The organism is Bradyrhizobium erythrophlei (assembly GCF_042430365.1).
Classification (GTDB): domain Bacteria; phylum Pseudomonadota; class Alphaproteobacteria; order Rhizobiales; family Xanthobacteraceae; genus Bradyrhizobium; species Bradyrhizobium erythrophlei.
Genome location: NZ_JBHMET010000254.1, coordinates 58,880 through 109,245, shown reverse-complemented (window position 1 = coordinate 109,245; position 50,366 = coordinate 58,880). Strand labels below are relative to the sequence as shown.

The 50,366-nt window shown below is 64.8% G+C and carries 46 protein-coding genes (1 of these 46 cut by a window edge); 29 read left to right on the top strand and 17 right to left on the bottom strand.

Going from position 1 to position 50,366, the window contains the following annotated elements:
* Window positions 1-153: 153 nt before the first annotated feature.
* Together ACFFWD_RS38450 and ACFFWD_RS38445 are read right to left on the bottom strand one after the other, a co-directional pair.
* The gene (locus ACFFWD_RS38450; protein ID WP_376974574.1) at window positions 154-858 is read right to left on the bottom strand and encodes an SIMPL domain-containing protein; all 705 of its coding nucleotides are present in this window, start codon (window positions 856-858) and stop codon (window positions 154-156) included.
* A gap of 5 nt (window positions 859-863) precedes the next feature.
* The gene (locus ACFFWD_RS38445; RefSeq protein ID WP_376974573.1) at window positions 864-1,577 is read right to left on the bottom strand and encodes a GyrI-like domain-containing protein; all 714 of its coding nucleotides are present in this window, start codon (window positions 1,575-1,577) and stop codon (window positions 864-866) included.
* A gap of 181 nt (window positions 1,578-1,758) precedes the next feature.
* Between ACFFWD_RS38445 and dapF the strand changes: the two genes are divergently transcribed.
* The gene (gene dapF / locus ACFFWD_RS38440) at window positions 1,759-2,631 is read left to right on the top strand and encodes a diaminopimelate epimerase (protein ID WP_376974572.1); all 873 of its coding nucleotides are present in this window, start codon (window positions 1,759-1,761) and stop codon (window positions 2,629-2,631) included.
* Between the two features lie 5 nt (window positions 2,632-2,636).
* Window positions 2,637-3,902 (top strand): tRNA (N(6)-L-threonylcarbamoyladenosine(37)-C(2))-methylthiotransferase MtaB, encoded by a 1,266-nt coding sequence (mtaB, locus tag ACFFWD_RS38435; RefSeq protein ID WP_376974571.1) that lies wholly within the window; start codon window positions 2,637-2,639, stop codon window positions 3,900-3,902.
* Window positions 3,903-4,127: 225 nt separating this feature from the next.
* Here the strand turns inward: mtaB and ACFFWD_RS38430 are convergent, their stop codons facing one another.
* Together ACFFWD_RS38430 and ACFFWD_RS38425 are read right to left on the bottom strand one after the other, a co-directional pair.
* Entirely contained in the window at window positions 4,128-5,261 is a 1,134-nt protein-coding gene (locus ACFFWD_RS38430; protein ID WP_376974570.1) for a DUF2336 domain-containing protein, read from the bottom strand.
* Window positions 5,262-5,388: 127 nt separating this feature from the next.
* Window positions 5,389-6,072 (bottom strand): RluA family pseudouridine synthase, encoded by a 684-nt coding sequence (locus ACFFWD_RS38425; protein ID WP_376974569.1) that lies wholly within the window; start codon window positions 6,070-6,072, stop codon window positions 5,389-5,391.
* 67 nt (window positions 6,073-6,139) lie between these two features.
* Here ACFFWD_RS38425 and ftsY point away from each other — a divergent pair, with 67 nt between their 5' ends.
* Both ftsY and ACFFWD_RS38415 read left to right on the top strand, forming a co-directional pair.
* A complete protein-coding gene (ftsY, locus tag ACFFWD_RS38420) occupies window positions 6,140-7,084 on the top strand; it encodes a signal recognition particle-docking protein FtsY (protein WP_376974568.1) in 945 nt (314 codons plus the stop codon).
* 159 nt (window positions 7,085-7,243) lie between these two features.
* Window positions 7,244-7,843: a septation protein A gene (locus ACFFWD_RS38415; RefSeq protein ID WP_376974567.1), complete on the top strand. Its 600-nt coding sequence runs from the start codon at window positions 7,244-7,246 to the stop codon at window positions 7,841-7,843.
* Window positions 7,844-7,895: 52 nt separating this feature from the next.
* Here ACFFWD_RS38415 and ACFFWD_RS38410 read toward each other — a convergent pair whose 3' ends face one another.
* From ACFFWD_RS38410 to ccmA, 6 genes are all read right to left on the bottom strand, one after another.
* Entirely contained in the window at window positions 7,896-8,273 is a 378-nt protein-coding gene (locus ACFFWD_RS38410; protein WP_376974566.1) for a ComEA family DNA-binding protein, read from the bottom strand.
* A 172-nt stretch (window positions 8,274-8,445) separates the two neighbouring features.
* Window positions 8,446-9,039, bottom strand: coding sequence for a DsbE family thiol:disulfide interchange protein (locus ACFFWD_RS38405; RefSeq protein ID WP_376974565.1), 594 nt, complete (start codon window positions 9,037-9,039; stop codon window positions 8,446-8,448).
* On the bottom strand, window positions 9,039-9,215 hold the full coding sequence (gene ccmD, locus ACFFWD_RS38400) for a heme exporter protein CcmD (protein WP_376974564.1): 177 nt from the start codon (window positions 9,213-9,215) through the stop codon (window positions 9,039-9,041). Before ccmD ends, ACFFWD_RS38405 begins: the two co-directional genes overlap by 1 nt.
* Before the next feature lie 3 nt (window positions 9,216-9,218).
* Window positions 9,219-10,010, bottom strand: a complete 792-nt coding sequence (locus tag ACFFWD_RS38395) for a heme ABC transporter permease (protein WP_376974563.1) — start codon at window positions 10,008-10,010, stop codon at window positions 9,219-9,221.
* A gap of 76 nt (window positions 10,011-10,086) precedes the next feature.
* Complete coding sequence (gene ccmB, locus ACFFWD_RS38390; RefSeq protein ID WP_376974562.1) at window positions 10,087-10,755, bottom strand: heme exporter protein CcmB; 669 nt, start codon at window positions 10,753-10,755, stop codon at window positions 10,087-10,089.
* A gap of 307 nt (window positions 10,756-11,062) precedes the next feature.
* A complete protein-coding gene (ccmA, locus tag ACFFWD_RS38385; RefSeq protein ID WP_376974561.1) occupies window positions 11,063-11,665 on the bottom strand; it encodes a heme ABC exporter ATP-binding protein CcmA in 603 nt (200 codons plus the stop codon).
* Window positions 11,666-11,900: 235 nt separating this feature from the next.
* On the opposite strand from ccmA, the gene acnA reads away from it, so the two are divergent.
* The 3 genes from acnA (at window position 11,901) to ACFFWD_RS38370 (ending at window position 16,448) form a co-directional block, all read left to right on the top strand.
* Window positions 11,901-14,621: an aconitate hydratase AcnA gene (gene acnA / locus ACFFWD_RS38380; protein WP_376974560.1), complete on the top strand. Its 2,721-nt coding sequence runs from the start codon at window positions 11,901-11,903 to the stop codon at window positions 14,619-14,621.
* A gap of 177 nt (window positions 14,622-14,798) precedes the next feature.
* Entirely contained in the window at window positions 14,799-15,560 is a 762-nt protein-coding gene (locus ACFFWD_RS38375) for a DUF1223 domain-containing protein (protein WP_376974559.1), read from the top strand.
* 516 nt (window positions 15,561-16,076) lie between these two features.
* Complete coding sequence (locus ACFFWD_RS38370; protein ID WP_376974558.1) at window positions 16,077-16,448, top strand: DUF2794 domain-containing protein; 372 nt, start codon at window positions 16,077-16,079, stop codon at window positions 16,446-16,448.
* Between the two features lie 114 nt (window positions 16,449-16,562).
* On the opposite strand, the gene ACFFWD_RS38365 is transcribed toward ACFFWD_RS38370, so the two are convergent.
* The 4 genes from ACFFWD_RS38365 to ACFFWD_RS38350 form a co-directional block, all read right to left on the bottom strand.
* On the bottom strand, window positions 16,563-17,096 hold the full coding sequence (locus ACFFWD_RS38365) for a GNAT family N-acetyltransferase (protein ID WP_376974557.1): 534 nt from the start codon (window positions 17,094-17,096) through the stop codon (window positions 16,563-16,565).
* An 83-nt stretch (window positions 17,097-17,179) separates the two neighbouring features.
* Window positions 17,180-17,971 (bottom strand): Bax inhibitor-1/YccA family protein, encoded by a 792-nt coding sequence (locus ACFFWD_RS38360; RefSeq protein ID WP_376974556.1) that lies wholly within the window; start codon window positions 17,969-17,971, stop codon window positions 17,180-17,182.
* Window positions 17,972-18,206: 235 nt separating this feature from the next.
* Complete coding sequence (locus ACFFWD_RS38355) at window positions 18,207-20,777, bottom strand: ABC transporter permease (protein ID WP_376974555.1); 2,571 nt, start codon at window positions 20,775-20,777, stop codon at window positions 18,207-18,209.
* Window positions 20,774-21,493: an ABC transporter ATP-binding protein gene (locus ACFFWD_RS38350; RefSeq protein ID WP_376974554.1), complete on the bottom strand. Its 720-nt coding sequence runs from the start codon at window positions 21,491-21,493 to the stop codon at window positions 20,774-20,776. Before ACFFWD_RS38350 ends, ACFFWD_RS38355 begins: the two co-directional genes overlap by 4 nt.
* 55 nt (window positions 21,494-21,548) lie before the next feature.
* On the opposite strand from ACFFWD_RS38350, the gene ACFFWD_RS38345 reads away from it, so the two are divergent.
* From ACFFWD_RS38345 to ACFFWD_RS38285, 13 genes are all read left to right on the top strand, one after another.
* The gene (locus ACFFWD_RS38345; RefSeq protein ID WP_376974577.1) at window positions 21,549-22,196 is read left to right on the top strand and encodes an arylesterase; all 648 of its coding nucleotides are present in this window, start codon (window positions 21,549-21,551) and stop codon (window positions 22,194-22,196) included.
* 167 nt (window positions 22,197-22,363) lie between these two features.
* A complete protein-coding gene (gene thpR, locus ACFFWD_RS38340; protein WP_376974553.1) occupies window positions 22,364-22,900 on the top strand; it encodes an RNA 2',3'-cyclic phosphodiesterase in 537 nt (178 codons plus the stop codon).
* Between the two features lie 133 nt (window positions 22,901-23,033).
* The gene (gene zapE, locus ACFFWD_RS38335; RefSeq protein ID WP_376974552.1) at window positions 23,034-24,221 is read left to right on the top strand and encodes a cell division protein ZapE; all 1,188 of its coding nucleotides are present in this window, start codon (window positions 23,034-23,036) and stop codon (window positions 24,219-24,221) included.
* A 185-nt stretch (window positions 24,222-24,406) separates the two neighbouring features.
* A complete protein-coding gene (gene mdh, locus ACFFWD_RS38330) occupies window positions 24,407-25,375 on the top strand; it encodes a malate dehydrogenase (RefSeq protein WP_376974551.1) in 969 nt (322 codons plus the stop codon).
* Between the two features lie 169 nt (window positions 25,376-25,544).
* Window positions 25,545-26,741 (top strand): ADP-forming succinate--CoA ligase subunit beta, encoded by a 1,197-nt coding sequence (gene sucC, locus ACFFWD_RS38325; protein WP_376974550.1) that lies wholly within the window; start codon window positions 25,545-25,547, stop codon window positions 26,739-26,741.
* Window positions 26,742-26,743: 2 nt separating this feature from the next.
* On the top strand, window positions 26,744-27,220 hold the full coding sequence (locus ACFFWD_RS38320) for a DUF1579 family protein (RefSeq protein ID WP_376974549.1): 477 nt from the start codon (window positions 26,744-26,746) through the stop codon (window positions 27,218-27,220).
* A 38-nt stretch (window positions 27,221-27,258) separates the two neighbouring features.
* Complete coding sequence (gene sucD / locus ACFFWD_RS38315; protein WP_376974548.1) at window positions 27,259-28,140, top strand: succinate--CoA ligase subunit alpha; 882 nt, start codon at window positions 27,259-27,261, stop codon at window positions 28,138-28,140.
* Window positions 28,141-28,284: 144 nt separating this feature from the next.
* Complete coding sequence (locus tag ACFFWD_RS38310; RefSeq protein ID WP_376974547.1) at window positions 28,285-29,145, top strand: outer membrane protein; 861 nt, start codon at window positions 28,285-28,287, stop codon at window positions 29,143-29,145.
* Between the two features lie 260 nt (window positions 29,146-29,405).
* Window positions 29,406-32,363, top strand: a complete 2,958-nt coding sequence (locus ACFFWD_RS38305; RefSeq protein WP_376974546.1) for a 2-oxoglutarate dehydrogenase E1 component — start codon at window positions 29,406-29,408, stop codon at window positions 32,361-32,363.
* Window positions 32,364-32,516: 153 nt separating this feature from the next.
* The gene (gene odhB, locus ACFFWD_RS38300) at window positions 32,517-33,761 is read left to right on the top strand and encodes a 2-oxoglutarate dehydrogenase complex dihydrolipoyllysine-residue succinyltransferase (protein ID WP_376974545.1); all 1,245 of its coding nucleotides are present in this window, start codon (window positions 32,517-32,519) and stop codon (window positions 33,759-33,761) included.
* A gap of 72 nt (window positions 33,762-33,833) precedes the next feature.
* On the top strand, window positions 33,834-34,583 hold the full coding sequence (locus ACFFWD_RS38295) for an SDR family oxidoreductase (RefSeq protein WP_376974544.1): 750 nt from the start codon (window positions 33,834-33,836) through the stop codon (window positions 34,581-34,583).
* A gap of 83 nt (window positions 34,584-34,666) precedes the next feature.
* A complete protein-coding gene (lpdA, locus tag ACFFWD_RS38290) occupies window positions 34,667-36,067 on the top strand; it encodes a dihydrolipoyl dehydrogenase (RefSeq protein ID WP_376974543.1) in 1,401 nt (466 codons plus the stop codon).
* A gap of 36 nt (window positions 36,068-36,103) precedes the next feature.
* Window positions 36,104-36,634: a hypothetical protein gene (locus tag ACFFWD_RS38285; protein ID WP_376974542.1), complete on the top strand. Its 531-nt coding sequence runs from the start codon at window positions 36,104-36,106 to the stop codon at window positions 36,632-36,634.
* 155 nt (window positions 36,635-36,789) lie between these two features.
* Here the strand turns inward: ACFFWD_RS38285 and ACFFWD_RS38280 are convergent, their stop codons facing one another.
* Both ACFFWD_RS38280 and ACFFWD_RS38275 read right to left on the bottom strand, forming a co-directional pair.
* Entirely contained in the window at window positions 36,790-37,380 is a 591-nt protein-coding gene (locus tag ACFFWD_RS38280) for a DUF4337 domain-containing protein (protein ID WP_376974541.1), read from the bottom strand.
* A 102-nt stretch (window positions 37,381-37,482) separates the two neighbouring features.
* Complete coding sequence (locus ACFFWD_RS38275; RefSeq protein WP_376974540.1) at window positions 37,483-38,469, bottom strand: tyrosine recombinase XerC; 987 nt, start codon at window positions 38,467-38,469, stop codon at window positions 37,483-37,485.
* A 213-nt stretch (window positions 38,470-38,682) separates the two neighbouring features.
* Here ACFFWD_RS38275 and ACFFWD_RS38270 point away from each other — a divergent pair, with 213 nt between their 5' ends.
* Entirely contained in the window at window positions 38,683-40,893 is a 2,211-nt protein-coding gene (locus ACFFWD_RS38270; protein ID WP_376974539.1) for a primosomal protein N', read from the top strand.
* Window positions 40,894-41,011: 118 nt separating this feature from the next.
* Here ACFFWD_RS38270 and ACFFWD_RS38265 read toward each other — a convergent pair whose 3' ends face one another.
* Window positions 41,012-41,500, bottom strand: coding sequence for a septal ring lytic transglycosylase RlpA family protein (locus tag ACFFWD_RS38265; protein ID WP_376974538.1), 489 nt, complete (start codon window positions 41,498-41,500; stop codon window positions 41,012-41,014).
* A gap of 631 nt (window positions 41,501-42,131) precedes the next feature.
* Here ACFFWD_RS38265 and ACFFWD_RS38260 point away from each other — a divergent pair.
* From ACFFWD_RS38260 to ACFFWD_RS38225, 8 genes are all read left to right on the top strand, one after another.
* Window positions 42,132-42,692 (top strand): F0F1 ATP synthase subunit delta, encoded by a 561-nt coding sequence (locus ACFFWD_RS38260; protein ID WP_376974537.1) that lies wholly within the window; start codon window positions 42,132-42,134, stop codon window positions 42,690-42,692.
* Window positions 42,692-44,221: a F0F1 ATP synthase subunit alpha gene (gene atpA / locus ACFFWD_RS38255; RefSeq protein WP_376974536.1), complete on the top strand. Its 1,530-nt coding sequence runs from the start codon at window positions 42,692-42,694 to the stop codon at window positions 44,219-44,221. Before ACFFWD_RS38260 ends, atpA begins: the two co-directional genes overlap by 1 nt.
* 108 nt (window positions 44,222-44,329) lie before the next feature.
* On the top strand, window positions 44,330-45,208 hold the full coding sequence (locus ACFFWD_RS38250; RefSeq protein WP_376974535.1) for a F0F1 ATP synthase subunit gamma: 879 nt from the start codon (window positions 44,330-44,332) through the stop codon (window positions 45,206-45,208).
* A gap of 16 nt (window positions 45,209-45,224) precedes the next feature.
* Entirely contained in the window at window positions 45,225-45,626 is a 402-nt protein-coding gene (locus ACFFWD_RS38245) for an organic hydroperoxide resistance protein (RefSeq protein ID WP_376974534.1), read from the top strand.
* Window positions 45,627-45,653: 27 nt separating this feature from the next.
* Window positions 45,654-47,096, top strand: coding sequence for a F0F1 ATP synthase subunit beta (gene atpD, locus ACFFWD_RS38240; RefSeq protein WP_376974533.1), 1,443 nt, complete (start codon window positions 45,654-45,656; stop codon window positions 47,094-47,096).
* A 115-nt stretch (window positions 47,097-47,211) separates the two neighbouring features.
* Window positions 47,212-47,619, top strand: a complete 408-nt coding sequence (locus ACFFWD_RS38235) for a F0F1 ATP synthase subunit epsilon (RefSeq protein WP_376974532.1) — start codon at window positions 47,212-47,214, stop codon at window positions 47,617-47,619.
* Window positions 47,620-47,822: 203 nt separating this feature from the next.
* The gene (locus ACFFWD_RS38230) at window positions 47,823-49,469 is read left to right on the top strand and encodes an adenylate/guanylate cyclase domain-containing protein (RefSeq protein ID WP_376974531.1); all 1,647 of its coding nucleotides are present in this window, start codon (window positions 47,823-47,825) and stop codon (window positions 49,467-49,469) included.
* Between the two features lie 27 nt (window positions 49,470-49,496).
* A protein-coding gene (locus ACFFWD_RS38225; protein ID WP_376974530.1) for a helix-turn-helix transcriptional regulator crosses the window boundary here: on the top strand, window positions 49,497-50,366 show its 5' portion. 87 nt of this gene lie beyond the right edge of the window; the window shows 870 of its 957 coding nt (coding positions 1-870); the start codon lies at window positions 49,497-49,499; its stop codon lies off the right edge, out of view.

Here is a 50,366-nt window from a genome sequence, read left to right as displayed (position 1 = left end):
TTTGCACAACCTCATTCTGGCACACTGATGCCGTAGGGGGCCGTCCACCCCATCAACCACAGGATTGCGTCGCTCGGATTGGCTGTGGCCACAGCTCTCAAGACAATTGACGACGGTGTTAATGGGTCCCGGCCTGCGCCGGGACGACAATGACTACTTCGCTCTGATCGCCCAGGACACGCTCACGCTCACCGCGAGCGTCTCTTCGCCCTGCGCTACCGGCGCGCCGGAGGCGGCCATCGGCGCGGCCACCTTGCCGCGATACATCGGCGTGGGGGCGCCGGTTTCCTCGGAGATGCTGATCGGTTCGCCGAGCGTCACGCCGGCGGCCTTCGCGTAGATCTCCGCCTTGCGGCGCGCGTCGGCGATCGCCTTGTCGCGGGCCTCGTCCAGCACCTTCGAAGCCTGCGACACCACGAAATTGATTCCGGTGATCTCGTTGGCGCCGGCGCCCACCAGCACGTCGATCACATTGGCGACCTTGGCGACATCGCGGACCTTGATGGTGACGCGGTTGCTGGCGCGGTAGCCGATGATGTTGGTCGGACCGTTGCGGTCGGGCGCATATTTCGGTTGCAGCGACAGCCGCGAGGTCTGGTAGTCCTTGTCGTCGATGCCGGCGCCCTTGAGCGCGGCCAGCACCTTGGCCATCGCTGCGTTGTTGGCGTCGGACGCTTCGCGTGCGGTCTTGGCGTCTGATGTGACGCCGCCGTCGACCTGCGCCTGGTCGGGCGCGACCGAAATGGTGGCATCACCGATGACGGAAATCGAAGGCGGGGGGACCAGCGGCATCTGCGCCAAAGCGGGCGTGGCAAGCAGCATCAGGCCGAGGGAGGCGACGGGGAGGGTAAATTTCATGGATCTCACTTCAGTGGGACGTAAACATTGATCACCAGCTTGTCTTCCGCGGTCTTCAGCGGATCGGTGATGTATTCCTCGATGAACGTGTCCTTGGCTTCCAGTTTCTTGTCGTCGAGGTGATTGGTGATCGCCTCATAGGTATTGTCCATGTTGTCGTAGGAACCACGATGGACGAACTTCAACGCCTTGCCGTCGGGCGAGGTTCCCATGCTCATGTTCTTGCCGAGGCTCTTCACCTCCTGGTCGACCGGAATTTCGGCGATGAAGGTGAAGCCGGTGTCATCGGTCGAGGTGTAGACGATCATCGGATTGCCTGACGTCTTGACGCCCTGCTTGTCGAGCTGCGCGGTGAGGGCCTTGAAGGCATCGATCACGGCATCGAAGGCCGCATCCCAATTGGCGTTGCCCTTCAGCGCCACGACCTTCTTCGGCTCCAGCGTGAACGGCTCGCCGAACGGATCGGCGGTCTGGACCGGTGCCGCGGGCGGCGGCGCCGGGGTCTGGGCAGCGGCCGGGCTATCGGCCGGCGACTTGGTCTCGGCGGGCGGCGGGACCGGCGTGGCCGAAGGCGCCGGGGTTGGGGTCGGCGACGGGCTTGCCGCCGGCGAGGGGGAGGCTGCCGGAGGCGACTGGGCGGGTGCCGGGTCGGCCAGCGCAATCGCGGCCAATGGGAGCAGCGCGACCAGGGCCGCGCGGAACGTGCTGATACGGTTCATTCGGTATTCTCCATCCCCATCCCTCGCGGCCGCTCGATCGGTCCCGGCGCACGCCCGCAAGGTGCGATATTCCTAACACGCAAGTTCCGCATTCGTCCCATGACAGATGCGTCATACCCGCCTGCAGGCTGGCCAATAGGGCATCACTCGCCATATAAGCGGGCAGAAATTGGGAAAATCCATGAGCACGCTCGCCAACCACGCCTTCGCCAAGATGAACGGCATCGGCAACGAGATCGTCGTCGTCGACCTGCGCGATTCCAAGGCGCAGGTTTCGGCGGAGGAGGCGCGTGCGGTGGCCTCGCCCGCCGGTGTGCCCTATGACCAGCTCATGGTGCTGCAGCCGCCGCGGCTGGAGGGCACCGAAGCGTTCATCAAGATCTACAACAATGACGGTTCCGAAGCCGGCGCCTGCGGCAACGGCATGCGCTGCGTGGTGCGCCGCGTGTTCGAGAAGACCGGCCAGACCGCGGCGACCTTCGAGACCCGCGCCGGCCTGCTCAATTGCTGGCAGGGCCCGGCGCCGGATCTCTACACCGTCGACATGGGCGCGCCGAAGTTCGGCTGGCAGGACATTCCGCTGGCGGAGGAATTCCGCGACACGCGCTACATCGAACTGCAGGTCGGACCGATCGACAACCCGGTGCTGCATTCGCCGTCGGTGGTCTCGATGGGCAATCCGCATGCGATCTTCTGGGTCGATGACGTCAACGCTTACGACCTCGAGCGCTTCGGGCCGCTCCTGGAAAATCATCCGATCTTCCCGGACCGCGCCAACATCACGCTCGCCCATATCGTCGACCGCGATCACATCACGATCCGCACCTGGGAGCGCGGCGTCGGGCTGACCAGGGCCTGCGGCTCGGCAACGTGTGCTACCGCGGTCGCTGCGGCGCGGTTGAAGCGCGCCAACCGTGTTGTGCAAATTGCGTCTCCCGGCGGCGAACTATCAATCGAATGGCGCGAGCGCGACGACCACGTATTGATGACGGGCACGGCGACATTCGAATATGAAGGCTGCTTCGATCCGGCGCTGTTCGCCAACATCGTCTGACGACGATGAGCGTCGACGTCGTCACCTTCGGCTGCCGCCTCAATGCATTCGAATCCGAGGTGATTCGTTGTGAGGCCGAGCAGGCCGGACTTGCCGACACCATCGTTATCAACAGTTGCGCCGTCACCAACGAGGCGGTGGCCCAGGCGCGGCAGTCGATCCGCCGGCTGAAGCGCGAGCGGCCCAAAGCGCGCATCGTCGTCACCGGCTGCGCGGCGCAGACGCAAGGCCGGATGTTCGCCGAGATGGCCGAGGTCGACCGCGTCGTCGGCAATGACGAGAAGATGCGCAGCGAGGCCTGGCGCGAGACCCGCGCGGTGTTCGACGCGGGCTTTGGCATCGAGAGCAGCGAGAAGATCGCGGTCGCCGACATCATGGCGGTGACGGAGATGGCGCCGCATCTGCTCGACGGCTTCGAGCGCGGCCTGCCGCGGGTGTTCGTGCAGGTGCAGAACGGCTGCGACCATCGCTGCACCTTCTGCATTATCCCCTATGGCCGCGGCAATTCACGCTCGGTGCCGATGGGCGCGGTGGTCGATCAGGTCCGCGCGCTGGTCGAGCGCGGCCACGCCGAGATCGTGCTGACCGGCGTCGACCTCACGAGCTACGGCGCCGACCTGCCGGGCGCGCCGAGGCTTGGCCAATTGACCAGGCAGATCCTGCGGCACGTGCCCGAATTGAAGCGGCTGCGCATCTCCTCGATCGATTCGATCGAGGCCGACCGCGACCTGCTCGACGTCGTCGCCAGCGATGCGCGGCTGATGCCGCATTTGCATTTGTCGCTGCAATCCGGCGACGACATGATCCTCAAGCGCATGAAGCGCCGCCATTCGCGCCAGGACGCGATCGATTTCTGCGCGCGGCTGCGCCGCTTGCGGCCGGATATTGCCTTCGGCGCCGACATCATCGCGGGCTTCCCGACCGAGACCGAGGAGATGTTCGCGCGCTCGCTTACCTTGGTCGAGGAGTGCGATCTCACCTTCCTGCACGTGTTTCCCTATTCCAGGCGTCCGGGGACGCCGGCTGCGCGGATGCCGCAGGTCGCAGGCGGCGTCATCAAGGAACGGGCGCGGCGTTTGCGTGCAGCCGGTGACGCAGCGCTACTGCGGCGGCTCGCGGCGGAGGTCGGCGCGACGCGCGAGGTGCTGATCGAGAGTGACCGGCAGGGCCGTACCGAGCACTTCCTCCCCGTTGCAATCGACGGTGATGTGCCGGGCGCGGTGCGGACGCTGACCATCAAGGGTCATGACGGCGCGCGGCTGACCGCGTGAGGGCAATGTCGGTCTAAAGCGCGATGGTTTTGGTTGAATCGACCTGTCCGCAGGCTCGCTTCACCTCTCCCGCTTGCGGGGGAGGTCGACGCGCGCAGCGCGGCGGGTGGGGGCTCTCTCCACAGTGCGACTCGTGGCGATACCCCCACCCCAGCCCTCCCCCGCAAGCGGGAGAGGGAGCGCAGAGTCTTCGCGGCGCCACTTCAACCTTAATCTTATTATGCTCTAATGGCTGCCGGGTTGCGGCGAGTGAGTGGAACGGACCTGCCAGAAGCGGAGCAGCCGATCGGCGTTGTCGCGCGTCATCTTGGTGAACTGGCCCTTCGCCTTGACGAGTTCGACCGGCCCCATGGTTCCCGTCGAATAACGACACTCCATCACGGCGGCGGTGGTCTCCCAGCTCAGCCCGGCGGCGCGGCAGGGCACGAGCAGGCCTTCGCCGCGAAGGCTTTGCATCAGCGGGCGGATCACCTCGACGCTCGAATGCGAGAGGTGCGCCAGCGCGACCATGGTCTCCTCGTATTTCCGTTGCCTGGCGAAGCCGAGCAGGACGGCCTCGTTCAGCTCGCCGCTCTCCTTGAGTTTTGCGACGTGCCGCTTGGCCGCCGTGAAGTCGCGAACCCGCGACATGTCGCGCTCGACACCGGCGGCAACCGCCGCGATCGCGTGACGGATCTCCTCGAACAGATGCGGCGGGGCGCGCTCCAAGAGCCGGCCGCGAACTGTGTCCGTGGCGTCGTGCAAGAGCTGCAGGCGGAGGTCGGAAGGCAGGTCAGCACGCACGCCGGTCTCGACCGCAAGGTCGGGGTCGTGCTCGGCCTGCGCGAGAATGATGGCAAAGCCGCCTGGCGAAACCCGCGCACCGGGATTACTGACGAGCCGGTGGCTGACGCTCGCAAAGCGCCGCGCCAGCAGCGCGTCGGTGACGGCTTCCTTGAGCCACCAGCGGCCGGCGACCGCGAGCAGGTGCTGTTCGCTCTTGGTCTGTGCGATCTCGACCAGATCGTCCGGGCTGAGGCGCGAGGATTCCTGCAGGATCGGCCGTGCGATCCTGATCTCGTCGTTCCGGGCAAGGCGGCGAACGATCGTGGGCGGCGCTTGCGCAACCGGCGCGAGCTGTTCGCTGATCTCGGTGAGCGCCATGCGGGCACTGATATCGGCGAGGGCGCGGAGCTCGATGGTCTTGACCAGCCGCTCCAGCACGTTGTCGAACAGCTCGATCTGTTCGCTGTTGAAGCCGCCGGCGGACGCCAGGAAGAGGTCGGTGACGCGCTTGGCCGTCGCAACGCATTTTTCGGCGGAGCCGGCGCGAATCGCTGCCTCGACCTCGTCGACAATGGATTGCCCGGCATTCAGCATTGCTCGTCCTGAGCCCGTCTCGCGTGTGCTTTTTCTAAGCCAGATTTCAGGTCTACCGGACGGTACTAAACGTTTCGTAAAGGATAATGGGCCAACTCGGACCGACCGTTGGATCCCACCGCGGCCGCTACTGACCGTTCCAGCCGCAGGCTCGCAGCCGCTCCTGCATGTGCTCCGGCGCCGGCGCGACCACGTGCACCGGCGCTTTGTTCTTCGAGATCGGGATGCCGATTTCGCGGGAGTGCAGGTGCAGGATCGGCTCGCCGAAGCGCGGGCCGTTGCCGTAGATGTTGTCGCCGACAATCGGCCAGCCCGCGGCGGCCGAATGCACCCGAAGCTGATGGGTACGGCCGGTGACCGGCTCCATCGCGAGCCAGGTGAGGCCGTTGCCGCGTCCCAGCACCTTCCAGTTGGTGACCGCCTTCTGTCCTTGCGGATCCGGCTTCTGCCACCAGCCGCGCTCGGCATTGAGGCGCCCGAGCGGAAGGTCGATGGTGCCTTCATCTTCGGCAGGGCCGCCCTCGACCACGGTCCAGTAGGTCTTCGAGATCTTGCCGTGCTTGAACAGGAGTCCGAGCGAGGCGGTCGCCTTGCGGTGGCGGCCGAGCACGAGACAGCCGGAGGTGTCCTTGTCCAGCCGATGCGCCAGCACCGGCGGCCGCGGCAGGCCGAAGCGCAGCGCGTCGAAGGATGCCTCCAGATTGGGCCCGCCCTTGGGGCCGCGATGGACCGGCAGCCCGGCCGGCTTGTCGATGACCAGCATCAGCCCGTCGCGGTGGAGCACCCGCGCCTGGATTTCTTCCGCGGTCATTTGGGGAACATCGATCAATTCGTCGAGACTTTCGTTTATGGGCCGAAACGGCTAACACACCCGCGCCATGAACGATACCACTGCGGGAACTCCCAAACAGAGCTGGTGGCAGCGGCTGAAAGGCGGCCTGAAGCGGACCTCCGGTGCGCTCGGGACGGCCGTCGCCGATCTCGTCACCAAGCGCAAGCTCGATCGCGCCATGCTCGATGACATCGAGGATGTGCTGCTGCGCGCCGACCTCGGCACCGAGGTCGCGGTGCGCATTGCCGAGGCCGTCGGCAAGGGCCGTTACGACAAGGCGATCTCCGCCGACGAGGTCAAGGAGGTGGTCGCGACCGAGGTCGAGCAGGTGCTGGCGCCGGTGGCGCTGCCGCTTGAGATCGATGCGGCGAAAAAGCCGTTCGTCATCCTCGTGGTCGGCGTCAACGGCTCCGGCAAGACCACGACGATCGGCAAGCTTGCGGCAAAGTTCGCCGCCGAGGGCCGCAAGGTCATGCTCGCCGCCGGCGACACCTTCCGCGCCGCCGCGATCGAGCAGTTGAAGGTCTGGGGCGAGCGCACCAAGTCGCCGGTCATCGCGGGCGCGCAGGGCTCGGATTCCGCGAGCCTTGCCTTCAATGCGCTGACGGCGGCGACCGAGCAGCAGCGCGACGTGCTGCTGATCGATACCGCCGGCCGCCTGCAGAACAAGTCCGAGTTGATGAACGAGCTCGAGAAGGTCGTGCGTGTCATCAAGAAGGTCGATGCCTCGGCGCCGCATGCGGTGCTGCTCGTGCTCGATGCCACGGTGGGACAAAATGCGCTGTCGCAGGTCGAGGCGTTTCATCGTACGGCAGGTGTCACCGGCCTCGTGATGACGAAGCTCGACGGCACCGCGCGCGGCGGCATCCTGGTGGCGCTGTCGGAGAAGCACAAGCTGCCGGTGCATTTCATCGGCGTCGGCGAAGGCGTCGAGGATCTCGCGCCCTTCACGGCGAAGGACTTTGCCAAGGCGATTGCGGGAATCGAGTAATTCATCCATCGAGACGCGTGCAAATGTGCGCTCCTCAGGCAATAACGGCAAAGCCGTTATGCAGGGATGACTCTGAGATACGAAAGGTCGTCATGCTGAGGGGGCGCGAAGCGCCGTCTCGAAGGATGGCCAAGACACGAGCTTGATGGACTGATTTTGATGGACAAGACCCAGCCGCATCCGCTGTTCAAGCTCGCGACCGAACTCGGGCCGCTGCTCGTTTTCTTTGTCGCCAACGCAAAATACCATCTGTTCGTCGCGACCGGCGCCTTCATGGTCGCGATCGTGGCGGCGATGATCGCGTCCTATGTGGTGACGAAGCACGTTCCGATCATGGCGATGGTGACAGGCGCGATCGTGCTCGTGTTCGGCACGTTGACGCTGGTGCTGCACGACGAGACCTTCATCAAGGTCAAGCCGACCATCATCTACGGCCTGTTCGCGGCGGTGCTTGGCGGCGGGTTGCTGTTCGGCCGCTCCTTCATCGCCATCATGTTCGACCAGATGTTCAATCTGACGCCGCAGGGTTGGCGCATCCTCACCATGCGCTGGGCGCTGTTCTTTGCCGGCATGGCGATCTTGAACGAGATCGTCTGGCGCACGCAGACTACGGATGTCTGGGTGAACTTCAAGGTGTTCGGCGTCACGCCGCTGACCATGGTCTTCGCAATCGCCCAGATGCCACTGACCAAGCGCTACCACCTCGAGCCGGTGTCGCTGGAAACGAGCGAGGCAGAGGCCGGCGATCTGCGGAAGTAAATCCGAACGCAGCGCGGGCGATTGCGCCGCGCTGCGTCGGAGGCATCAGAGATCAGCTCTTCTGCTTGGCGATGATCTTGTCCTTGATCTTGTCGTAGGTCGCCTGCGGCAGGATGTTCTTCTGCACCAGTTCATCCTTGCCCTTGTAGGGGCGGCCCTTGATGATCGCGGCCGAGTAGGCCTTGCCGACGCCGGGCAGCGCGTCGAGCTGGTCGGCGCTGGCGCTGTTGATGTCGAGCGGGTCGTCCTTCGTCATCCCCGTCGTCTTGGTGTCGGGGGCCGCCGCTTTCGGGGCGGGAGCCATCATCTTGTTTTCGGATTTGGCGGTGGGCGTGGCCGGCTGCGTGCCCTGGGCCATCGACGGCGTGGCCGTCATCATGCCGAGCGCGAGCGTGGTGGCGAGAAGTGAAGCGAGCGTGGTCTTGCGCATATGTCCCCTCCAGAGGAACGAGTTGAAGTCAACGCTGCTGAGTTAGGAATGCGTTCGTGGCGGTGCCATGGCCGTGAAATGAACGGCAGATAAACGCGTCGAATTATTTTGTCGCAGGTTTTTCTCGCGTCATTGCTGCTCGCGCTTCATACGCTGCGAAACGATGACGCGGTTACTTTCCCGCTTGCAGCGCTTTCTCGATCTCGGCCTTGAGCACGCGGTCGACGTTGTCAGGCGTCACCGGGCCGACCAGCTTGTAGACGATCGTGCCCTCGCGCCCGACCACGAAGGTCTCGGGCACACCATAGACGCCCCATTCGATCGAGGCGCGGCCGTTGCCGTCGACGCCGACGATGCCGAACGGATTGCCATAGCGGCCGAGGAAGCGGCGCGCATTGTCGGGCGCGTCCTTGTAGTTGATGCCGATGATCTGGAAGCGCTTGTCCTTGCCGAGCTCGGTCAACAGCGGCGCCTCGTCATGGCACGGCACGCACCATGACGCCCAGACGTTGACGACGCTGACCTTGCCCTTGAATGCGGCGGGGTCGAGCCCGGGCACCTGCGCGCCGTCTTTCATCAGGCCATCGAGCGCGGGCAGCGCGGTTTGCGGCGCCGGCCGGCCGATCAGGGCCGATGGAATCTTCGAGGGATCGCCGCCATAGAGCCGCAGCAGGAACAGCGCCGCGAGCGCCAGGAAGACGATCAGCGGCAGTGCCACCAGCCAGCGCCGGCCTTGCGGCGGCGAGTTTGTTGTCTGTTCGCTCATCATGCATCCGTCGCGCTTCGGCCGGAGCGACGGGTCATGCCGCTGGCCTCGATCTCCCGCAAGCGCGCCTGCTGTCGGCGATAGTCGGCGATGATCCAGACGATTAGGAGCAGCACCACGACTGCGACCAGCACGTAGCACGTCACGATGAAGGAGGCGTAGGGACCAAGCGACATGGGTCAGGTCGCCCCAATTTCTTTTGACGCGTTTTCTTCACGCGAGCCGGTGCCCGCTTCGCTCGAAAACGCGATGCGGCTGGCCTGCATCATCTGCAGGCTGCGCACGCGACGGCGCAGGATCTCGTTGCGCATTGCCGCCAGATGCATCGTGATGAACAGCAGCGAGAACGCGATCGCCATCACCAGAAGCGGCCACAGGAAGGCCTTGTCGAGCGTCGATCCGCCCATCCGGATCACGGAGGCCGGCTGATGCAGTGTGTTCCACCAATCGACCGAGAACTTGATGATCGGGATATTGATCGCGCCGACCAGGGTGAGGACCGCCGCCGCCCGCGCCGCGCGGGAGGGATCCTCCACCGCGCGCCACAGCGCCATCAGGCCGAGATACATCAGGAACAGGATCAAGACCGATGTCAGCCGCGCATCCCATTCCCAATAGGTGCCCCACATCGGCCGGCCCCACAGCGAGCCGGTGACGAGCGCGAGGAAGGTGAAGGCGGCGCCGATTGGCGCGGCGGCCTTTGCGGCGACGTCCGCGAGGGGGTGCCGCCACACCAGCGTGCCGAGTGCGGCCACGCTCATCACGCCCCAGACGAACATCGACAGCCACGCGTTCGGCACGTGGATGAACATGATCTTCACCGTGGCGCCCTGCTGGTAGTCGTCGGGCGCCATTGCCGACTGGTAGAGACCGATCGCAAGCAGGATCGCGGTCGCGCCCGCCAGCCACGGCAGGATGCGCGCGGTCAGCGCCAGAAACTTGGTCGGGTTGGCAAGGTCGATCAGCGTCATGGCACCGTGATAATCGTCTGATGGGTCGCAGGCAATTGGCCGAAAAGCTCTCGTCAAGAATTGATCAGGCGCGATCTCAGTCGAGCCCGTGCCGCAGGCTCGCGGCTGCGGCAAATGGTCCGATCACGAAACTGACCAGCGACAGCGCGCACAGGATCGAGAACGGTGTTCCAAACGACATCGGGCCCGTGATCGCCGCCTGCGAGGCGGCGACGCCGAAGATCAGCACCGGGATCGACAGCGGCAGCACCAGCACCGCCAGCAACAGCCCGCCGCGATGCAGCGTCATCGCGAGCGCCGCACCGATCATGCCGGTGAAGGTCAGCGCCGGCGTTCCCGCCAGCAGCGTCAGCGCCACGGCCAGCGTTGCGGCCGCGTCGAGATTGAGCAGCAGGCCGAGCGCCGGGGTTGCGACGATCAGCGGCAGCCCGGCGGCGAGCCAATGCGCCAGCGCCTTGGCCGCGCAGGCGAGTTCCAGCGGGGTCCGGCTCATCACGATCAGGTCGAGCGAGCCGTCGTCATGGTCGGCGGTGAACAGGCGATCCAGCGTCAGCAGGCTCGCCAATAGCGCGCCGAGCCAGAGGATGGCGGGCCCAAGCCGCGACAGCAGCGCGAGGTCCGGCCCAACCGCGAACGGCATCAGCACGGTGACGGTGAGGAAGAACAAGACGCCGATCAGCGCGCCGCCGCCGACGCGCAGCGCGATCCTGATGTCGCGGCGGATCAATGCGGCGAGGGCGGTCATGCGACACCTCGGCTGTTTGTGCAGTGAGAGCCCACGTCTTGCCGCGCAATCGCTGCGCTCCCTCCCCCCTTGCGGGGGAGGGCGGGGGAGAGGGGGGGCCCCGGGCGAGAGGTTCGATGGAATCGCCGGTCCGGCAATCTCGGTTGCTTGCCATTGAGAGAGCACGTCGTGTGGCACCCCTCTCCATAGCCGAAGCTTTGCTTCGGCGTCCTTTTAATAGACGGCCGCCGAAGGCGGCCTATGCCCTCCCCCGCAAGCGGGGAGGGGACGGAGAGACCTTTGCCCCATGACAAAAAATGTCGCTCGCTCATCCCCCGCCTCCCATCCGCAAGTCGCGCGCGTCGATCCCGAGCGGCAAGTGGGTGGCCGCGACGATGATGCCGCCGCCGGCGAGGTGCTCGCGCATCAACCGTACGAACAGCTCCTGCCCGGCGGTGTCGAGTGCGGAGGTCGGCTCGTCCAGAAGCCAGACCGGCCGGCGCACCGTGAGCAGGCGGGCGATCGACAGCCTCCGGCGCTGGCCGGCCGACAAATAGGCCGCCGGCAGGTGCGCGGCATGGTCGAGTGCGACGGCGGCCAGGCAATGCGTTGCATCCTGCGCCTTGCCGCCGAGGAACTCGCGCCAGAATGAGAGGTTTTCCGCGACGCTCAGCGCCGGCTTCAAAGCGTCACGGTGGCCAAGATAGTGGGCCTGTTCGGGCAAGCTCAGCTCATCCTCGCCACCTTCAAGCGCGACCACCCCATCTGCGGGAACCAGGAGCCCCGCGACGACGCGCAACAGCGAGGTCTTGCCCGATCCGTTCGGACCCGTGACGGCAAGCGCTTCGCCGGAGGAGGTCGCGAAGTCGAGTCCGGAAAACACCTCCCGGCCGCCGCGCACGCATTTCAGATTTCGTCCCGAGAGCCGCATCGTTCTTCTGTCACAGCCCTCTGAAACCTGTGGCTACCGCGTAAGAATTTTTGGGTCGCGCAACGCTGTCGCACGCTTGTCGGTGTGGCGGTGCTTCTAGAAAGATTCTATAAGCCCGGAACTTGATGCAGCACACAATCGGCGGCCGCAAGCCATCAGCCCACCTCAGGCTCTCGTTGGTTGCCGGTGTTTTAATACCCTTGCCGGGTATAACTGAGAACTAGGATTTCCTCGCATGACATCGCTCGACAGCTTCAAATGCCGCAAGACCCTGAAGGTCGGTGGCAAGACCTACGTCTATTACAGCCTGCCCCAGGCAGAGAAGAACGGACTGAAGGGCATTTCGAAGCTGCCGTACTCGATGAAGGTTCTGCTCGAGAACCTGCTGCGCAACGAAGACGGCCGCACCGTGAAGAAGGACGACATCGTCGCGGTGTCGAAGTGGCTGAAGAAGCGTCAGCTCGAGCATGAGATCGCCTTCCGTCCGGCGCGCGTGCTGATGCAGGATTTCACCGGCGTTCCGGCCGTGGTCGACCTCGCGGCGATGCGCAATGCGATGCAGAAGCTCGGCGGCGATGCCGAGAAGATCAATCCGCTGGTGCCGGTCGATCTCGTCATCGACCACTCGGTCATCGTCAACTTCTTCGGTGACAACAAGGCGTTCGCGAAGAACGTCACCGAGGAATACAAGCAGAACCAGGAGCGCTACGAGTTCCTGAAATGGGGCCAGAAGGCGTTCTCGAACTTCTCGGTGGTGCCGCCCGGCACCGGCATCTGCCACCAGGTCAATCTCGAATATCTCGCGCAGACGGTGTGGACCAAGAAGGAGAAGATGACGGTCGGCAAGAAGACCGGCACCTTCGAGGTCGCCTATCCCGACTCGCTCGTCGGCACCGACTCGCACACGACAATGGTCAACGGTCTCGCCGTGCTCGGCTGGGGCGTCGGCGGCATCGAGGCGGAAGCCTGCATGCTTGGCCAGCCGCTGTCGATGCTGCTGCCGGAAGTGGTCGGCTTCAAGCTCAAGGGCCAGCTCAAGGAAGGCGTCACCGCGACCGACCTCGTGCTCACCGTCACGCAGATGCTGCGCAAGCAGGGCGTGGTCGGCAAGTTCGTCGAGTTCTTCGGCCCCGGCCTCGATTACCTCTCGGTGGCGGACAAGGCGACGATCGGCAACATGGCGCCCGAATACGGCGCGACCTGCGGCTTCTTCCCGGTCGATGCCGCGACCATCGATTACCTGAAGACCTCGGGCCGCAAGGCCGACCGCGTCAAGCTGGTCGCCTCCTACGCCAAGGCGCAGGGCCTGTTCCGCACTGCCAAGTCGGCTGATCCGGTGTTCACCACGACGCTGACGCTCGACCTCGGTGACGTCGTGCCGTCGATGGCCGGACCGAAGCGCCCCGAAGGCCGCATCGCGCTGCCGGCGGTGTCGTCCGGTTTCGCCACCGCGCTGACCAGCGAATACAAGAAGCCCGAAGGCGAATCGAATCGCCATGCCGTCGAAGGCCGCGATTTCGACCTCGGCCATGGCGACGTCGTGATCGCGGCGATCACCTCCTGCACCAACACCTCGAACCCGAGCGTGTTGATCGGCGCCGGCCTCTTGGCGCGCAACGCGGCGGCCAAGGGCCTGAAGGCCAAGCCGTGGGTGAAGACCTCGCTCGCGCCGGGCAGCCAGGTGGTCGCCGAATATCTCGCCAATTCCGGCCTGCAGAAGGACCTCGACAAGGTCGGCTTCAACCTGGTCGGCTTCGGCTGCACCACCTGCATCGGCAATTCCGGTCCGCTGCCGGAAGAGATTTCGAAGTCGATCAACGACAACGGCATCGTTGCCGCCGCCGTGCTGTCGGGCAACCGCAACTTCGAAGGCCGCGTCTCGCCCGACGTGCAGGCGAACTATCTCGCCTCGCCGCCGCTGGTCGTTGCCCACGCGCTCGCCGGCACCGTGACCAAGGATCTCGCGGTCGAGCCGATCGGCACCGGCAACGACGGCAAGCCGGTGTTCCTGAAGGACATCTGGCCGACCGCGAAGGAGATCAACGCCTTCATGAAGAAGTACGTCACCGCGACGATCTTCAAGAAGAAGTATGCCGACGTGTTCAAGGGCGACACCAACTGGCGCAAGATCAAGACCACCGAAAGCGAGACCTATCGCTGGAACATGAGCTCGACCTATGTGCAGAACCCGCCCTATTTCGAGGGCATGAAGAAGGAGCCGGAGCCGACCACCGACGTGGTCGATGCGCGCATCCTTGCGATGTTCGGCGACAAGATCACCACCGACCACATCTCCCCGGCCGGTTCGATCAAGCTGACCTCGCCCGCCGGCAAGTTCCTGAGCGAGCACCAGGTGCGTCCGGCCGACTTCAACCAGTACGGCACGCGGCGCGGCAACCATGAGGTCATGATGCGCGGCACGTTTGCCAACATCCGCATCAAGAACTTCATGCTGAAGGGCGCCGACGGCAACATTCCGGAAGGCGGTCTGACCAAGCATTGGCCCGACGGCGAACAGATGTCGATCTACGACGCGGCGATGAAGTACCAGGCCGAAGGCGTGCCGCTGGTGGTGTTCGCCGGCGCCGAATACGGCAACGGTTCGTCGCGCGACTGGGCCGCGAAGGGCACCCGCCTGCTCGGCGTGCGTGCGGTGATCTGCCAGAGCTTCGAGCGCATCCACCGCTCCAACCTGGTCGGCATGGGCGTGCTTCCGCTCACCTTCCAGGAAGGCACGTCGTGGTCGTCGCTCGGCTTGAAGGGCGACGAGAAGGTCACGATCCGCGGGCTGCAGGGTGATTTGAGGCCGCGCCAGACGCTGACCGCCGAGATCGTCTCCAGCAACGGTGCCAAGCAGAACGTCCCGCTGCTCTGCCGCATCGATACGCTCGACGAGCTCGACTACTACCGCAACGGCGGCATCCTGCATTACGTGCTGCGCAAACTTGCGGCCTAACGCGGATTTGTGATCGGCGCCTCACTGCTTAGTGAGTGGCGACCAAAAAGAAGGCGGCCTATGAAAAAGGCCGCTTTCTCGCGTTTTGGGGCACGCCGAAAGGGGACACTTTCGATCAAGGGACACGGTCATGCCCCGTACAAATACGGATGGAAATCATCACCACCGGTTCGCACTATGACAGCGATGATGGCCTATAATTGTATCTCGCGATGGTCGAGCGCCCTTGGTATCTGCGCAATCGTCGCGATCATCCGCCCCGCCCACGCCGATCCGCGTGCTGTCGTCGAACTCTTCACCTCGCAGGGATGCTCGTCCTGTCCGCCCGCGGACAAGATCGTCGGTGAACTCGCGAAGGATCCCAACGTCATCGCGCTCAGCATGCCGATCGACTACTGGGACTATCTCGGCTGGAAGGACACCCTAGCCGACTCCCGCTTCAGTGCGCGCCAGAAGGCCTACTCGCATATGCGCGGCGATCGCGATGTCTATACGCCGCAAATGGTGGTGAACGGCTCGGCGCATGTCATCGGCAGCGATCGTACTGCAATCGACAATGCGATCAGGAACACCGACAAGGCCAGCGGCGTGATGTCGGTGCCGGTGACGCTGACATTGTCGGGCAAGCAGATCAACGTCTCGGTGGCCGCCGCCAAGGCGCCGACCGCGGCGCGCGGCGAGGTCTGGATCTGCTCGATCTCGAAGGCGGTGCCGATCTCGATCGGTCGCGGCGAGAATCGCGGACGTGAGATCACCTACCACAACGTTGTGCGCAATCTCCTGAAGGTCGGCGACTGGAATGGGTCGTCCGGCAGTTGGACCGTGCCGCTGGAGAACATCACACGCGACGGCGTGGACGCAGCGGCGGTCTATGTTCAGGATGGCAATCGCGACAAGCCCGGGCCGATGCTCGGCGCAGCGTTCACGTCGCTGCATTGATCGGTTCGGTCGCGTCATTCCGCCACAGGCGTCTGCGCGACCGGCATCCAGACAATCTTTGAAACGCAACCTTTGAAACGAATGCGAGCTTGCGTCGGCGCGTCGTGATCGCGCGATGCCGCGCATACCCCCCAAAAACAAAAAGGACCAACTTTCGTTGGCCCAGTGTTGGGATTACTCCCCTGCGAACAGGCCCGATCCCGACGGCCCCGGGGGGCTGGGGGCTGAGGAATCCGGAACCGAAAGGACCGGGCCAACGCAGGATTGTCTTGTCGCAGGGCAGCGGGGCGGTCGATTGGCGGAAGTGGGGCAGCAATATGATTCTGCTAACGTTCCCGTGAATCTTTTCCGCCGCCAATCGGACGTGCCCCAGCGCCGTAACGCACTGGATGGCATGGCGAATGGGCCCTTGCGGCGCCCCCGACTTAGCGCGATCATGTCAGCCTCGTGACGGTCCCGAAAGGTGGGACCCGATTTTCGGAGCAGGATCGTCACCGAGATGACAGGAGGCGCTCGATGAGTTTGATCTCGGAGGACACCGATCCGAGCGGGAACCGCGCCGTGGCGCGCCCCGCCGCTACGGCACCCCAGCCCAATCGCGTCACGTTCAATCGTCTAGAGCTCAACCGAATTCTCAATCTGTATGGCCGCATGGTCGCCGATGGCGAATGGCGCGACTATGCGATCGACTTCCTGAAGGACCGTGCGGTGTTCTCGGTGTTTCGCCGCGCGTCCGAAGTGCCGATCTACCGCATCGAGAAAGACCCACGGCTCGCGCGCAAGCAGGGCATGTACAGCGTGATCTCGGCGACCGGGCTGATCCTGCGCCGCGGCCACGAGCTGGAGCGCGTGCTGCTGGTCATCGACCGCAAGCTGGCGCTGGTGTAGGCGCGAAGTTCTACGCCACGTAGCCCGGATGCAGCGAAGCGCAATCCGGGGAAGGGTCGTCCGCCCGTTCGATTTTTCCCGGATTGCGCTGCGCTCCATCCGGGCTGCGAAATTCTACTCGTCCGCCGGCACCGTCGTCGCGCCCTCGCCGAGCGCGCGCTGCATCATCACGGTATCGAGCCAGCGGCCGAACTTCAGGCCGACGCTCGGATGGGTTCCGATCATCTGGAAGCCGCATTTGCGATGGACGCCGATCGAGCCGGCATTGGCGGAATCGCCGATCACCGCGATCATCTGCCGGAAGCCGCGCGCCTCGCACTCGCTGATCAGGCGCTGCATCAGCGCAAGGCCGATGCCGCGGCGGTGGGTGGATGGATCCAGATAGACCGAGTTCTCCACCGTGAAGCGATAGGCGGGCCGCGGCCGGTACGGGCCGGCATAGGCGTAGCCAAGCGCGCGACCGTCGCGCACGGCGACGAGATAGGGAAAGCCGCCGTCCATCAGCGCCCGGTAGCGGCGCGTCATCTCGGTGAGATCAGGCGGGATCAGCTCGAACGTCGCGGTGCCGAAGCGCACGGCCTGCTCGTAGATCGCGGTGATGGCGGGGAGGTCGGCCTCGGTGGTGGGCCTGATTTCTGCGTTCGACATGCCGCAAGATTATTTTTGCCCTGCGCAAAAGAAAAGCCCCGGCCGCAAGGCCGGGGCTTCGATCGATCCACTCGCCTGGGCGCTTAGTCGCGCTGGCCGAGCAGCTGCAGGAGCAGCGTGAACAGGTTGATGAAGTTCAGGTAGAGCGAGAGTGCGCCGGTGATCGCTGCACGCTCGGCCACCACGCCACCCTGCGAGGCGTAGCCGTAGATGTAGTCGTTCTTCAGCCGCTGGGTGTCCCAGGCGGTAAGGCCCGCGAACACCAGCACGCCGACAACAGACACGATGAACTGCAGCGCCGAGCTCGCCAGGAACAGGTTGACCAGGCTCGCGATGATGATGCCGATCAGACCCATGAACAGGAACGAGCCCATGCCGGTCATGTCACGCTTGGTGGTGTAGCCGTAGAGGCTGAGCGCACCGAAGGTCGCCGCGGTGATGAAGAACACGCGCACGATCGAGGTGTGCGTGTACACCAGGAAGATCGACGACAGCGACAGGCCCATCAGCGCCGAGAACACCCAGAACAGCAACTGGGCGGTCGCCGGCTGCAGGCGGTTGATGCCGGCCGAGATGACGAACACCATCACCAGCGGGGCGAGGATGAACAGCCACTTCAGCGGGCTGACGAACATCGCGTAGCCGAACTGTGTCAGATAGGCGTTGCCAAACTTGGCGACGGCAGCGGACTGGTCGCCGGTGACCGCCGCCATGTAGACGCCGAGCGCGGCGAAGCCGGTGATGGCCAGGCCGATGCTCATGTAGTTGTAGATGCGCAGCATGTAGGCGCGCAGACCGGCGTCGACGGCCGCAGCGTCAATGCGCCCGGCGGCCCGGCCGAAAGGAGAAGCGTAGTTGCGGTCTAGGTCCGACATGGTCGAATTCCCGTGGTTGGTCCCGGTGGAGCGCAAGGGATTTGCGGCGCCGGTCGTAAATCTATCTCAGATGGCCCGATTTGCGGAACATTAATTCCGTGTCATCAAATCGTCCATCCGACCCGGTTGGTATGTGGGAAATTAGCACATCCGGTGCAAGCTTCCACGCGCGGCCGAATGTCGCTCTGGCGCCGTATTTATAGGAGAAAGCGGCGTTAACCGCCGCTACAAATTGTCACAAATTCCGCAACACTGAGGCAGGCTTCTGGTTCAGTGCGAGCAGCGTTCCGGCAAGCCCCAGCCCCACGGTGACGACCAGGGCGGCGATCACAACCAGGGCGGCGCTCCCGGCCTGCCAGATGAAGCTCAGCGTCATCAGCCGTGTCACGATCAGCCAGGCCGCAACCGACCCAGCGATGACGCCGAACACGGCGGTTGCAAAACCGATCATCAGATACTCCAGCGCGTAGGCGCCGAGCAGCCGCGCCCTCGTGGCGCCGAGCGTCTTGAGGATGACGGCGTCGTAGACGCGGTGGCGGTGGCCGGCGGCAAGCGCGCCGCCCAGCACCAGGATGGCCGAGATCAGGGTCACGGCGCTGGCGCCGCGGATCGCCAGCACGAGGTTGCTGACGACGCCGCCGATCGTTTCCAGCGCCTCGCGGACCCGCACGCTCGTCACCATCGGGAAGGCGTCGGCGACCTGCTTGATGATGCGGGCGTCGCCGGCCGGGTCCGGATGGGCCTCGGTCAGGGTCGCGACATGGCTGTGCGGCGCGCCCTTGAACGCGTTCGGCGAGAACACCAGTACGAAGTTGATGCCGAGGCCCTGCCAGTCGATGTTGCGGAAGTTGGCGATCCTGGCGGGAATGTCCCGGCCGAGCACGTTGACGATGATTTCGTCGCCGATCTTCAAGCTCAGGCCGTCGGCGATCTTCTTCTCCATCGAGACCAGCGGCGGGCCGCTGTAGTCGTGCCCCCACCATTCGCCCTCGACAACCTTCGAGCCCTTGGGGATCTCGCCGGTATAGGTCAGGCCACGGTCGCTCTGCAGCACCCATTCCGAATCGACGCTCGCCTTGAGCTGGTCGGCCTTGACGCCGCGGGCGCCGACGATGCGCCCGCGCAGCATCGGCACGTCCTCGACGGTCGAATCGGGCGCGGTCTGCTTGAGGAAGGCGCCGAAGCGGTCCGCTTCGGTGGAGGGGATGTCGATGAAATAAAACGACGGCGCACGTTCCGGCAGCGCCGCCAGGAATTGCCGGCGCAGATTGCCGTCGATCTGGGTGATGGTGACGAGCACGGCAAGCCCGAGCCCCAGCGACAGCACCACCGACGGCGTCAGGGCGCCCGGCCGGTGGATGTTGGCGATCGCCAGCCGCAGCATGGTCATGCGGCTGCGCGGCAATCGGCGCGCCACCGCCATCAGGATCTCGGCAATCCCGCGCAAGAGCAGGAACACCGCGATCGACGAGACCACGAACACCGAGGCGATCCGCTTGTCGTAGGCAAGCCCGATCGCAACCGCGATCAAGAGCGCGATCACGACCGCCATCAGCGCGAGATAGCTCCAGCGCGGGCGATGCCATTCGCTGTTGACGGTCTCGCGAAACAGCGCGGCGACCGGGACGTCGTGCACCCGGCCAAGCGGCCACAGGCCGAAGGCGAGCGCGGTGAGCTGGCCGTAGATGAAGGAGAGCGCGAGCTCATCGGGGTGAATCGCCGGCACCACCGGCAGCGGCAGCACGTTGCCGAACAGGCCGACGATGACGAAGGGCTGCGCCGCGCCGAGCGCAAGCCCGATTACGGAGCCGATGCCGGCCAGCACCACGACCTGGGTGAGGTAGATCGTAAAGACGTCGCGGCCGGTGGCGCCGAGCGCCTTGAACGAGGCGATGACGTCGCGGCGGCGGTCGATATGGCTCTTCACGGCGTTGGCGACGCCGACGCCGCCGACGAGCAGCGCGGCGAGGCCGACCAGGGTCAGGAATTGGGTGAACCGGTTGATGGTGCGTTCGAGCTGTGGCGAGGCGTTGCTGCGGCTGCGGACCTCCCAGCCGGCCTCCGGCGCGGCGTTCCGCGCGCCGTCGATCAAGGCCGCCGTGGCGCGATCGTCGTTGGCGCCATCGAGCAGCTTCACCCGATAGATCCAGCGCACCAGGCTGCCGGGTTGCAGCAGGTCGGTGGCGCGCAGGCTCGCTTCGCTGACGAGGAAGCGCGGCCCGAGGCCGACGCCGCCGGCGAGCTTGTCGGGTTCGGCCGCCACCACGCTGCGGATCTGGTAGGTCGCGCTGCCGATGGTGACGCGGTCGCCGAGCTTCAGGTCGAGCCGCGCCAGCAGGGTCGAATCCGCCGCTGCGCCGAAGGCGCCGTCGCGCTCGGCGAGGAGATCGGCAAGCGGCATGTTCGGCTCGAGCGTCAGCTCGCCGAGCAGCGGATATCTGCTGTCGACCGCCTTGAGCTCGACCAACGCCAGCCTGCCGTCGTTGCTGCGCGCCATCGCGCGCAAGGTCGCCGCGACCGAAACGTCGCCGCGCGTGCGCAGGAAGGCGACCTCCTCCGGCTTGGCCTCGCGCTGGATCAGCGAGAACGCGACGTCGCCGCCGAGCAGCGTGCGGCCCTCGCGCGAGAGACCATCGCCGAGGCTTGCGGCGACCGAGCCGACGCCCGCGATCGCCATCACGCCGAGTGCGATGCAGGCGATGAAGACGTAGAAGCCGCGCAGGCCGCCGCGCAATTCACGCAGCGCGTAGCGGAAGGCAAGCGACGACGCGCGGCCCTGGACCGCGACTTCGGACGCGATGCTCATGTCGCGGATCGGCCGTCGATACGGCCGGAGCGCAGCCGCACCACGCGGTCGCAGCGCTGCGCGAGTGAGATGTCATGCGTCACCAGCACCAGCGTCATGCCGCGTTCAGCGTGCTTGGTGAAGAGCAGGTCGACGATCTGCTTGCCCGTCGCCTCATCGAGATTGCCGGTCGGCTCGTCGGCAACGAGGATCGCGGGGTCGGGCGCGAGCGCGCGCGCGATCGCCACGCGCTGCTGCTCGCCGCCGGACAGCTGCGTCGGATAATGATGCAGACGCTCGCCGAGACCAACCGATTGCAGCTCCTGCGCGGCGCGCGCTGCGGCATCGGGGTTGCCGGCGAGCTCGAGCGGCACCGCGACATTCTCCAGCGCCGTCATGGTCGGGATCAGGTGGAACGACTGGAAGACGATGCCGACCTGGCGGCCGCGGAAGCGCGCGAGCGCATCCTCGTCGAGGGCATTGAACGAGGTGCCGTCGACGACCACCTCTCCGCTGTCAGGACGTTCCAGTCCCGCCATCACCATCAGAAGGGTCGACTTGCCCGAGCCCGACGGGCCGATCAGGCCGATGGCTTCGCCCGCTGCCACACGAAGGCTGATATCTTTCAGGATATGAACGCGTGCCGCGCCGGTGCCGAGCGAGAGATTGACGTTCTTGACGGAAATCGTGTCCGGCTCGACGTCGGTCAGTGAAGAGGGTTCGATGAGACTGTCCATGGTTCGGTCATATGGCACTTCCGCCGCCGCGGTCGAGGGCCGGTTGCGCATGTTCGTGCACATACTCGTGTTGATTATGGGCTTGATGACGGCGGCCGGCGCGCCGGCCGAGGCGCAGACCGCAGCAATGGCCAAGCCGATCAAGATGGTCGTGCTGGGCGATTCCTTAAGCGCCGGCTACGGCCTCCCGGGCGCCGCGGCATTTCCGATCCGCCTGCAAAAAGCCTTGGAAGCCAAGGGGATAAAGGTCGACATGGTCAACGCCGGGGTGTCCGGGGATACCTCCTCGGGCGGCCGCGAACGGCTCGACTGGTCGGTGCCCGAGGGAACCGATGCCGTGATCGTCGAGCTCGGCGCCAACGACGCCTTGCGCGGCACCGATCCCGCCGTCACGCGCGCCGCGCTGTCCGACATCATCACAAAGTTGCAGGCGCGCAAGATCGCCGTGCTCCTCTGCGGCATGGTCGCGCCGCCGAATTACGGCAGCGACTACGCGGCAAAATTCAACGCGATCTATCCGGATCTTTCGAAGTCCCTTGGTGTGCCGCTCTATCCGTTCTTCCTCGATGGAGTCGCCGCGGACGCCAAGCTCAATCAGGCCGACGGCATGCACCCGACGGCCGAGGGTGTGGATATCGTCGTGAGGAACATCCTGCCCACGGTGGAGGCACTTCTCGGCGCATTATCCGGGCAACGCAGTTGAAAATCGGGCAGCGGATCGCGACATATCCCATAGGTTTACGACCTGTTAACGCCGCGTGCTTCGCAGAGTCATATAACTCGGGTAAAAAGGGACGTCGGTGATTCGTCACCGAGTCGTTACAGGCGCGGGCTCCCAAACCTCGCGCCCCCGCATCGAGGATTTTTGCGATGCCGCGTTTGTTCACTGGACTGGAAATTCCGGCCGATATCGGCCAAACCCTCTCCAGCTTGCGTGGCGGCCTTCCCGGCGCGCGCTGGATCGATCCCGAAAATTATCACGTCACCTTGCGCTTCATCGGCGATATCGACGACGTCTCCGCCAACGAAATTGCGTCGATGCTGTTTCGGGTGAACCGCAAACCGTTCGAAGTGAGGCTCAGCGGTCTGTCGAGCTTCGGCGGCCGCAAGCCACGGGCAGTGGTTGCTTCCGTCGAGCCAAGCCGGCCGCTGATCGAGCTGCAGGCCGAGCTCGAGCGGATGATGCAGCGGATCGGGCTCGATCCCGAGGGGCGCAAGTTCACGCCGCATGTGACGCTCGCGCGACTGCACGATGCCTCGAGCCAGGATGTTGCGGACTATCTGTCCGTCCGCGGCTACTTCCCGAGCCGCACCTTCATGGCCTCGCGCTTCGTGCTGTTTTCCGCGCGCGCCTCCACCGGCGGCGGCCCCTACGTGGTCGAGGATTCCTACGCGCTTTGCGCGTGAGGCCGGCGCACGTTCCGGGCGCACGGCGGGTCTGTTCGGCCCGCCGTGGTATGCAAGAGCGCGCTGTTGCATACCCATCGTCCCAATTTCACGGCTTGCAATTTTCCGCGCACTAGGGCCGTAAGGTGGGCTCATGCTCACCACCTCGCCCAGTTCCTTCCTTGACCACTACATGGCTCTGGTCGCCTCCGGCGCGATCGAGGCCGATCCGGCGCAGGCGCGCGCCGCGGATGCCTTTGGCGCGCTGGACGAGCGTCTCGCGAGCTACAAGCCGCAGCGCAAGCAGAGCCTGTTCGGCCGGCTGTTCGGCGGCGACAAGGACGCGGAGCCGCCGCGCGGGCTCTACGTCCACGGCGAGGTCGGCCGCGGCAAGACCATGCTGATGGACCTGTTCTTCCAGCAGAGCCCGATCGAGCACAAGCGCCGTGCGCATTTCCACGAATTCATGGCCGAGGCGCACGAGCGCATCTACGGCTATCGCCAGCAGATCGCGCGCGGCGAGATCGCCGACGGCGACGTCATCGCGCTGACCGCGCAGTCGATCTTCGACGAGGCATGGCTACTCTGCTTCGATGAATTCCACGTCACAGACATCGCGGATGCGATGATCCTCGGGCGGCTGTTCGCAAAGCTGTTCGAACTCGGCACCGTGGTGGTCGCGACCTCGAACGTCGCGCCGGAGGATCTCTACAAGGGCGGTCTCAACCGCGCGCTGTTCCTGCCGTTCATTGCGCAGATTTCGGATCACATGGATGTGCTGCGGCTCGATGCGCGCACCGACTTCCGGCTGGAGAAGCTCGCCGGCGCGAAGATGTGGCTGGTGCCCGCGGATGACGCTGCCGATGCCGCGCTCAACGCGGCGTGGCGCAGGATGACCGGCAATGCGCCGCACAAGGCCCGCGCCATCGCGATCAAGGGGCGCGTCCTGACCGTGCCGTGCTCGTCGCACGGCGTCGCGCGCTTCAGCTTTGTGGATCTTTGCGAGAAGCCGCTCGCCGCTTCCGACTATCTGCGGCTTGCGCACGACTACCACACGATCCTGGTCGACCACATTCCGGTGATGGACTACGCCGAGCGCAACGCGGCCAAACGTTTCATCTCGCTGATCGACACGCTCTATGACAATGCCGTGAAGCTGATGGCTTCCGCGGAAGCCGATCCGGTGTCGCTGTATCTGGCCACCGAGGGCGTTGAGGCGATGGAGTTCAAGCGCACGGCCTCTCGTCTGATCGAGATGAGTTCGGAATCCTATTTGGCGCTGCCGCACGGCCGCAAGGATTCGGCGGCGAGCGGCGCAACCACGGGGCTGGTCGAAACCTGAGCTTCGGGCCGCATTTTCGACGTCTTCCTCCGGACGCTGGAATACGCTCGTGGCATGCCTGATCGAATTCCAGGCAGGGCCGGCAATTGGGCAGTCCGCGACTTGAATGGATCATTCGAAAGGGATAACCACCCTTGCAAACAACTTCCCTCCCTCCTGCTACCAGTTCAAAGGACTGATTTCCCATGGCACGCGACAAGATTGCTTTGATTGGCTCCGGTCAGATCGGCGGAACGCTGGCGCACCTCGTCGGCCTCAAGGAACTCGGCGACGTCGTGCTGTTCGATATCGCCGAAGGCGTGCCGCAGGGTAAAGCGCTCGACATCGCGCAGTCCTCGCCGGTCGACGGCTTCGATTCCAATCTCGTCGGCACCAACTCCTATGAAGCACTCGACGGCGCCAAGGTCTGCATCGTCACCGCCGGCGTGCCGCGCAAGCCCGGCATGAGCCGCGACGATCTCCTGAGCATCAACCTCAAGGTCATGGAGCAGGTCGGCGCCGGCATCAAGAAGTACGCCCCCGACGCGTTCGTCATCTGCATCACCAACCCGCTGGATGCGATGGTGTGGGCGCTGCAGAAGGCGTCCGGCCTGCCGCACAAGAAGGTGGTCGGCATGGCCGGCGTGCTCGACTCGGCGCGCTTCCGCTATTTCCTCGCCGACGAATTCAACGTCTCGGTCGAGGACGTCACCGCCTTCGTGCTCGGCGGCCACGGCGACACCATGGTGCCGCTGACCCGCTACTCCACCGTTGCCGGCATTCCGCTGCCCGACCTCGTCAAGATGGGCTGGACCTCGCAGGCCCGCATCGACGAGATCGTCGATCGCACCCGCAATGGCGGCGCCGAGATCGTCAACCTGCTCAAGACCGGCTCCGCCTTCTATGCGCCGGCGGCGTCCGCGATCGCGATGGCCGAGAGCTATCTGCGGGACAAGAAGCGCGTGCTGCCCTGCGCGGCCTACCTCAACGGCGAGTACGGCGTGAAGGACATGTATGTCGGCGTTCCCACCGTGATCGGCTCCAAGGGCGTCGAGCGCGTTGTCGAGATCGAGCTGGCCGGCAAGGACCGCGAGGCGTTCGACAAGTCGGTCGGCGCGGTGCAGGGCCTGGTCGACGCCTGCAAGAAGATCGCCCCCGATCTGCTCGGCAAGTAATCTGGTTTGGCAATCGCCCGATTGGCCGTTTCAATCGACTGTCGGGCACAAGATTATGAAATTCCGGCGAATTTTGTGGTTGCGCTAGCTTTGGTATATGGTATGCCAGTCACAAAGCTGAAGTGAATTCCACGAAATTCGCCGCACGAGGGTTTGGGAGCGTCTTCTCATGAATATCCACGAATACCAGGCCAAGGCCCTGCTGAGTGAATTCGGCGTGGCGATCTCGCGCGGCGTGCCGGTGCTGAAGCCGGAAGAGGCCGACGCGGCGGCAAAGCAGCTTCCGGGCCCGATCTGGGTGGTGAAGAGCCAGATCCATGCCGGCGGCCGCGGCAAGGGCAAGTTCAAGGAGGCTAGCGCCGGCGACAAGGGCGGCGTCCGCATCGCCAAGTCGGTCGCCGAGGTCGCCGAGTTCGCCAAGCAGATGCTGGGCAAGACGCTGGTCACCGTGCAGACCGGCCCGCACGGCAAGCAGGTCAACCGTCTCTACATCGAGGAAGGCTCCGACATCGACAAGGAGTTCTACCTCTCGCTGCTGGTCAACCGCGAAACCTCCGAGGTCTCCTTCGTGGTCTCGACCGAGGGCGGCGTGAACATCGAGGACGTCGCGCATGCGACGCCGGAAAAGATCGTCACCTTCTCGGTCGATCCGGCGACCGGCATCATGCCCCATCATGGTCGCACCGTTGCGCAGGCGCTGAAGCTCAACGGCGACCTCGCCAAGCAGGCCGAGAAGCTGACCAGCCAGCTCTTCGCCGCGTTCGTCGCCAAGGACATGGCGATGCTTGAGATCAATCCGCTCGTCGTCACCAAGCAGGGCCAGCTCCGCGTGCTCGACGCCAAGGTGTCGTTCGACGACAACGCGCTGTTCCGTCACCCCGACGTGGCAGCGCTGCGCGACGAGACCGAGGAAGACGCCAAGGAGATCGAGGCGTCGAAATACGACCTCAACTACGTCGCGCTCGACGGCACGATCGGCTGCATGGTCAACGGCGCCGGCCTCGCGATGGCGACGATGGACATCATCAAGCTCTACGGCATGGAGCCGGCGAACTTCCTCGATGTCGGCGGCGGCGCCAGCGTCGAGAAGGTCGCCGCAGCCTTCAAGATCATCACCGCCGATCCCAATGTGAAGGGTATCCTGGTCAACATCTTCGGCGGTATCATGAAGTGCGACGTGATCGCCGAGGGCGTGGTCGCCGCGGTGAAGCAGGTCGGCCTCAAGGTGCCGCTGGTGGTGCGTCTCGAAGGCACCAATGTCGAGCTGGGCAAGAAGATCATCCGCGAGAGCGGCCTCAACGTCGTGCCCGCCGACAATCTCGATGACGCCGCGCAGAAGATCGTGAAAGCCGTCAAGGGAGGCTAGCCATGGCCGATCATCTCGACGCCCCGACACCGCTGGATGAACACCGCAAGCTCGCGGTCTTCGCGGGCGAGTGGAACGGCGAAGAAATGGTCCATCCATCGCGCTGGACCGCAGGCGGTCCGGCGACCTCGCACGTCGTCGCGCGGATCGCGCTGAACGGCTTCTACCTGATCCAGGACAGCGTGCAGATGCGCGACGGCAAGGAGAGCTTTGCCACCCACGGCGTCTTCACCTACGACCGCGAGGACCGGACCTACAAGCTGTTCTGGCACGACTCGCTTGGCTATTACCCGCCGTCGCCGGCCTCCGGCGCCTGGGTCAACAACTCGCTGATCCTGGTGCGCGGCTCGCTGCGCGGCAATGCGCGCCACGTCTACGAGGTCGTCGACGACAACACCTACAACATGAAAATCCAGTTCTCGCCTGACGCGGAAGGGTGGGCCGATGTGCTCACCGGCGTGTACCGGCGTATCCACTAACCTCCTTCCCTGCTCGTCTCGCGAAAGCATCACGAACCATGTCCATCCTGATCGACAAGAACACCAAGGTCATCTGCCAGGGCTTCACCGGCAAGAACGGCACGTTCCATTCGGAAGCGGCGGTCGCTTACGGCACCAAGATGGTCGGTGGCGTCGCGCCGGGCAAAGGCGGCTCGACCCACCTCAACCTGCCGGTGTTCAACACGGTTGCGGAAGCCCGCGGGAAAACCGGTGCTGATGCGAGCGTCATCTACGTGCCGCCGCCCGGCGCGGCCGATGCGATCTGCGAGGCGATCGATGCCGAGATCCCGCTGATCGTCTGCATCACCGAGGGCATCCCGGTGCTCGACATGGTGCGCGTGAAGCGTTCGCTGTCAGGCTCGAAGTCGCGGCTGATCGGGCCGAACTGCCCGGGCGTCATGACCGCGGGCGAATGCAAGATCGGCATCATGCCGGCCAACATCTTCAAGCCGGGCTCGGTCGGCATCGTTTCGCGCTCGGGCACGCTGACCTATGAAGCGGTGTTCCAGACCACCCAGGAAGGCCTCGGCCAGACCACCGCGGTCGGCATCGGCGGCGACCCGGTCAAGGGCACCGAGTTCATCGACGTGCTCGAGCTGTTCCTCAAGGACGACCACACCAAGTCGATCATCATGATCGGCGAGATCGGCGGTTCGGCCGAGGAAGATGCCGCCCAGTTCATCAAGGATGAGGCCAAGCGCGGCCGCAAGAAGCCGATGGTCGGCTTTATCGCCGGCGTCACTGCGCCTCCCGGACGCCGCATGGGTCACGCCGGCGCCATCATCTCCGGCGGCAAGGGCGATGCCGGATCCAAGACCGCGGCGATGGAAGCGGCTGGCATCAAGGTCTCCCCGTCGCCGGCACGGCTCGGGCACACGCTCGCCGAGATGCTGAAGTAGGACGATCGCGGCGGTTGCCGCCGCATCATAGCCTCGTAGCCCTGTGCGACGCGCCTATTTGGGCGGTCGCTTTCGGCCGTCGAATTCCCGCAACCGTTGCGCGCACGATACAGTCAAGAAGGGGAATCAGGAGTAGCACGGACGGTGGAATTGCTTGCCGATAAGTTTTTTTGCCTTTCTGGAGGAAATTTTATGCGCCCATTGCTTCTCCTTGCGGCGGCCGCGCTTCTCACACCGGTGATTGGTCAGCCCGCGCTCGCGGCTGACATGGCCGTCAAGGCGCCGATCGTCGCTGCTCCCATCGCCTATAGCTGGACGGGCTTCTATGTCGGAGGCAACGTCGGCTACGCTTGGGGGCGCACCACCGACGATGTGAACTTCCTGCCGACGGCGGCCTTCTTCGGTGCCGCGCCGTTCACCGCGTCGGCTAACATGAATGGCGTCCTCGGTGGCGTCCAGGCCGGATACAACGTGCAGTTCGACCGGGCCGTCCTGGGCTTCGAGGCGGATATCGACGCTGCTGATATCAAGGGCAGCCCCTTTGTATCCCCTCTTTCCCCGTTCGTGGGTGCCCCGGTTCCCACCTGGTTCCATAGCTCGAACCAGCGGATGGATTGGTTTGGCACGTTCCGCGGCCGGCTTGGCTATACGCCGGTGGATCGCTTGCTGCTCTACGTGACCGGCGGTTTGGCCTACGGGGAGGTGAAGACAAACAGCTTCACGTCCTTCACGGCTCTGCCGCCGTTCCAGTACGCTGCGTCGACGAGCACCTGGAGAGCCGGCTGGACCGTCGGCGCCGGTGGTGAGTGGGCATTTGCCGGCAACTGGAGCGCCAGGCTCGAATACCTGCACTACGACTTCGGGACGAGCACGGATGCGACCGCGCAGCCGTTGGCGCCCAACGCCCCGTTCGCGGTGACCAACCACTGGACCACCCGCGGCGATCTCGTGCGGGTCGGCGTTAACTACAAATTTGGTGGCGCCCCGCTCGTCGCCAGATACTGATCGCGCACGGATCAAGTCCTGATCGGACGCATCGAGCCCGCCTCCGGAGGTATCACCTTCAAGAAGCGGGCTTTTTTGCGCGCGTCATTGCGTCGCCGGCACCTCAACAAGATTTGTAATCCGATTCATTTTTTGGTTCTTTTAGGCAGGAATATCCATCCCAGATAGGGTAAAGGGTACTCATCCAGTCGGTCCCTTTTCGGGCCGGCCCTAGCGCCGTCTACTACGCGCGAACCGAAAAAAATCACCAGGACTGCTACATGTCTCGCCAGGACGCGAACGCCGCCTTTGCCCTCTCATCCTTCCTGCAGGGCACCAACGCCACCTATATCGACGACCTCTACGCCCGCTACGAGCAGGACCCGGCCTCGGTCGACGCCGAATGGCAGGAGTTCTTCAAGAGCCTGAGGGACACCCCCGCCGACGTCCAGAAGAACGCCGAGGGCGCCTCCTGGGGCCGCGACAACTGGCCGGTCACCCCGCGCGACGAACTGACCTCGGCACTCGACGGCAACTGGGCGCAGGTCGAGAAGGCCGTCGGCACCAAGCTCGCCGCCAAGGCGCAGGTGAAGGGCGCCGAACTGTCGGCTGCCGAAGTCCACCAGGCCACCCGCGATTCCGTCCGTGCGCTGATGCTGATCCGCGCCTACCGCATGCGCGGCCATTTCCACGCCAAGCTTGATCCGCTCGGCATCGAGGCGCCGCGCGATCGCGAAGAGCTCGATCCGCGCTCTTACGGCTTCACCGAGGCGGACTTCGACCGCAAGATCTTCCTCGATCACGTGCTCGGCCTCGAATACGGCACGCTGCGCGAGATTGTGCAGCTTTGCGAGCGCACCTATTGCCAGACGCTCGGCGTCGAGTTCATGCACATCTCCAATGCCGCGCAGAAGGCCTGGATCCAGGAGCGCATCGAAGGGCCGGACAAGGAGATCAGCTTCACCCGCGAAGGGCGCCGCGCGATCCTCAACAAGCTGATCGAAGCGGAAGGCTTCGAGAAGTTCTGCGATCTCAAATTCACCGGCACCAAGCGCTTCGGCCTCGACGGCGGTGAATCGCTGATCCCGGCGCTCGAGCAGATCATCAAGCGCGGCGGCAATCTCGGCGTGAAGGAGATCGTGTTCGGCATGCCGCATCGCGGCCGCCTCAACGTGCTGACGCAGGTGATGGGCAAGTCGCACCGCGCGCTGTTCCATGAGTTCAAGGGCGGCTCGGCCAATCCCGAAGACGTCGAAGGCTCTGGCGACGTCAAGTATCACCTCGGCGCCTCCTCGGACCGCGAGTTCGACGGCAACAAGATCCATTTGTCGCTGACCGCGAACCCGTCGCATCTCGAGATCGTCGATCCCGTCGTGCTCGGCAAGGTGCGCGCCAAGCAGGACCAGCATGGCGATCCGCCGGATCAGCGCATCTCGGTGCTGCCGCTGCTGATGCATGGCGACGCGGCGTTCGCGGGCCAGGGTGTGGTCGCCGAATGCTTCAGCCTCTCGGATTTGAAGGGCTATCGCACCGGCGGTTCGCTGCACTTCATCGTCAACAACCAGATCGGCTTCACCACCTATCCGCGCTACTCGCGCTCCTCGCCCTATCCGTCCGACGTGGCGAAGATGATCGATGCGCCGATCTTCCACGTGAACGGCGACGATCCGGAAGCGGTGGTGTTCGCCGCCAAGGTCGCGATCGAATTCCGGCAGAAATTCCACAAGCCGGTCGTGATCGACATGTTCTGCTACCGTCGCCACGGCCACAACGAGGGCGACGAGCCGGCGTTCACCCAGCCGGTGATGTACAAGCGCATCGCCTCGCATCCGTCGACGCTGGAGATCTACGCAAAGCGGCTGGTTGCCGAGGGCGTGTTGACCGAGGGCGAGGTCGAAAAGGCCAAGGCCGATTGGCGCGCGCGCCTCGATGCCGAACTCGAGGCGGGTTCGGGGTACAAGCCGAACAAGGCCGACTGGCTCGACGGCAAATGGTCGGGCTTCAAGATCGCCGACCAGGAAGAGGATGCCCGCCGCGGCATCACCGGCGTCGATATTGCCGTGCTCAAGGATATCGGCCGCAAGATCACCAAGGTGCCGGACGGCTTCCGCGTCCACCGCACGATCCAGCGCTTTCTCGACAATCGCGCCAAGGCGATCGATAACGGCGTCGGCATCGATTGGGCGACCGGCGAGGCGCTGGCGTTCTGCACGCTGCTCGAGGAGGGCCATCACGTCCGCCTGTCCGGCCAGGACTCCGAGCGCGGCACCTTCTCGCAACGCCATTCGGTGCTGATCGACCAGGAAGACGAGAGCCGCTACACGCCGTTCAACCATCTCGGCGTTGACCAAGGTCATTTCGAGGTCATCAACTCGCTGCTGTCGGAAGAAGCGGTACTCGGCTTCGAGTACGGCTATTCGCTGGCCGAGCCGAATGCGCTTGCGATGTGGGAGGCGCAGTTCGGCGATTTCGCCAACGGCGCCCAGGTCGTGTTCGACCAGTTCATCTCCTCGGGTGAACGCAAATGGCTGCGCATGTCCGGGCTCGTCTGCCTGCTGCCGCACGGCTACGAGGGGCAGGGGCCGGAACACTCGTCGGCGCGGCTCGAGCGTTACCTGCAGATGTGCGCCGAAGACAACATGCAGGTGGTCTATCCGACCACGCCGGCGAACTACTTCCACGTGCTGCGTCGCCAGCTGCATCGCGAAATCCGCAAGCCGCTGATCATGATGACGCCGAAGTCGCTGCTGCGTCACAAGCGCGCCGTATCGCGGCTCGACGAGCTCGGCAAGGACACCAGCTTCCACCGTATCCTGTACGATGACGCGCAGATGCTGACGGACGAGGCGATCAAGCTGAAGCCGGACGACAAGATCCGTCGCGTCGTGCTGTGCTCGGGCAAGGTCTACTACGATCTGTACGAGGAGCGCGAGAAGCGCGGCATCGACGACATCTACCTGATGCGCATCGAGCAGCTCTATCCGGTGCCGCTGAAGGCGCTGGTGCAGGAGCTCGCCCGCTTCAAGGGCGCCGAGATCGTCTGGTGCCAGGAAGAGCCGCGCAACATGGGCTCGTGGCACTTCATCGAGCCCTATCTCGAATGGGTGCTGAACCAGATCCACGCGCCGAACAAGCGTCCGCGTTACGCCGGCCGTCCGGCGGCGGCCGCGACCGCGACCGGCCTGATGTCGAAGCATCTGGCGCAGCTCAAGGCGCTGCTCGACGACGCACTGAACTAACGATCTTCACTGAACTCATGCCCCGCGAAAGCGGGGCAGCCAGTGCCCCGCGCCATCCTACCCGCAGGTGTTGTCACGGAGCGCTGGATCGTCCGCTTTGGCGGACGATGGCCGCACAAGTTTTATGACCGCAGGGTTATCGAGGAAAAGACCATGACTGAAATTCGCGTTCCAACGCTCGGCGAATCCGTGACCGAGGCCACCATCGGCCGCTGGTTCAAGAAGGCCGGTGATGCCGTCGCGGTGGACGAGCCCTTGGTGGAGCTCGAGACCGACAAGGTCACGATCGAGGTTCCGGCGCCGTCGGCCGGCACGCTCGGCGAGATCATCGCCAAGGATGGTGAAACCGTTGCCGTCGGCGCGCTGCTTGGCCAGATCAATGACGGCGCCGCCGGCGCCAAGCCGGCGGCAGCCGCCGCGCCTGCCAAGGCCGCTGCTCCCGCCGCGCCGACCGCCGCCGCCGCGGCTCCCGCTGCGCCAAAGGCGCCGCCGGCCGATGCGCCGCTGGCGCCGTCGGTGCGCAAGCTGTCCGTCGAGAGCGGCATCGATGCCTCCACCGTGCCCGGCTCGGGCAAGGATGGCCGCGTGACCAAGGGCGACATGCTGGCCGCGATCGAGAAGGCGGCGTCCGCGCCGACTCCGATCAGCCAGCCCGCCGCCGCCGTGCAGGTTCGCGCGCCGTCGCCCGCCGACGACGCCGCGCGCGAGGAGCGCGTGAAGATGACGCGGCTGCGTCAGACCATCGCCCGCCGCCTGAAGGACGTGCAGAACACCGCCGCGATGCTGACCACCTTCAACGAGGTCGACATGACCGAGGTGATGAAGCTGCGCGCGCAGTACAAGGACGTGTTCGAGAAGAAGCACGGCTCGAAGCTCGGCTTCATGGGCTTCTTCACCAAGGCGGTCGTGCAGGCGCTGAAGGACATTCCGGCGGTCAACGCCGAGATCGACGGCGGCGACCTGATCTACAAGAACTACTATCACATCGGCGTTGCGGTCGGCACCGATCGCGGCCTCGTGGTGCCGGTGGTGCGCGACTGCGATCACAAGTCGATCGCCGAGATCGAGAAGTCGATCGCCGACTACGGCCGCCGCGCCCGCGACGGCCAGCTCAAGATCGACGAGATGCAGGGCGGCACCTTCACCATCACCAATGGCGGCATTTACGGCTCGCTGATGTCGACGCCGATCCTCAATGCGCCGCAGTCCGGCATCCTCGGCATGCACAAGATCCAGGAGCGGCCGATGGTGGTCGGCGGCAAGATCGAGGTGCGCCCGATGATGTATCTGGCGCTGTCCTATGATCACCGCGTGATCGACGGCAAGGAAGCGGTTACCTTCCTGGTGCGGGTCAAGGAGAGCCTGGAAGATCCGGCGCGCCTGGTGCTGGATCTCTAAGAACATACTGCACGTGACGCCGGGCAACCCGGGCGTCACGATCGGTTTGGGCGCACACGCTTGGGGACGAATGTGACGGATAAGGTCGTTGTCATCACCGGCGGCAGCCGCGGCATCGGCCGCGCCGCGGCCATTGCCGCCGCGGCGCGCGGCTATCGCGTCGTCGTCGGCTATGCCACCAATCAGGCCGCGGCGAACGAGGTCGTTGCCGCGATCGAGGCAAAGGACGGCAAGGCGATCGCGGTGAAATGCGACGTCGGCAGCGAGCAGGACATCCTCGCGCTGTTCAAGGCAGCGGATGGCTTCGGGACGCTCGGTGCGCTCGTCAACAATGCCGGCATTGTCGGCAAGAGTGGCGTGCGCGTCGACGAGATGTCCGCGGAGCGTATCCAGCAAATGATGGCAGTTAATGTCACGGGTAGCATCTTGTGCGCGCGCGAGGCGGTGAAGCGCATGTCGACCAGGCACGGCGGCAAGGGCGGCGTCATCGTCAACCTCTCGTCGGTCGCGGCGCGGCTCGGCGCGCCCAACACCTATGTCGACTATGCCGCCTCCAAGGGTGCGATCGATTCCTTCACGGTCGGCCTTGGCCACGAAGTCGCGGGTGAAGGCATCCGCGTCGCCGGAATCCGGCCCGGGCTCATCGATACCGAAATCCACGCCGCTGGCGGCGAGCCCGATCGTGCGCACCGGCTCGCTCACATGGTGCCGATGAAGCGCGTCGGCACCGCAGAAGAAATCGCCAACGCCATCGTCTGGCTGATCTCGGACGAGGCATCCTACGTCACCAGCGCGATCCTCGACGTGTCGGGCGGTCGCTAGGGCATGGTCCGGAAAGGCGGCAACCGGCTTTCCGGCAAGATGCTCCCCTCACTGTCACACACCTTAGCTACAGGACTTCAACCATGGCTTCCTACGATCTCGTCGTCATCGGCACCGGACCCGGCGGTTACGTCTGCGCGGTGCGCGCGGCGCAACTCGGCATGAAGGTCGCGGTCGTCGAGAAGAACGCAACACTCGGCGGCACCTGCCTCAATGTCGGCTGCATGCCCTCCAAGGCGCTGCTGCACGCGTCCGAGATGTTCGAGGAAGCCGCGCACTCCTTCGCCAAGATGGGCGTCAGCGTCTCGGCGCCGAAGCTCGACCTGCCCGCGATGATGAACTTCAAGCAGCAGGGCATCGACGGCAACGTCAAGGGCGTCGAGTTCCTGATGAAGAAGAACAAGATCGACGTGCTCAAGGGCACCGGCAAGATCCTCGGCGCCGGCAAGGTCGAAGTTACGGGCGACGGCAAGAGCGAGATCGTCGAGACCAGGAACATCGTGATCGCCACCGGCTCCGACATCGCGCGCCTGAAGGGTATCGAGATCGACGAGAAGCGCATCGTGTCGTCGACCGGCGCGCTGTCGCTAGGGAAGGTGCCGGAGAAACTCCTGATCGTCGGCGCCGGCGTGATCGGGCTCGAGCTTGGTTCGGTGTGGCGCCGCCTTGGTGCCGACGTCATGGTCGTGGAATTCCTCGACCGCATCCTACCGGGCATGGACGGCGAGGTCGCCAAGCAATTCCAGCGCATGCTGGAGAAGCAGGGCTTCGTCTTCAAGCTCGGCACGAAGGTCACCTCGGTTGACACGTCGGGCAAGACGCTGCTCGCCAAGCTCGAGCCGGCCGCGGGCGGCGCAGCCGAGACGATCGAGGCCGACGTTGTGCTCGTCTCTATCGGCCGCGTGCCCTACACCGAAGGGCTCGGGCTGAAGGAAGCCGGGGTCGCGGTGGACAATCGCGGCTGCGTCGAGATCGACAAGCATTTCTCGACCAATGTGAAGGGCATCTACGCGATCGGCGACGTCGTCGCGGGGCCGATGCTCGCGCACAAGGCGGAGGACGAGGGCGTCGCCTGCGCGGAGATCATCGCCGGCCAGGCCGGCCACGTGAACTACGATGTTATCCCAGGCGTTGTGTATACCACGCCGGAGGTGTCGTCCGTCGGCAAGACCGAGGAAGAGCTCAAACAGGCAGGTATCGGCTATACCGTCGGAAAATTCCCGTTCACCGCGAATGGCCGCTCCAAGGTCAATCAGACCACTGACGGCTTCGTGAAAATTCTCGCAGATGCGAAGACGGATCGGCTGCTTGGCGTCCATATTGTCGGCCGCGAAGCCGGCGAGATGATCCACGAGGCCTGCGTTCTCATGGAATTCGGCGGTTCTGCCGAGGACCTCGCGCGCACCTGCCACGCCCATCCGACCCGCTCGGAAGCGGTCAAGGAAGCCGCGCTTGCGGTCGGCAAGCGGGCCATCCATATGTGATCGACATCCGGCGTCAGCCGGCTAGAGTCGACACCTATGCTGCGCCGCCTGCTACAGCCGTTCTGGGTCCTGCTTGCGATCATCTTCCTGATCGAGGCATGGCTGTGGGACCACCTCGAGCCAATCGTCGAGCGCGTGGTGGCGTTGATCCCGCTGCGCGCGTTCAAGCAATGGCTGTCCGACCGCGTCGACTCGCTGTCGCCGGCGATGACATTGATCGTGTTCATCGTGCCGGTGATTCCGCTGTTTCCGCTCAAGCTGGTCGGGCTGTGGCTCTTGGCGCACGAATACTGGATGAGCGCGATCTCGACGATCCTGTTCGCGAAGTTCCTCGGCGTCGGCGTCACCGCCTTCATCTTCGACATCACGCGGCCGAAGCTGTTGGAGATGCGCTGGTTCGAGGCGCTCTACGAGTTCGTCCTCGCGGTGCGCGCCAAAGCCTCCGCACTGGTCGAACCGATCAAGCAGCGGATTCGCGCGATTATCGGCGGCGATGGCGATGGCTGGTCGGCGCGCATGCTGCGCCTGATCGCGCGCTTCCGCAAAAGCGTGCACGAGGCGCGTTAGGCTGACCGTAAATCCTAGACCCGTCATCCTGAGGAGCGCGCTCTCGCGCGCGTCTCGAAGGAGGCACGGCCCCGCTGGTGGCCGTCCACCCTTCGAGACGGCCGCGCTGCGGCCTCCTCAGGGTGACGGTTAAGGAGGGGAGCCCCTCCACTAGCTCAATGCAGATGCAGCAAATGCGGCTGGAAGAGGCCGAGGGCCGTCATGACGACGCCAGCGAGCGTCACGAGGCCGGACACCCAGGCCAGCGCGATCATGCCGGTGATGATGGTCGCGGACGCCAGCACGATGGCGATCTGGAACGCGGCAGAGGCAAGCTCGAAATGGTGGTACTTCGCGGTGGCTTCGTCACGCTCGTGTTCGGCGTGCTTGGCGCGCTCGGCCAGCTGCTCGGTGCCTTCGCCGGTTTCCGGCTCCGAGCGGTAGCGCGCCGCGGTCTTCTGCCAGTCGTCGATTTGCTTTTGCAGCGACGCTTTGGTGGCGTCATCGGTGGTGCCGGCAAGGCTCAGTTTGCCCTGTTCGGCGGCGGTCTGCACCGTGGTGCGGCGGATGCTCTTGGCCTGGAAGAACGCCCACAGGTTGGATGCTTCGACATTCTTGCTGATCGCTTCGGTTTGCGCGCCCTTCCCGAGGGTCTCCGACAGCGCCAGGCACAGTGCGATCACCGCGATCAGCAGCGCGATCTTCTTGTTCTCGCCGGAGGCGTGCTCGGCATGCTCCGCGTGCTCCATACTCTCGTGTGCGCTCATGATTCCCCCTTCCGGCTGAGACGGCCACACGATTGCCGAATGCGGCCTGCAACGCAAGGGGCGAGCCGTTTATGGCAGCCGTATGAACATGAACGGCGGCGTTCAGCCGCGCGGATGGGCCGAGCGATAGACCTCGAGCAGGCGCTCGCTGTCGATGCCGGTGTAGATCTGCGTGGTCGACAGCGATGCGTGACCGAGCAACTCCTGGATCGCGCGCAGGTCGCCGCCGCGGCTCAAGAGATGCGTGGCGAAGGAATGCCGCAAGGCGTGCGGCGTTGCGCTATCGGGCAGACCGAGCGCGCCGCGCAGCCGTTCCATCGTGAGCTGGATGATTCGCGGGCTCAGCGGGCCGCCGCGGGCGCCCACGAACATCGGTCCGGTGGGGCTCAACTGATGCGGGCAGATCGCGGCGTAGTCCGCGATCTGCTGCAGCACGTTCTGCAGCACCGGGACCATCCGGGTCTTGTTGCCCTTGCCGGTGACGACGAGCACGTCGCCTTCGCCGGGCTTCGGTACGTCCCGTCGTTTCAGTCCCAGCGCCTCGGAGATGCGCAGGCCCGAACCATAGAGCAGCGCCATCACCGCGGCATCGCGCACCAGGATCCAGGTCTCGCGGGTCTCGCCGGCGCGCTCGTCGGCATCGGCAAAGCGCTTTGCCGCGGCCACATGGATCGGTTTCGGCAGGCCCTTGGCGATCTTCGGGGCACGGATCGCCGACAACGCACCGACCTTGCCCTTGCCTTCGCGTTCGAGGAAGCGCCCGAACGAGCGCAGGCCGGCCAGCGCCCGCATCAGCGAGCGTCCGCCGATCTCATCGGCACGGCGCATCGCCATGAAGGCGCGGACGTCGCTCGCCTCGAGCGCGGCGAATCCGGCAAGCGTGACGTGTGTGCCCCAATGCCCGGCCAGGAAGGCGAGGCATTGGCGGACATCGCGGGCGTAGGCCTCGAGCGTCTTCGGCGACAGCCGCCGCTCGGCGCGCAGATGCGACAGCCATCGCGCCATCTCCTGCGTGACGGTCAAGTCGGCGTAGTCGAGCTCAACCGGCTGGGTCACCGGCTCTTTGCTTGCCTGGTTTGTCTTGGCCATGGCGCTATTGGCGTTGCTAGTCCCTTGATTATATCGCACCTGTTTCGTTTACCGTTCGCTAACTTGCTGGGGTGGCGACAAAGCGTTTTCGAGCGAAGTGGATGCCGGTTCGCGTGAAGAAAACGCGTCAAAACAAGAATCTAGAGCCTCGGTTCTGATGCAATCAGAACTGAAATTGCTCTAGCCTGCCGCGGCTCAAGGATCGATTCCCGGATGGACCACACCACGCGCAGTAGCACGACCTCGACGTCGACGACCCGTGTCGTCGACGTGCTGGTGCCTGTTGCGCTGAACCAGACCTATTCCTACCGCGTCCCGCGCAGCATGGAGCTTGCGCCCGGCGACGTCATCTGCGTTCCGCTCGGGCCGCGTGAGGTCGTCGCCGTAGTGTGGGCCGAGAACGCAAAGCCCGACCCGCGGCTGCACAACCGGCTCAAGGACGTCAGCGAGAAGCTCGACGTCCCGCCGCTCAGAGCGGAACTGCGCCAGCTCGTCGACTGGGTGTCCAACTATACGCTGTCGGCCCGCGGCATGGTGCTGCGGATGACGCTGCGCATGGGCGAGAATCTCGGACCCGAGCGCACCCGCATCGGCGTGCGCCTGGTCGGCGAGCCGCCGCGGCGCCTGACGCCGGCGCGGCGGCGGGTCATCGACCTGCTGTCCGACGGACTATTGCACGGCAAATCGGAAGCGGCGCGGGAGGCGGGCGTCAGTTCTGGCGTGATCGACGGCCTCGTGGACGAGGGCACGCTGACGGTCGAGGCGATGTCGCCGCCGCTGGCGCCGCCGCCGCCCGATCCATCCTATGCGCAGCCGGATTTTTCGCCCCAGCAGCGCAGCGCGGTCGACGTGATGCGTACGCTCGCGGCGAGCGGCAGCTTTCACGTCGCGTTGCTCGATGGCGTCACGGGCTCCGGCAAGACCGAGGTGTATTTCGAGGCGATCGCCGAGAATATCCGTCGCGGCCGGCAGTCGCTGATCCTGATGCCGGAGATCTCACTGACCGGCCAGTTCCTCGATCGCTTCGCGCAGCGCTTCGGCGTGCGGCCGCTGGAATGGCATTCGGAGCTGACGCCGCGCACCCGCGCGCGCAATTGGGCGGCGGCCTCCGAAGGCAAGGCACCGGTCGTGGTCGGCGCCCGCTCGGCGCTGTTCCTGCCCTATGCCGATCTCGGCCTCATCATCGTCGATGAGGAGCACGACCAGGCCTACAAGCAGGACGACGGCGCGCATTATCATGCGCGCGACATGGCAGTGGTCCGCGCGCACATCGCCAAGATCCCGATCATATTGGCCTCGGCGACGCCCTCGGTCGAGAGCGAGGTCAATGCGCGCAAGGGGCGCTACCAGCGCGTCGCGCTGCCGTCGCGCTTCGGTGGGCAGCACATGCCGCATATCGAGGCGATCGACATGCGCCGCGCGCCGCCGCCACGCGGGCGCTTCATCTCCCCGCCGCTCGCCGAGCAGATCCGTTACGCGATCGAACGGCGCGAGCAGGCGCTGTTGTTCCTCAATCGCCGCGGCTATGCGCCGCTGACGCTATGCCGCGCCTGCGGCCATCGCTTTGCCTGCACGATCTGCGACGCCTGGCTGGTCGATCACCGCTTCCGCCAGCGGCTGGTCTGCCATCACTGCGGCTTCTCGATGCCGCGGCCGAACATCTGCCCGCATTGCGCGGCGGAGGAATCGCTGGTGGCCGTCGGCCCCGGCGTCGAGCGGCTGCAGGAGGAGGCGGCGAGCATCTTCCCAGAGGCCCGCACCATGGTGCTGTCGAGCGATCTCATCACCTCGATCGAGACCATGCGCAGCGAGCTGAACGAGATCGCAGAAGGCCGCGTCGACATCATCATCGGCACGCAGCTCGTGGCCAAGGGCCACAATTTCCCGCGGCTGAACCTGGTCGGCGTGGTCGATGCCGATCTGGGCTTGAGCAATGGCGACCCGCGCGCCGCGGAGCGGACGTTCCAGCTCCTGAACCAGGTGGTCGGCCGCGCCGGCCGCGATCAGGGTCGCGGCGTCGGCTATCTGCAGACGCACCAGCCCGAGCATCCCGTCATCAAGGCGTTGATCGCCAACGATCGCGAGGCGTTCTATGCGAGCGAGATCGAGATTCGCGAGCGCACCGGCTATCCGCCGTTCGGCCGCCTGGCGAGCCTGATCATTTCCGCCGGCGATCGTCCGACCGCGGAAGGTTTTGCGCGCAAGCTCGCCGCCGTCGCGCCGTTCGATGAGCGCATCCAGGTGCTCGGCCCCGCCGAGGCGCCGCTCGCCGTGATCAAGGGCCGCTATCGGTTTCGGCTGCTGGTGAAGTCGCTGCGCAACGTCGACCTTTCGCAATATCTGCGCGAATGGCTGGCGGCAGGTCATAAGACCAAGGGCAATCTGAAGCTCGAGGTCGACGTCGATCCGCAGAGCTTCCTGTGAAAACAAAAGCCTGCCGTCATTCGCGACGGCAGGCTTGTTCGATGCGCGGAATCAGATCCGCGACCGTACTCTACGCAACGCTTACCGAACTCTTCGAACGGAAACGTGGAGCGAAGGCTTAGGAGACGACCTCGGCGGTGACGCGGCCGACGCCGGCGCCGGTGAGGCCGATGGCGCGGGCTGCGCCGGTGGAGAGGTCGAGCACGCGGCCGCGAATGAACGGGCCACGGTCGTTGATGGTGACGATGACGCTACGGCCGCCATGGGTGACGCGGAGCTTGGTGCCGAACGGCAGCGAGCGGTGGGCTGCGGTCATGGCGTTCTGGTTGAAGCGCTGACCGGAAGCGGTGCGGCTGCCGGACTCACTGCCGTAATAGGAGGCCATGCCCGAGAAGGAGTGGCCGCCGTTGGGCTGGGCAATCGAGGCGTTGGCATTGCGCCAGGAGGAACCTTCGGCGCGGGCGTGATGGTGGTGGCGGTGGTGGTGCCGCGACTTCGCGGATGCTTCGGTGACGCTGCCGCCGACCAGGAGAGTTGCGGCTACAAAAGCGAGCGCCGTACGCGACTGGGTTTTCCCCCCCAGCGCCGGCTTTATAATCTTCAGCATTGATAAGACCCTCAGACAGTATTGCCACAAATGTGGCAAGTGGAACCCCCGTCCCGTCGTTGACCATCGCCGTTTGGTTTTGCATTGCGGCACGAATTGGGCAGTAGTTCCGGATTGTCTTCCGATGAAACATCTTGTGACCGGGCAAGGGTATTCGAGGTAAATTTTGAAATCTTTGCCGTTAACCAACTTTTAACGAATACAATACTAGCGAATACTGTTTATCGGAGCCGTAGTAAGTTTTCGGTAAGTAATCGCCAAATGGAACACTCGGCCGCGTCGGGTTCCGAAACGGCCCGCTCATGGGGCCATGCGAATTGGCGATGGAACAAAATGCGAGGACGCGAATCGGCGGCCGACGCGGCTAATTCCCGAGGGCAGAATTTCCGTTCATCCGCAGGCGCCGGGCCGCCGAAAAAGCGTGTGCGACAAGGCGGCACCGACGGGTGCCGTCATGTTGCACCTGCGCGCTCGCTATGTTAGCAAAGCCGCGATTTTAACGATTCCGGCACGTCCTGTGCCGGTCGAAAATCGAAGTCCCGCTTGAATTCCAAGGGCTTGGATCGCTAGGCGCTGCTTTGGTGGCGACGGTTTTTCCCTTGCGAATTTGACAGCAATAAAGAGCGAGCTCGTGGCTGCTGAAGATCCGTCCGTTTCGGGAGTGTCCGGTCGTTACGCAACGGCCTTGTTCGAGTTGGCGCGCGACGAAAAGTCCGTCGATCAAGTCAAAGCCGATCTCGATAAATTCGAGGCCATGCTCAACGAGAGCGCCGATCTCAAGCGCCTCGTGCGCAGCCCGGTGTTCTCGGCCGATGCCCAGCTGAAGGCGCTGGCCGCGGTGCTCGACAAGGCCGGGATCTCCGGCATATCCGCAAAATTCCTGAAGGTGCTCACCGCCAATCGCCGGCTGTTCGCTGTGGCCGACGTGATTCGCGCCTACCGCGCGCTGGTGGCGAAGTTCAAGGGCGAGGCGACTGCCGAAGTCACCGTCGCCGAGCAGCTCAGTGACAAGAATCTCGACGCGCTGAAGACCGCACTGAAATCGGTGACGGGCAAGGACGTCGCGCTCAACGTGAAGGTCGATCCTTCCATTATCGGTGGCCTGGTGGTCAAGCTCGGCAGCCGCATGGTGGATAGTTCGCTTCGCACCAAACTCAATTCGATCAAGAACGCGATGAAAGAGGCAGGCTGATGGACATCCGCGCCGCGGAAATTTCCGCGATCCTCAAGGACCAGATCAAGAATTTCGGCCAGGAAGCCGAAGTCACCGAAGTCGGGCAGGTGCTGTCGGTCGGTGACGGTATCGCCCGCGTCTACGGCCTCGACAACGTTCAGGCCGGTGAAATGGTCGAGTTCGAGAACGGCACGCGCGGCATGGCGCTCAATCTCGAAACCGACAACGTCGGTATCGTGATCTTCGGCTCCGACCGCGAGATCAAGGAAGGCCAGACCGTCAAGCGCACCCGCGCCATCGTGGACGCGCCGGTCGGCAAGGGCCTGCTCGGCCGCGTCGTTGATGCTCTCGGCAATCCGATCGACGGCAAGGGTCCGATCCAGGCCGTCGAGCGCAAGCGCGTCGACGTCAAGGCGCCCGGCATCATTCCGCGCAAGTCGGTGAACGAGCCGATGGCGACCGGCCTGAAGGCGATCGATGCGCTGATCCCGATCGGCCGCGGCCAGCGCGAGCTGATCATCGGCGACCGCCAGACCGGCAAGACCGCGATCGCGCTCGACACCATCCTGAACCAGAAGCCGCTCAACGCGCAGCCGGACGAAAACCTCAAGCTGTACTGCGTCTACGTCGCGGTCGGCCAGAAGCGTTCGACCGTTGCGCAATTCGTGAAGGTGCTCGAAGAGCAGGGCGCGCTGGAATATTCGATCGTGGTGGCGGCCACCGCGTCCGATCCGGCCCCGATGCAGTACCTTGCGCCGTTCACCGGCTGCACCATGGGCGAGTACTTCCGCGACAACGGCATGCATGCCGTGATCATCTATGACGACTTGTCCAAGCAGGCCGTCGCCTACCGTCAGATGTCGCTCTTGCTGCGCCGCCCGCCGGGCCGCGAAGCCTATCCGGGCGACGTGTTCTACCTGCACTCCCGCCTGCTCGAGCGTGCGGCGAAGCTCAACAAGGATCATGGCTCGGGCTCGCTGACCGCGCTGCCGGTGATCGAAACCCAGGCCAACGACGTGTCGGCCTACATTCCGACCAACGTGATTTCGATCACCGACGGCCAGATCTTCCTTGAAACGGATCTGTTCTTCCAGGGCATCCGTCCCGCGGTGAACGTCGGTCTGTCGGTGTCGCGCGTCGGTTCGTCGGCGCAGACCAAGGCGACGAAGAAGGTCGCCGGCAAGATCAAGGGCGAGCTCGCGCAGTACCGCGAAATGGCGGCGTTCGCGCAGTTCGGCTCTGACCTCGACGCGTCGACGCAGCGCCTCTTGAACCGCGGCTCGCGCCTGACCGAACTCCTGAAGCAGCCGCAGTTCTCGCCGCTGAAGATGGAAGAGCAGGTCTGCGTGATCTGGGCCGGCACCAACGGCTATCTCGATCCGCTCCCGCTCAACAAGGTGAAGGCGTTCGAGGAAGGCCTGTTGTCGCTGCTGCGCGGCAAGAACGCCGACATCCTCAACGCGATTCGCGACAGCCGGGACCTCTCCGACGACACCGCTGCCAAGCTGAAGTCGGTGGTCGAAGGCTTCGCCAAGAGCTTTGCCTAAGAAGGCGTTCGCATAAATCGGGGTACCGCCCGGCCTCGCGGCCGGGCGCGACGAACAGAGAGGCTTGCGGTCTGACCCTTCCGGTCGGATCGCCGGGGTGAACGAAGAATGGCTTCACTTAAAGACATGCGGGTCCGCATCGCCTCGACCAAGGCGACGCAGAAGATCACCAAGGCCATGCAGATGGTCGCAGCCTCGAAGCTGCGCCGCGCGCAGCACGCCGCCGAAGCGGCGCGGCCCTACGCCGACAAGATGGACGCGGTGATCTCCAACATCGCAGCCGCCGCCAACGGCTCGCCCGGCGCGCCGGCGCTGCTCGCTGGCACCGGCAAGGACCAGGTGCATCTGCTGCTGGTGTGCACCGGTGAACGTGGCCTGTCGGGCGCGTTCAACTCGTCGATCGTGCGTCTGGCGCGTGAGCGCGCCTTGTCGCTGATCGCGCAGGGCAAAGAGGTTAAATTCTTCTGCGTCGGCCGCAAGGGCTACGAGCAGCTTCGCCGCCAGTTCGAGAAGCAGATCGTCGAGCATGTCGATCTGCGCTCGGTGCGCCAGCTCGGCTTCGTCAACGCCGAAGACATCGCCCAGAAAGTGCTGGCGCGGTTCGAGGCCGGTGAATTCGACGTCTGCACGCTGTTCTACTCGCGCTTCAAGTCGGTGATCGCGCAGGTCCCGACCGCGCAGCAGATCATCCCGCTGGAAGTCGCGGAGCCCGCGGCCAATGCCGCTGCCGCGACGTCCTATGAATACGAGCCGGAAGAGGACGAGATCCTCGCCCGCCTGCTGCCGCGCAACCTCGCGGTGCAGATCTTCCGCGCGCTCTTGGAAAACAACGCCTCGTTCTACGGCGCCCAGATGAGCGCGATGGACAATGCGACACGCAACGCCGGCGAAATGATCCGCAAGCAGACGCTGATCTACAACCGTACCCGCCAGGCCATGATCACGAAGGAGCTGATCGAAATCATCTCCGGCGCCGAGGCGGTCTAACCGAAGGGAGCGCGACATGGCTTACGTCACATCGGCTACCACCAAGGGCGGTCGCAACGGCCGCGCGATGCTCGACAATGGCGGGCTCGCGCTCGCCATGGCGCTGCCGAAGGAGTTGGGCGGCGCCGGCGACGGCCACAATCCCGAGCAACTGTTCGCGCTCGGCTATTCGGCCTGCTTCGGCCAGGCGATCCTCGTCGTCGCCAAGAAGCACGGCATCGACGGCCAGGCCGCCAAGGTCACGGCCGACATCACGCTCAACACCGACGGCGGCTTTTCGCTCGCGGTCGAGTTGAAGGTTTCGGTTCCTGGCGCCGACAAGGCCAAGGTCCAGGCGCTGGTCGAAGAAGCTCACACGGTGTGCCCGTATTCCAAGGCCACCAAAGGCAACATCCCGGTCAAGCTGACCGTGGTCTAAAATTTCGGATCGAAGGAGATAGAGTCCATGGCTACAGCAGCCACCCAGATCGGTCGCGTTACCCAAGTCACGGGCGCCGTGGTCGACGTGCAGTTCGAAGGCCACCTGCCGGCGATCCTCAATTCGCTCGAGACCCAGAACGCTGGCAATCGCCTTGTGCTCGAGGTCGCGCAGCATCTCGGCGAATCCACCGTGCGCACCATCGCGATGGACACCACCGAGGGTCTGGTCCGCGGCCAGGAAGTGACCGACACCGGCGCACCGATCCGGGTGCCGGTCGGTGAAGGCACGCTCGGCCGCATCATCAACGTCGTCGGCGAGCCGATCGACGAAGCCGGCCCGATCAAGTCCGAAGGCCTGCGCGCCATCCACCAGGAGGCGCCGAGCTATACCGACCAGTCGACGGAAGCGGAAATTCTTGTCACCGGCATCAAGGTCGTCGACCTGCTCGCGCCCTACGCCAAGGGCGGCAAGATCGGCCTGTTCGGCGGTGCCGGCGTCGGCAAGACCGTGCTCATTCAGGAACTGATCAACAACGTCGCGAAGGCGCACGGTGGTTATTCCGTGTTCGCCGGCGTCGGCGAGCGTACCCGCGAGGGCAACGACCTCTATCACGAGTTCATCGAATCGAAGGTCAACGCCGATCCGCACAATCCGGATCCGAGCGTGAAGTCGAAGTGTGCGCTGGTGTTCGGCCAGATGAACGAGCCGCCGGGCGCCCGCGCCCGCGTCGGTCTGACCGGCCTCACCGTCGCCGAGCACTTCCGCGACCAGGGCCAGGACGTGCTGTTCTTCGTCGACAACATCTTCCGCTTCACGCAAGCCGGCTCAGAAGTGTCGGCGCTGCTCGGTCGTATTCCTTCGGCCGTGGGTTATCAGCCGACGCTCGCGACCGACATGGGCGCGCTGCAGGAGCGCATCACCACCACGCAGAAGGGCTCGATCACCTCGGTGCAGGCGATCTACGTGCCGGCCGACGACTTGACCGACCCGGCGCCCGCGACCTCGTTCGCGCACTTGGACGCGACGACCGTGCTGTCGCGCGCGATTTCGGAAAAGGGCATCTATCCGGCGGTGGACCCTCTCGACTCGACCTCGCGCATGCTGTCGCCGCTCGTCGTCGGTGAGGAGCACTACAACACCGCGCGCCTGGTCCAGCAGATCCTGCAGCGCTACAAGTCGCTGCAGGACATTATCGCCATTCTCGGCATGGACGAACTGTCGGAAGAGGACAAGCTCACGGTTGCCCGCGCCCGCAAGGTCGAGCGCTTCCTGTCGCAGCCGTTCCACGTCGCCGAAGTGTTCACCGGTTCGCCGGGCAAGTTCGTCGACCTCGCCGACACCATCAAGGGCTTCCGCGATCTCTGCGAAGGCAAGTACGATCACCTGCCGGAAGCGGCCTTCTACATGGTCGGCACCATCGAAGAAGCCGTTGAGAAGGGCAAGAAGCTCGCCGCCGAAGCGGCCTAAGACGGGCGAATGGCGAACAGGGAGTAGCGACCAGCTGCTCCCGGCTTCGCCACTCGCTATTCGCCACTCCCCATTCGCCACTCCCCATTCGCAGGTTTTCCTTCACAGGTTTTCCATGGCTACCTTCCACTTCAATCTCGTCTCTCCCGAAAAGCTCGCCTTCTCCGGCGAGGTTGATCAGGTCGACGTTCCCGGCGTGGAAGGCGATTTCGGCGTGCTCGCCGGACATGCCCCGGTCGTGGCTGCGGTTCGTCCGGGCATCCTGACGATCATCAACGCCGGCAAGCGCGAGAAGGTGATCGTGCTCGGCGGTCTCGCCGAGATGTCGGAGAAGGGCCTCACGGTGCTCGCCGACGTCGCGACGGCGATCGCCGACCTCGACCGCGCGAAGTTCGCCGAGACCATCAAGGAGATGGAAGAGAAGCTCGCCGAGAAGGAGGGCTCCGAGCTCGACCATGCGATCGAGCGGCTCGATCACTTCAAGGGCATCCAGCAAGAGCTCAACACGACGGCGATGCACTGAGCATGATTCGGTAAAGCGGGCGCCGGCTTTCCGGAAAGATCGTGCTCAGCCAGAATTAGCCCGGCGTCAGCCTCGCCATAGCCCTCGAAAATCTGAACGAACTCAGCGCTCGCCACACCCTGGCGGGCGCTTGATGCTTGTTGCACCCGCAAGTTTCTGGCGGCATTCTGCTCTGGCATATCGTGGTTCCGGGGCTGGCACTCATGAAACGCAAGATCGCGGCGATATTCGCGGCCGATATTGCCGGCTACAGCCGACTGGTTGCCGAGGACGAGGAGGAGACGCTGCGGCGGCTCGCGTCCTATCGGCAGGTGACCGACGACTTCATCGCCAAATGCGGCGGCCGCATCTTCAACACCGCGGGCGACGCCGTGCTTGCCGAATTCCCGAGCGCGGTCGAGGCGGTGCGGTGCGCGATCGATATCCAGGAAAGCCTGCGCACGCGCAACATGGCCTATCCGCCGAGCCGGCAGATGGCGTTCCGCATCGGCATCACCATCGGCGACGTGGTCGAGCGCGACGGTGATCTGCTCGGCGACGGCGTCAACATCGCCGCGCGGCTCGAGGGACTTGCCGAGGTCGGCGGCATCTGCGTGTCGCGCGCGGTGCACGAGCAGGTCGTCAACAAATTGTCGGTGCAGTTCGCCGACATCGGTGCGCAGGAAGTGAAGAACATTCCGACCCCCGTGCATGCCTACATGGTGGCGATGCGGCGCGAGGACGGCACCTACGCGACCCCGCAGGTCAAGAAGCAGGCCAAGTCAGCCGCGGCCGGCCCGCCGAGCTGGATGTGGCCGGTGGCAGCGACCGTGGTTCTGCTGGTTGCGATCGGCGTCGGCGGTTTCCTCTATTTCACCAAGCTCGAGACGACGGCGGCCAAGCCGTCCGCGGTTGCGAGCAATGCAGCGAGCCCGGCTGCGGCGCCATCCGCGTCGCCGACCACATCGACACCGTCGACAATGGCATCGCCGGCGCCGGCTCCCTCCGTTGCAGCCGCGCCGCCGCCACCGCCGTCGATCCCGTCAGGCGAGAAGTTCGTCGCCGACAATGTGCCTTTCGTCGGCGAACGCACCCGCGGCATCCTCGCCAATGAATATGCCGGCGCTGGTGACTCCAAGGCTGTCGCCATCAACATCAACGGCGTCATTGGTTGGATCGCCGGGCAACCGAGCGAGGAGGCGGCCAAGACGGCGGCGCTCGAGCAATGCCAGAAGCGTGCCGACAATGCGGGCACAACGCGCAAATGCGAGCTCTACGCGGTCGGCAACGCCGTCGTGTACGCCCATGGCAATCCACCGCTGCCGCCGCTGCCCTGGGTCAAGCGCGACTCGCTGGTCGACAAGCCGTTCGCGGCCAAGGAAGTGCCGCTGCTGCGCGACCAGAGCAAGACCCGGCTGGAGAACATGTTCACTCCGGCACGGAAGACCAAAACAATTGCCATCGGCCCGGGCGGCCAGTTCTTCTTCAATTCCGGCATGGAGACGCTGGAGGAATCGGCGCGGCGAAACCTGCAGGGTTGCGCCGCGGTTGCCGGAGTTCCCTGCATGATCGTCGCGGTTGACGACGTCTTCGTGGTGCCGGTTCCGACGATGCTCCGCGCCATCGGATTCTTCAAAGCCTCGGACAGCGCGGTCATTACGCCGAGCGAGCGAAGCGACGTTGCGCAGAAGCTTGCCAATGCCACGATGGGTTGGAATGCGGTTGCCGTAGGCACGCAGGGGCGGCCCGGACTGGCCTTGAAAGCCGCCAACGAACAGGCCGCGGTCAATGCGGCGCTCGGCGATTGCGTCAAGCGCGACAGCGACTGCCACGTGATCGCAATCGGTCCGTTCGCGGTCGGGCCGAACTAGGCATTTGGATAGCTTGGAATTGACGACGTGATCACTTTTTCCACCGACGACCTTCGTCCGCAGGACCGCTTCGACCATTGGTGCGAGGTGCGCGGCAAGACCCTGTTCGGCGTCACCATCGAGCTGGAGCGCAACAAGCGCGCGGACTTCGACGGCCGATTTTCGGCAACAGCGGTCGGCGACGCGGTGTTGGCGGAGATGAAGGCGTCGTCCTATCGCGTCAGCCGCACCACGGCCGACATCGCGCGCGTTCCGAGCAACAGCATGCATCTCGCATGGCAGGTGCGCGGCCCCGGCCACATGAATATCGGCCGCGATCGTATCCAGTTCGTGCGCGAGGGCGACCTGGTGTTCGGCTCCACCAACCTCCCGTTCGCCTCGACGCCCGAGCGCGCCGACGGCTTTCACTTCTTCAGTCTGAAGATTCCGGTCAGCAACGATCTCGTGCTCGGCGCGCGGATCGACGACGTTGCGCCGGTGGCGCTGCCGCGCGACGGCGGTTTGACGCGGCTTGTCGGCGCCATGTTCCGCGCAATGACGCGGCAACCCGAGCAGGCCGGACAGTTCGCCGGCGATGTCACGCATATGGTGCGTCTGGCGCTGCTCGCGCGCGGACGCCTGCGACCGCGTCAGCACGAGGTCCGTGCGGCCATGCGCGCAGGTTTCCTCCATGCGGCGAGCGAGATCGTCGCCCGCGATCTGCATCGCCCTGAGCTCTCTCCGAGCGCAGTCGCCGCCGAGCTCGGCATTTCGCTCCGGCAACTGCATATGCTGTACGAGCCGACCGGGCTTTCGTTCGCGCGGACACTGACGGCGGCGCGGCTGGCGCGGGTGCGGCGGATGCTCCGCGCCACGCCACAGCGCGCGATCGATGAAGTCGCATTCGCGTGCGGCTTT

What these genes read in the sequence shown, in the direction of transcription:
- ACFFWD_RS38450 (WP_376974574.1), bottom strand. Translation starts at nt 858, where the DNA reads ATGAAATTTACCCTCCCCGTCGCCTCCCTCGGCCTGATGCTGCTTGCC.
- ACFFWD_RS38445 (WP_376974573.1), bottom strand. Translation starts at nt 1,577, where the DNA reads ATGAACCGTATCAGCACGTTCCGCGCGGCCCTGGTCGCGCTGCTCCCA.
- dapF (WP_376974572.1), top strand. Translation starts at nt 1,759, where the DNA reads ATGAGCACGCTCGCCAACCACGCCTTCGCCAAGATGAACGGCATCGGC.
- mtaB (WP_376974571.1), top strand. Translation starts at nt 2,637, where the DNA reads ATGAGCGTCGACGTCGTCACCTTCGGCTGCCGCCTCAATGCATTCGAA.
- ACFFWD_RS38430 (WP_376974570.1), bottom strand. Translation starts at nt 5,261, where the DNA reads ATGCTGAATGCCGGGCAATCCATTGTCGACGAGGTCGAGGCAGCGATT.
- ACFFWD_RS38425 (WP_376974569.1), bottom strand. Translation starts at nt 6,072, where the DNA reads ATGACCGCGGAAGAAATCCAGGCGCGGGTGCTCCACCGCGACGGGCTG.
- ftsY (WP_376974568.1), top strand. Translation starts at nt 6,140, where the DNA reads ATGAACGATACCACTGCGGGAACTCCCAAACAGAGCTGGTGGCAGCGG.
- ACFFWD_RS38415 (WP_376974567.1), top strand. Translation starts at nt 7,244, where the DNA reads ATGGACAAGACCCAGCCGCATCCGCTGTTCAAGCTCGCGACCGAACTC.
- ACFFWD_RS38410 (WP_376974566.1), bottom strand. Translation starts at nt 8,273, where the DNA reads ATGCGCAAGACCACGCTCGCTTCACTTCTCGCCACCACGCTCGCGCTC.
- ACFFWD_RS38405 (WP_376974565.1), bottom strand. Translation starts at nt 9,039, where the DNA reads ATGAGCGAACAGACAACAAACTCGCCGCCGCAAGGCCGGCGCTGGCTG.
- ccmD (WP_376974564.1), bottom strand. Translation starts at nt 9,215, where the DNA reads ATGTCGCTTGGTCCCTACGCCTCCTTCATCGTGACGTGCTACGTGCTG.
- ACFFWD_RS38395 (WP_376974563.1), bottom strand. Translation starts at nt 10,010, where the DNA reads ATGACGCTGATCGACCTTGCCAACCCGACCAAGTTTCTGGCGCTGACC.
- ccmB (WP_376974562.1), bottom strand. Translation starts at nt 10,755, where the DNA reads ATGACCGCCCTCGCCGCATTGATCCGCCGCGACATCAGGATCGCGCTG.
- ccmA (WP_376974561.1), bottom strand. Translation starts at nt 11,665, where the DNA reads ATGCGGCTCTCGGGACGAAATCTGAAATGCGTGCGCGGCGGCCGGGAG.
- acnA (WP_376974560.1), top strand. Translation starts at nt 11,901, where the DNA reads ATGACATCGCTCGACAGCTTCAAATGCCGCAAGACCCTGAAGGTCGGT.
- ACFFWD_RS38375 (WP_376974559.1), top strand. Translation starts at nt 14,799, where the DNA reads ATGACAGCGATGATGGCCTATAATTGTATCTCGCGATGGTCGAGCGCC.
- ACFFWD_RS38370 (WP_376974558.1), top strand. Translation starts at nt 16,077, where the DNA reads ATGAGTTTGATCTCGGAGGACACCGATCCGAGCGGGAACCGCGCCGTG.
- ACFFWD_RS38365 (WP_376974557.1), bottom strand. Translation starts at nt 17,096, where the DNA reads ATGTCGAACGCAGAAATCAGGCCCACCACCGAGGCCGACCTCCCCGCC.
- ACFFWD_RS38360 (WP_376974556.1), bottom strand. Translation starts at nt 17,971, where the DNA reads ATGTCGGACCTAGACCGCAACTACGCTTCTCCTTTCGGCCGGGCCGCC.
- ACFFWD_RS38355 (WP_376974555.1), bottom strand. Translation starts at nt 20,777, where the DNA reads ATGAGCATCGCGTCCGAAGTCGCGGTCCAGGGCCGCGCGTCGTCGCTT.
- ACFFWD_RS38350 (WP_376974554.1), bottom strand. Translation starts at nt 21,493, where the DNA reads ATGGACAGTCTCATCGAACCCTCTTCACTGACCGACGTCGAGCCGGAC.
- thpR (WP_376974553.1), top strand. Translation starts at nt 22,364, where the DNA reads ATGCCGCGTTTGTTCACTGGACTGGAAATTCCGGCCGATATCGGCCAA.
- zapE (WP_376974552.1), top strand. Translation starts at nt 23,034, where the DNA reads ATGCTCACCACCTCGCCCAGTTCCTTCCTTGACCACTACATGGCTCTG.
- mdh (WP_376974551.1), top strand. Translation starts at nt 24,407, where the DNA reads ATGGCACGCGACAAGATTGCTTTGATTGGCTCCGGTCAGATCGGCGGA.
- sucC (WP_376974550.1), top strand. Translation starts at nt 25,545, where the DNA reads ATGAATATCCACGAATACCAGGCCAAGGCCCTGCTGAGTGAATTCGGC.
- ACFFWD_RS38320 (WP_376974549.1), top strand. Translation starts at nt 26,744, where the DNA reads ATGGCCGATCATCTCGACGCCCCGACACCGCTGGATGAACACCGCAAG.
- sucD (WP_376974548.1), top strand. Translation starts at nt 27,259, where the DNA reads ATGTCCATCCTGATCGACAAGAACACCAAGGTCATCTGCCAGGGCTTC.
- ACFFWD_RS38305 (WP_376974546.1), top strand. Translation starts at nt 29,406, where the DNA reads ATGTCTCGCCAGGACGCGAACGCCGCCTTTGCCCTCTCATCCTTCCTG.
- odhB (WP_376974545.1), top strand. Translation starts at nt 32,517, where the DNA reads ATGACTGAAATTCGCGTTCCAACGCTCGGCGAATCCGTGACCGAGGCC.
- lpdA (WP_376974543.1), top strand. Translation starts at nt 34,667, where the DNA reads ATGGCTTCCTACGATCTCGTCGTCATCGGCACCGGACCCGGCGGTTAC.
- ACFFWD_RS38285 (WP_376974542.1), top strand. Translation starts at nt 36,104, where the DNA reads ATGCTGCGCCGCCTGCTACAGCCGTTCTGGGTCCTGCTTGCGATCATC.
- ACFFWD_RS38280 (WP_376974541.1), bottom strand. Translation starts at nt 37,380, where the DNA reads ATGAGCGCACACGAGAGTATGGAGCACGCGGAGCATGCCGAGCACGCC.
- ACFFWD_RS38275 (WP_376974540.1), bottom strand. Translation starts at nt 38,469, where the DNA reads ATGGCCAAGACAAACCAGGCAAGCAAAGAGCCGGTGACCCAGCCGGTT.
- ACFFWD_RS38270 (WP_376974539.1), top strand. Translation starts at nt 38,683, where the DNA reads ATGGACCACACCACGCGCAGTAGCACGACCTCGACGTCGACGACCCGT.
- ACFFWD_RS38265 (WP_376974538.1), bottom strand. Translation starts at nt 41,500, where the DNA reads ATGCTGAAGATTATAAAGCCGGCGCTGGGGGGGAAAACCCAGTCGCGT.
- atpA (WP_376974536.1), top strand. Translation starts at nt 42,692, where the DNA reads ATGGACATCCGCGCCGCGGAAATTTCCGCGATCCTCAAGGACCAGATC.
- ACFFWD_RS38250 (WP_376974535.1), top strand. Translation starts at nt 44,330, where the DNA reads ATGGCTTCACTTAAAGACATGCGGGTCCGCATCGCCTCGACCAAGGCG.
- ACFFWD_RS38245 (WP_376974534.1), top strand. Translation starts at nt 45,225, where the DNA reads ATGGCTTACGTCACATCGGCTACCACCAAGGGCGGTCGCAACGGCCGC.
- atpD (WP_376974533.1), top strand. Translation starts at nt 45,654, where the DNA reads ATGGCTACAGCAGCCACCCAGATCGGTCGCGTTACCCAAGTCACGGGC.
- ACFFWD_RS38235 (WP_376974532.1), top strand. Translation starts at nt 47,212, where the DNA reads ATGGCTACCTTCCACTTCAATCTCGTCTCTCCCGAAAAGCTCGCCTTC.
- ACFFWD_RS38230 (WP_376974531.1), top strand. Translation starts at nt 47,823, where the DNA reads ATGAAACGCAAGATCGCGGCGATATTCGCGGCCGATATTGCCGGCTAC.